Raw genomic sequence first — 55313 nt, forward strand, 5'->3', positions numbered from 1 at the left:
AGCAGGCGCTCAAGGGCCGGCCCGCGCCTGTGTTCGAGGTCCCCGACCGCCACACCGTCCTGGGCAACCCCCTCCAGGGCCCCTACCCCGAGGGTTTGGAGGTCGCCGACTTCGGCCTGGGCTGCTTCTGGGGCGCCGAGCGCAAGTTCTGGCAGCTCCCGGCGGGGGTGTGGACGACCCTGGTCGGCTACCAGGGCGGCTACACCGAGAACCCCACCTACGAGGAGGTCTGCTCGGGCCTGACCGGCCACACGGAGGCCGTCCGCGTGGTCTACGACCCGAAGCTGATCTCCTACGACCGGCTCCTGAAGACCTTCTGGGAGTCCCACAACCCGACCCAGGGCTTCCGCCAGGGCAACGACGTGGGCACCCAGTACCGCTCCGCCGTCTACACCCACACCCCCGAGCAGGCCGCCGCCGCCGAGGCCTCCCGGGCCTCCTACCAGAAGGTCCTGACCTCCTCCGGCCACGGCACGATCACCACGGAGATCCTCCCCGCCGAGGGCCGCACCTTCTACCCGGCCGAGGCCTATCACCAGCAGTATCTTTCAGACACCAAAAATCCGGGCGGGTACTGCGGGCTGGGCGGGACCGGCGTTTCCTGCCCTATCGGCGTGGCCAAGGCGGATGCCTGAACGTCTCGACTGCACTGTCTGCCCCCAGTTCGACACATGGCCACAAGTAAGCAACAGCGGCAAGAGGCTGCTGCCGCTGACGGTCAAGAAGTCCTGGGGGCGTCCTGCCCGACGGGTATCGCGCTCGCGGCGGAGACCGCGGAACAGTAGGTCCGCGAGCTCTCGGCGTCCGCCGCGAGCGAGCGGGGCTCTTTTCCACCCCGGCGTCCCCCGTGCATCCGGGGGTTGCACACTGTGAGCGGCGATGCCGGTGTGACTTGCGTACCCATAGGGTGCATCCGTGACTGCCCCTTTGAGTTCTACACGAGCCCGCGCCGCACTCCGCACGTCGGCGCGTGTCTCCGCGGAGTTGCTGCTCATATTGCTGATGCTCGCGGTGACCTTGTGGGTACTGGGCCGGATGTGGTCGGTCGTCTGGCCGCTCGTGGTCGGCCTGCTTCTGACCACACTGACCTGGCCACCGACCCGTTTCCTGCGTCGTCGCGGGTGGAAACCCGCCCTCGCCGCGTCGGTCGTGACGGTGCTGTTCCTCCTGGTCGCCATCGGCGTCGTGGCACTGATCGCGGTACCGGTGGCATCCCAGTCCGGCGACCTGACCGACGGCGTGGTCGAAGGCATCCAGAAGGTGCGCGAGTGGGCCGCCGGGCCGCCGTTGAACATCGGTGACGCCCAGATCGACAAGGCCTTCGACACCGGCGTCTCCCGCGCGCAGAACGGCCTCGGCAGCATGGTCGGCGTTGTCGTCACGGGAGTGAGCACCGTCGTGAACGGCTTGGTCACCGCCGTCCTGGCCCTCTTCCTGATGTTCTTCTTCCTCAAGGACGGCCCGCGGTTCCTGCCGTGGCTCGCCCGTCAGCTGCCCGGCCGGCTCGCCACCGACGTCCCGGTCGTGGCCGCGCGTGGCTGGAACACCCTGGGCGCGTTCGTGCGTTCCCAGGCGGCTGTCGGCCTGCTCGACGCCGTCCTGATCGGCCTGGGCCTGTGGATCCTGGGAGTACCACTGGTGCTCCCGCTGGCGGTGCTCACCTTCGTCTCCGCGTTCGTGCCGATCGTTGGTGCCCTGTTCGCCGGTTTCGTCGCAGTTCTCATCGCGCTGGTCTCCAACGGCCTGACGGACGCGCTGATCGTGCTGGCCATCATCGTCGTGGTGCAGCAGCTCGAGGGCAACGTGTTCCAGCCCATGATCCAAAGTCGTGGGCTCGGCCTCCATGCGGCCGTGGTCCTGCTGGCGGTGACGTTGGGCGGCAGTCTGGCCGGCATCGTGGGCAGTCTGCTCGCGGTACCGGTCGCCGCGCTGATCGCGGTGGTCTGGAACCATGTGCGCGAGCAGCTCCGCGAACCGACACAGGATCCGGGGACCGACGAGTCGGACGCCAGCGCCGCCGTCCCGTCCTAGGGCTGCGTATGTGCGGCTCCCTCACCCTCGGGGCACAGGCACCTCGCAGCCCGCGGGTCCGGGAGCGAGGCCACGATCACGTGGAAAGCCTCGGCTTGCCGAGCGACGGCAGGGGCCCCACCCCTTGCCCCTCGGGGGCGGTTGAACTCGTAGAACATGGCGACCGTCGTCCCTTGCCGAACGGCCACCACCGCGTAGGGAACGCGGCTCAGAAGGAGCTCGTGCGGCATTTCGGCATCGAGGTCGAGCAGATCCGCTCGCGATCGAGCCATCGCGTCGGCTGAGGCTGTGAACGCGCGAGTAGCGGTGTCCCGGCTCTGGGTAATGCGTTCGACGGCTGCCGCCCCCTCCTCGTACATTCGCGGCTCGTCACAGAGGGCACAGAGGCGCAGAGGTACAGGGGAGGAACCAGGGTGGGCGGTCATACGTTTCTCATAGGCGGCGGTTGGGGCGCCGTCGAGGTGTACGAGCCGTTTCTGCGGGCGGCCGGGGACGCGCCCCGGATCGGGTGCGTGATCGTGGACGAGGGGGACGGGGAGGAGCAGTTCGCCCGGTACGAAGGGGCGTTGACGAAGGCCGGGGACTGTACGCCGGTGCCGCTGCTGGTGCCCGTCGGCGGACGGTTCGAGGTGGAGTCGCTCAAAGACGTCGACGGGGTGCTGGTGTGCGGTGGGCTGACGCCCGCCTATCAGGAGGCGTTCGCGGGGTGCCGTGAGAGCCTTCCCGGTCTGCTGGCCGAGCGCGGGATGCCGTACGCCGGGTTCTCCGCGGGGGCCGCGGTCGCCGCGCGGCACGCCGTGGTGGGCGGGTGGCTGGTCGACGGGGTGCCGGTCTGTCCGGAGGACAGCGCGGAGGACCTGGAGGAGGTCGACGTGCGGGCGGGGCTCGGGCTGGTGCCCTTCGGGGTGGACGTGCACGCCGCGCAGTGGGGGACGCTGGCGCGACTGGTGGCCGCCGTCGCGCGCGGTGACGTGCCGTACGGCGTCGCTCTCGACGAGAACACGCTGGTCGAGGTGGCCGCCGACGGGCACGCCCGGGTGTCGGGCCTCGGACGCGCCCACGTCGTACGACCGGCGGGCGACGGAAGCACTCTCGTACGGTCCTACGCGGCCGGCGGGGCCTTCCCCGTGGAGTGACTCAACTCCCGCTGCCGTACGGCCGCGTGAGGATCTCCAGCCGGTGGCCATCGGGGTCGTCGAAGTACGTCCCCCGGCCGCCGTCATTGGTGTTGATCTCGCCGGGACGGTGGTGGAACGGGTCCGCCCAGTAGGTGAGTCCCGCCTTCCGGATACGGGCGAAGATCGCGTCGAAGTCGTCCTCCGAGACCAGGAAGGCGTAGTGCTGAGGGGTTATGGGCCCGGTCGTGTCCATGTAGTCCAGGGTCACGCCGTTGGGTATCTCGACGGGCACGAACGGTCCGTACCGCGCGCTGACGTCGAGTCCCAGGATGTCGGCGAGGAACCTGGCCGAGGCCTGCTTGTCGTGCGCGGCGACGATGGTGTGGTTCAGCTGAATGGTCATCGTTCGGCCTCCTGACAGCCCGGGACCGCCGGGGCCGGCCCCGTCGGCGGGCTGGCCCCGGCGGCCGGAGTACCGCGCCGGGTGATGCGGCGCGGGGCCCGGCTCAGATGGTGGACGTGTCGATCACGAAGCGGTACCGGACGTCACTCGCCAGCACCCGCTCGTACGCCTCGTTGATCTGGTCGGCGCTGATCACCTCGATCTCGGCGCCCAGGCCGTGCTCGGCGCAGAAGTCGAGCATCTCCTGGGTCTCCCGGATGCCGCCGATGCCGGAGCTGCTGACGCTGCGGCGGTTGCCGAAGACCGACTGGAGCAGGATCTGGACCGGCTCCTCGGGCAGGCCCAGGTTGACCATCGCGCCGTCCGTGCGCAGCAGGGACAGGTAGGCGTCGAAGTCGACCGGCGCCGAGACCGTGTTGAGGATCAGGTCGAAGGTGCCCTTGAGCTGCTCGAACGTCGCCGGGTCGCTGGTGGCGTGGTAGTGGTCGGCGCCCAGTCGCAGGCCGTCGTCCTTCTTGCGCAGGGACTGGGAGAGGACGGTGACCTCCGCACCGAGCGCGTGCGCGATCTTGACGCCCACGTGGCCGAGACCGCCGAGACCGACGACGGCGACCTTCTTGCCGGGGCCGGCGTTCCAGTGCCTGAGCGGGGAGTACGTGGTGATACCGGCGCACAGCAGGGGCGCGGCCACGTCCAGGGAGAGGCCGTCGGGGACGCGGACGACGTAGTTCTCGTCGACGACGATCTTCTCCGAGTAACCACCGTAGGTGGGCTCGCCGTCCTTGCCGACGGCGTTGTACGTCCAGGTGGGCGACTTGACGCAGTACTGCTCCAGGCCCGCCTGGCAGTTCTCGCACTCGCGGCAGGAGTCGACCATGCAGCCGACGCCCACCCGGTCGCCGACGGCGTACTTGGTCACGCCCGCGCCGACCTCGGAGACGACGCCCGCGATCTCGTGGCCGGGCACCATCGGGAAGATGGCCTTGCCCCAGCCCTCGCGGGCCTGGTGGATGTCGGAGTGGCAGATTCCGGCGAACTTGATGTCGATCAGGACGTCGTGCTCGCCGACCTCCCGACGTTCGATGGCGGTCCGCTCCAGCGGGGCCTTCGCGGCGGGGGTGGCGTATGCGGCAACAGTGGTCATGCGTCCAGCCTGCCCCATGGCACCGGCATCACCCAGATCACGCCTCTGCGTACGACTGCCGTGCCTACCACTGGCAAGGTCAGGCTCAGGAACGTACGACCATGAATACTTGGCCCATGGACGTACAGCCCCAGCCCTCCGGAGCGTCACTCGACCGGCGCGCCGAACTGAGTGAGTTCCTGCGCAGCCGGCGGGCCCGGCTGAAGCCGGAGGACGTGGGCCTGCCGGACTTCGGGCGGCACCGGCGGGTGCCCGGGCTGCGCCGCGAGGAGCTGGCGCAGCTGGCCGGGGTGTCGGTGGCGTACTACACGCGGCTGGAGCAGGGCAACGGGCAGAACGTGTCGGCGGAGGTGCTGGACTCGATCGCGCGGGCGCTCAGGCTGACGGACGCCGAGCAGGCGCACCTCACCCACCTCGCCAAGGGCAAGCAGCACAAGAAGAAGCCCTCGGCGCGGCCGCAGCAGGTGCGCGCCTCGATCGGGCAGCTGCTGGAGACGCTGGCGGCGGTGCCCGCGTACGTCGCCGGGCGGCGTACGGAGATCCTGGCGTGGAACCGGATGGCCGCGGCGGTCTTCGGTGACTGGTCACAGCTGCCGGCGCCGGAGCGGAACTGGGCTCGGCTGGTGTTCCTGGAGCCCGGGTACCAGGACCTGTTCGTCGACTGGGAGCAGAAGGCGATCGACATCGTCTGCGCCCTGCGCATGGACGCCGGCTGCTACCCGGACGACCCCCGCCTGTCCGCTCTCGTCGGCGAGCTCTCCGTCAAGAGCGAGGACTTCCGGCGGCTGTGGGCGACCCACGACGTCAAGGAGAAGAGCCATGGCGTCAAGCGGCTGCAGCATCCGCTGGTCGGCGCGCTGTCCCTGAACTTCGAGTCGTTCCGGACGGCGGACGACGCGGACCAGACCCTGATCGTGTACCACGCCGAGCCCGGTTCGCCGTCGGCCGAGGCCCTGCGCCTGCTGGCCAGCTGGGGGGCGGACGCGACGCGGGCGGGTGCCGGCGGCTGAGCGGCGGTCAGTCCGCCACGCCGAGGTCCTCCCGCATCAGCCGCCGCATCGCCGACAGCCGCGGCTCGGCCTCCTTCAGGTCGAGCAGGGCCTGCTGGGCGCTCTCGCCCTCGCGGGCCAGATCCCGGTCGAGCCGCTTGGCCACGGCGTCGACACCGGCGAGGACCTGGTTCACGGCCCGGGACGCTTCCAGGACCCGCTCGGGTACGACCATCTGCGCCTCGGCGTACCGGTCCCGGTAGTCGCGGCGCGTCTCCTCCAGCACCTCGCGGTCCTGGTCGGTGTAGACGCCGTCGCGTATGCGGTGCAGGGCGTCCTTGAGCAGCGTGTGGAACTGCCGTGACGCCCGGTTCATCGCCGTGTACGCCACCCGCCGCTCCTCCGACCGCCGCCTGCGCGCCTCGGCTTCGGCCTCCTCGGCGCGCTGCCGTGCGGTGAGCCGCTGGCTGAGCACGGGGGCGAAGAGCGTGCCGAGGACGCCGACGACGGCTGTGATCATGGCGGTGATGGCGGCGGTCACGGAGGGACCCTACGTCAGCCCCGGTACGGCGGGGCGGCTCCCCAGGTCCACTTCGGCACCGGCTGCTCGGCCGGCGGCTTGGCGTCGGGGCCGGAGAAGTACACGGCGAGCCGGGTGCCCCACTCCACATACGCCAGGAAGGCCGAGCGGAACTCGGCGTCCGCGGGCATCCCGGCCTCGTCCGCCGCGTCCTGGATCAGGTTCACCCAGCGGCGGCGCTGGGGCTCGCCGATGTGCTTGCCGAAGTGCTTGGCCACCATGTGGCCGTGGCCGCCCTGCGTCTGCGAGTACGTCTGCGGCCCGCCGAAGACCTCGGCCAGCCAGAGGGCCACGTGCGCCGCGTGCTCGGGGGCCAGGTCGGCGAAGAGCGGGGCCAGCAGGTCGTCCTTCAGCACCTTGTCGTAGAAGACGTCCGTCAACCGCGAGAACGCCTCGGCGCCGCCCGCCCAGTCGTACAGCGTGGGGATCGCCGATCCCGCTCCCCGTACCGTGGTCGGCTTGTAGTGGCGCATCTCCTCGATGTTCTCGACGTACGGGCGGATCTCGGCGAAGAACGCGGGGAACAGGTCGGACTTGCGGAAGCCCTCCAGGTGGTCCTCGGTCGACGTCCAGGTGATGCGCAGGATGTAGTGCCCGAAATCCTCCTCGCACCGGGTCAGTTCGTACTCGACGCACTGCGGCGCCGCCGCGAGCTGCGTCGCGGCTCGGGTGTAGGCGGCCAGGAACTCCGCCGACTGCTGCTCGGGAACGCGGTACCGGATGTATTCGACGGTCTCTGCGGTCATGGCCCCAGACAACACGACGGCCCCGCCGGAAGCTCCCCTTCCGGCGGGCCCGCGGGGCGTGTCAGCGCTGGGCGTAACCGGATGGCGCCTTGACGGCGGTGAGCACCACGGGGGCCGGCCGGAAACCGGGTGCGGGCTGTCGGTGCGGTGGGGTGTGATCTGGCGCCGCGGCGGTCGGCCGGTCCGGGCAGGCCCGATCGTCTGCGCCCCGAGCGCCGATACCGGCGACACACGCACCACCCGAAACACACTGAAGGGCCTGCCGAAGGTTTCCCTCCGGCAGGCCCTCAGCTACCGGCTACTTGGAACCGCGCGGACTACTTGCCGTAGTACGCGTTGTAGATCGAGATCGTCGACTTGTTGCCCTTCTTGTCGGCGATCTTGGCGTGGAAGGAGATGGCCTTCCCCTTCGCCGGGTTCTTCACGGTGATCTTGCCGCCTCGGACCTCGACCTTCTTCCAGGTCTGGCCGTAGTCGTACGACACGTACACCGCGAGGGACTTCAGGTTGCTGCCCGCGGCGGCACCCTCGACGGTGACCGGGAAGGTGACCGTCTTGCCGGCCTCGACGCGGCTGTCCAGGCCGGTCTTGGCGTTGAAGCGGGCGGTGGAGGCGGGGAGCTTGGCCAGGGTGCCACCGGACGGCTTCTTCGAGTGGAAGGTCCAGCTCGCGTCGATCCGCGTGGAGGCGGCGGCGACCTTGACGGACCGCTTCACCGAGGTGGTCAGCTTGTACTCGGCGTTGGCCGCGGGGACCTTGAAGCTCGCCGAGCCGAACAGCGGGTCGTCGTTGGAGCCGACCTTGGTGCCGTTGCGGTAGAGGGTCGTGGTCACCGAGGTGAAGTCCGACGAACCGGCGTGCTTGCTGCCGTCGGCGAACAGCGGAATCAGACCGGAGATCTCGTTGCCGTCACGGTACAGACCGAAGTCGCTGTTGAGGTGCGGGCCGAAGACCGCGGTGTTGAAGGTCTTCGAGTAGGTCTTGCCCGCCGTGAAGCTCTGCGGTTCGACCGTGTAGTACGCGTCGCCGATCGGCCAGCCGTCGGAGTCGACTCCGCTGTACTGCGCGAACTCCAGCTGCCACTGCACGCCACCCTGCGTGGACAGGTGCAGCTTCCGGGTGCTCGGGGTCGGCTGCGCGATGCCGATGGAGGAGGCGCCGGAGCCCTCGGGCAGCCAGCCGACCGCGTTGATCGCGCCCTTCTTGCCGCTGGCGGCGGCACCCAGGTTGGCCTTCACCGTGGCCAGTTCGCTCGCCTTGTAGTGCTTGGTGTAACCGGTGGCGAGCTGCTTGACCTTGGCACCGGCGGTGGTGTCGTACTCCTCGGTGTCACCCTTGGTCCAGTGCCCGTCCCACTGCTGGTAGAGCGAACCGTCGGTGACCGGCGAGCCGAGGCCGGCGGTGCGGAAGTTGGTGTACGTGTCCAGCCAGAACCCGAAGCCGTACGTGGAGTTGCCCGCGGTGATGTCGAACTCGGGCGAGGCGAACACCGACTTGGCGGCGGCGTCCGGGACGGTGATGTCCACCGGCTTGGTCTTGCGCGCGTCCAGCGTGACGGTCGCGTTCTTGGTGACGCTCAGCTTCGGCTGCGCGATCCAGTCGGCTCCCTTGGAGGCGTCCTCGGGGTCCACCCAGATCGCGGAGTTCAGGACGTAGGTGCCCTTGGGCACGCGGACCTTGACCGTGCCGGACGGGTCGTACGGCGTCAGCCACTTCTCCTTGCCCAGACCGGAGATGCCGACCAGGTCGAGGCCGTAGTCCTTCGGGGCCTGACCGTCACGCCCGATGACCTTCAGCGTGAGGTCGTACGACTCCACCTCCCGCTGCACAGCCGCAGCCGTGCGGACGGTCTGGCCGCCGCCGGTCGCGGTCACGTACGCGGAGTAGGCGCCGTCGAGGGTGCCGCCCAGCTTGGTGTTGACGGTGAAGTCGACGGAGGCCTTGCCGCCGGCCGGGACCGTCACCTTGGTCGCGGCGAGCTTGAAGAAGCCCGCGGGAGCCGCCTGGCCCTTGGGGTTGGTGGCGGTGGCGGCCAGGTCGAGCGTGACGTCCTTGGTGCCGAGGTTGCGGTACGTCAGCTGCTTGGTGACCGGCTTGTCGTCGGTGTGCGGCCACTGCTGGGTGCCGAAGCTGACCGACACCGGGTCGGCGACCACGGTCTGCTTGATGGCCTTGTCGACCGCGATCCGGCCGGAACCCTGCTGGAACGGCGTGTACTTGCCGCCCTTCGCGGAGCCGGTCAGGGCGCCCTTGAGCTCGGAGTAGCCCCAGTCCGGGTGCTCCTGCTTCAGGATCGCGGCGGCGCCCGCGACGTGCGGGGTGGCCATCGACGTACCGGAGATGGTCATGTAGCCCTCGGGCTTCTCACCGACCTCCTGGTCGAGGACGCTGCCCTTGGCCGCGGCCGCGGTGATGTCCACGCCGGGCGCGGTGACGTCCGGCTTGATGGCGCCGTCGCCGACGCGCGGACCGGTGGAGGAGAAGTCCGCCAGCTTGTCGCTCTTGTCGACGGCGCCGACGGTGAGCGCGGCGTCCGCGCTGCCCGGCGAACCGATCGACTCGGGGCCCTCGTTGCCCGCGGCGATCGCGAACAGGATGCCCTTCTCGGCGGAGAGCTTGTTGACCTCGGCCTCGAGCGGGTCGATCTCGGGCGTGTCGTAGCCGCCCAGGCTGAGGTTGATGACGCCGGCGCCCTGCTGGGCCGCCCACTCCATGCCGGCGAGGATGCCGGAGTCGTCACCGGAGCCGGTGTCGTCCAGCACCTTGCCGTTGAGGATCTTGGCGTCGGGCGCGACACCCTTGTACTTGCCGCCCGACTTGGCGCCGGTGCCCGCCGCGATGGACGCGACGTGCGTGCCGTGGCCGAAGTGGTCGGTGGCGTCGGTGGCGGTCGAGAAGTTCTTGGCCTCGATCACCTGGTCCTTGAGGTCCGGGTGGGTCGCGTCCACACCCGTGTCCAGGACGGCGATCTTGACGCCCTTGCCGGTGTAGCCGGCCGCCCACGCCTTGGGGGCGCCGATCTGCGGCACGGACTTGTCGAGGCTGGCCTTGCGGACGCCGTCGAGCCAGACGTGCGCGATGCCGGAGGCGGTCTTGTCGCCGTTGGTGACCGCGTCCCACAGCTCGGGCGTGTCCTTGGCCGGGGTCTGCACCGCGTCCGCGTTCAGCGCCTTGAGGCTGCGGCGGAGGGTGCCCGCGTCACGGACGTCCGCCTTCGTCGCGGCGGCTGCGCCGCTGTAGCCGACGATGACCTTCAGGCCGCGCTTCTGGGACTTGCGGGTGGCGGACTTGTTCAGCTCGGTGATGTCGAACAGCCGCTGGTCCAGCTTGCCGGTGGCGACCAGGCGGGCCGCGTCGGCGGGGATGACGATGGTGTGTCCGTCGGCCTTGCGGATCTGGAACGGAATGTGCTCGCGCCCCTTGGCCCGCTCCAGGCCGACGACCCGGCCCTTGGCGTCGACGGCCACCCGGTCGCCGGTGATCAGGGTGATGCGGTGCTTGGACGTGAGCGACGAGGCAGCGGCGGACCGCTGCTCGGACTTCGCCGACGCCGGGCTGGTCATGCCCGCGGCGAGGGCGACTGCGGCGGCGGTGGCCACGGTGGCCGCAGCCGCTCTTTTCACTTGTCTGCGCAAAACTCCCCCTGGAGATGGAGTGCCGGGCGAATTCCCCGTTCACCCGGCCGGGGGCAGTCCCGTACGCATGCACGTCAACCCCCCGGAACACGCAGTATGCCGGGGGGTGATCAGACGGCTCAATAGATGAGAGGCGGGTGAGAAAGCGCTACCGGGAACTGTTACGCGCCAGGGGGAACACCGTTACAGAATCGCGAAGTCGGACTCCGGGGTTCGGTGTTATAGGAGCGCGCTCAGGTGGCGGCGTTCTCCTTCACCGTGATCTTGCCCTTGCGGATGGTCGCCACCCGCGGGGCCTTCTTCGCGATCGAGGAGTCGTGGGTGACCATGATGAAGGTCAACCCGTGCTCTTTCCAGAGGCGTTCGAGCACGTCCATGATTTCGTCGCGCATGCCCTCGTCGAGGTTGCCGGTGGGCTCGTCGGCGAGCAGCACCTTCGGCTGCTTGACCAGCGCGCGGGCGATGGCCACACGCTGCTGCTGGCCGCCGGACATTTCGGACGGCAGATGCCCGAGCCGCTCGCCGAGCCCGACCGACCTCAGCGCCTCGGCGGCCCGTTCGCGCCGCTCCCTCACCTTCACACCGAGCGGTACGAGGGCGGTCTCGACGTTCTCCTGCGCGGTGAGCGTCGGGATGAGGTTGAAGGACTGGAAGACGAAGCCGATGTTCTCGCTGCGCACCTTCGTCAGCCGGCCCTCGGAGAGCTTGGCCAGGTCCGTGCCGTCGAGGACGACTTCGCCGGAGCTCGGGCGGTCCAGGCCGCCGAGCATCTGCAGCAGGGTCGACTTGCCGCCGCCGGTGGGGCCCTGGATGACGAGGCGGTCCCCGTCGGCGATGGTCAGGTCGATGCCGTCGAGGGCGTGGACGGTGTCCTTGCCCCGGGTGTAGCGCTTGGTGACGCTTCTGAGTTCGTACATGGTGGCCGCAACTCCTGGGAGAGGTAAGGGGGGTGGGGGTTACTCGACTCGGCGCAGCGCGTCGGCCGGACGCAGCCGCGACGCGCGCCATCCGCCGAACGCCCCCGCGATCAGGCCACCGGCCACCGCGAGGCCGACGGCGAGGACGATGGTGGTGACACTGACCGGTGCGGTGAGCGCGACTTCGAGGGTCTTCGCCGTCTGCCGCCCGGGCCCGCCGAAGCCGCCCCCGCCGGGGCCGCCGCCCGTACCCCCCGCACCGCCGGTGCCGCCGAGCTGCGCCTGCAGCGAGGGGCTGATCGCGGTGACGGCGTAGGCGCCCGCCAGGCCGAGCGCGATGCCGAGGGCGCCGCCGACCAGGCCGTTGACAACCGCCTCACCGACCACCTGACGGGTCACCCGGCCGGACTTCCAGCCCAGCGCCTTGAGGGTGCCGAACTCGCGCACGCGCCGGGAGACGGCGGAGGAGGTGAGTAGTCCAGCGACCAGGAACGCGGCCACCAGCACCGCGATCGAGAGCCACTTGCCGACGTTGGTGGCGAGGCTGGAGGCGGTGGACAGCGAGCCGGAGACGGTCTTGGCGAGGTCGGCCGAGGTGGTGACGGTCGTACCGGAGACGTTCTTCTGGATGGCGCTCTTGACGGAGTCGATCCGCTGGGAGTCGGTCGCCTTGACGTAGATCGTGGTGACCTTGTTCTTCTGGTCCGCCAGGGTCTGCGCCCGCTTGAGCGGGATGTACAGGTTGGCCGCCGAGTCACCGCTGTTGGCGGTGGCGATGCCGATCACCTTGAACTTGACGCTCTTGATGGTGACGGTGGAGCCGACCTTGTACTTCTTCTCCTTGGCGTAGGCGGAGTCGGCGACGACGACCTTGGCGTTGGTCTCGGTCGTCTTGAAGGTACGGCCGCTGGTGATCTTCGACGAGGTCAGCGGGCCGAGCGCCGTCTTGGTGACGTCGGTGCCGAAGACCGAGTACTGGTTGACGTCGAAGTTGGCGCCGCCGCCCTGGACCTGGCCCTGCGGCTGGCCGTTGCCGCCGCCGTTCTGGCCGGGGCCGCCCTGCTGGTTGCCGCCGTCGCCGTTCTGCTGGAACTGGCCGCGGGTGAACTGGCCGTCGACCTTGATCACGTTGAGGCTCAGCCCGCCGACGGCGGTGGAGACGCCGTTCTGGTCCGCGACCTTGGTGACGGTCGAGGAGGCCAGGGTGGAGAAGCCCTGGACCATGACCCGGTCGCTGCTCTGGGTCGAGTCGTCGTCGTCGCCCCGTGCGTCGAACTGGAAGCGGGGCCGCTGGGAGCTGCCGGCGGTCGGCGTCGCCGCCTTGCTGACCGTCATGTCCGTGCCCAGGCCGTACAGCGACTGGAGGACCTTGTCCTGGGCCTTCCCCATGCCGTTGGACACGGAGTTGACCACGATGACGAGTGCGATGCCCAGAGCGAGTCCGGAGGCGACGACGAGGGCCGCCTTTCTGCGGCGGCGCAGTTCGCGCCTCAGGTAGGTGAAGAACATGGCCGCAAGTTAGGTACGGACCGTGATGACTCGATAAGGCCGAAATAAAAGAAGCATGAGAAGGCTGTGGCAGGCCCTGGAAACACCGGTGCCGCCCCTGGGGGCGGCACCGGAAGAATGGGGACTGAACGAGCGTCAGACGGCCGAACCGGCCTTCCACTGCGCCCAGCTCATGTTCCAGCCGTTGAGGCCGTTGTCGGGGGCGACGGTCTTGTCGCCGGTGTTCTTGACGACGACCACGTCACCGAGGATCGAGTTGTTGTACATCCACGCGGCCGGAGTGTTCGGGTCGTTGGCGCCCTTGGTGTCCGACAGGCCGACGCAGCCGTGGCTGGTGTTGACGTTGCCGAAGACGGACTTCGCGCCCCAGTAGTTGCCGTGCAGGAAGGTGCCGGAGCTGGTGAGGCGGATGGCGTGCGGCACGTCCTTGATGTCGTACTCGCCCTTGCCGTCGTCGTCGGTGAAGCCCACGGTCGCGCCGTTCATGCGCGTCTGCTTGAACTTCTCCGACATCACCATGACGCCCTGGTACGTCTTGTTCTCGGGCGAACCGGCGGAGATCGGGATGGTCTTGACGGTCTTGCCGTCCTGGGTGACCTTCATCTGCTTGGACTTCGCGTCCACGTAGGAGACCTGGTTGCGGCCGATGTGGAAGGTGACCGTCTTCTGCTGCACGCCGGTGACACCGGAGGCGCCCTCGACACCGTCGAGCGCCAGCTTCAGCGTGACGGTGGAGTTCTCCTTCCAGTAGTCCTCGGGGCGGAAGTCGAGCCGGTTGGCGCTGAACCAGTGGCCGACGACCTCCTGGCCGCTGCTGGAGCTGACCGTGATGGCCTTCTGGACGGCGGCCTTGTTGGTGATCGCCTTGTCGAAGTTGATCGACACGGGCATGCCGACGCCGACGGTCGAGCCGTCCTCCGGCGTGAAGTTGCCTATGAAGCTGTTGGCCGGGGAGACCGTGGTGAACGAGGCGTTCTCGTGGGCGACACGGCCCTCGGAGTCCTTCGCCGCCGCCGCGAGCTTGTAGCCGGTGGAGCGCTCCAGCTGGACGGTCGGCTTCCAGCTCTTCTTGTCGGCGGCCAGCTCGCCCGAGACGGCCTTTCCGTCCGCGGTCGTCATGGTCACGCTCGTGAGCGTGCCCTTGGCGACCTTGACGGCGGCGGAGTTGTTGATGGACGCGTTGTCGGAGCCGTCCTTGGGTGTGATCGTGATCTGAGCCTCGGAGGACTTCTTGGCCGCCGCCTCGTCCGCCTTGGCCTGCGAGCTCTCGCCGTCGCCTGAGGCCTTGGCGTCGCCGTCGGAACAGCCCGAGAGCACCAGCACACCGCCGAGCAGAGCGGACGCGGCCATCAGAGCCTTGCGCCGCTTACTGTCCGTCATCACACGCTTCTCCATCGTTGCCGAATCCGCAAAATCCCCGGGTCCCCCGTTGAGAACCATCAACGCTACGACCGGTCGGTCCCGTTCCACATTCTGCGGAGGTGTGGGGCACACCACGTCCGCGGGGGTGGGTGGTGCGGGAGTCGGTCCGTGCGTCCCCTGAGACGAAGAACCCCGGCCGGCGGTTGCCGTCCGGGGTCACGCGTTCCCCCCGGGGGCTCAGCCGATACGGTCGTCCAAGTCCTCGTCGTCCTCCTCGACATCATCATCGTCGAATTCCCAGTCCGGCGAGTCGGGGTCGTAGTCGATCCGCTCACTGGACCAGGACGCCTGCTGGAGCTCCACCCCGGGCACCGCGCTGACCAGGTCGAACGGGTCGACGAGATAGGCCAGGGCCTCCGCGGTGTCTTCCGTCACAGCCCCCTCGGCGTGGGCCCGCTCCTCGTCCGGCAGCTCCGGATCCGCCGCGAGCCGGCCGAGCGCGGCCCGGGTGACCGCGTCCGCGTCCTCGATCTCGAGGACCAGCTCCACCCGAAGCCGTACAAAACGTGATGTCTCTGGTGTGCTCATGCCCGGAGCGTACGGCGGAAACCTCCCGTGACTTTCCTGTGACCCGCGACTTTCACTACCATCGGCCCACACGGCCAATTCGCCAGCGTCACAAGGGGGATCGATATTCCGTGTCATCCGTTCGCCGTCCGCTGCTGACCGCCACCGCCGCGGGCACCCTGCTGGGCGCCCTGTGGTTCGTCCCGTCCGCCAACGCGTCGCAGGACGCCCCGGCGAGAGCGGAGACCTCGGCCACGCAGGTCACGCAGCAGGCCAGGGCGGTGTCCGAGGCGACCGCGGAGACCAGGGCGGCCTCGGCCGACGGTCCCCAACTCGCCGACACCGGAAGCCCCGACACCACGCCGTACGTCGTCGGCGGTACGTTCTCCCTCGCCGTGGGCGCCGGTTTCGTGGTGTATTCGGTACGGCGGGAACGCCTGGGCTTTTAAATAACTTGACGTTCCTTTGACTCAAGTCTCATAGTCCGCTCATGAAGAGATCATCGGGCGTGCGGCTGTGTGCCACCGCCGCCGTGAGCGTGCTGTCGTTCGCCCTTGTCACGGGGTGTTCCGACGGGGGTTCGAAGGACTCCGGTACTTCGAAGGACACCAAGGGTTCCGGTTCGTCCTCGGCCGCGAAGGCGCTGAGCGCCGCGGAGCTGAAGAAGCTGATCATCACCAAGGCCGATGTGACCGGCTACAAGGTCGCGGCCGTGACCAAGGCGGCCCCGGCCAAGAGCTCGATCAAGGCCGACAACGAGAAGTGCGAGCCGCTGCTCTACGCCATGAGCGGCGTCGCGCCGGGCGACGCGGCGGCGGAGACCAACCGGACGGTCACCGAGAACAAGAAGGACCCCACCGACGACGCCACGTCGCTGGACGATCTGGCCGACGGCAAGTTCGAGGACGCGCTCAACGAGTCGATGGACCTGGACGTCACCCTGGTCGGCCTGTCCTCGTACGACGGGGACGGCGCCGAGAAGGCCATGAAGTCGGTCTCCGAGGGGATCACGGCCTGCGCCGGCGGCTTCACGGGTTCCGCGGGCAGCGACGAGCAGAAGATCACCAAGGTCGCCGCCGAGAAGGCGTCGGGCACCGGTGACGAGTCGCTGGCCTTCGCCGCCACCGGCGACATGGAGGACGGGGACACCGCTCCGCTGCACACCGAGGTCGTGCGCCACGGCAACACCATCGCGACGTACTACACGATGAACATCGGCGCGATGATGACCAAGAAGGCCTACGACGTCCCGGACGCGGTGATCAAGGCCCAGGCGGCCAAGCTGAAGTGACGTGACATCAGCGGGGCCCTGGCAGAGGACGCCAGGGCCCCTTCGCTCACTGCAGGGGGCCGGTGACCGTCTCCACGGCGGCGACCAGCTCCCCGCTCCGCACGAACGCGTCGGCGGCGGCCAGGTCGGGGGCGAGGAACCGGTCCGGCCCGGGGCCCTGCACGCCCGCGGCCCGTACGGCGTCGATGACGGCCTGCGAGGCGGGCGCCGGGGTGAGGCCCTCGCGCAGCTCGATGGCGCGGGTGGCGGCGTACAGCTCGACCGCGATGATCCGCGCGAGGTTGTCGACGGCGGTGCGCAGCTTGCGCGCGGCCGACCAGCCCATCGACACATGGTCCTCCTGCATCGCGGAGGACGGGATGGAGTCGGCGGAGGCGGGCACGGCGAGCCGCTTCATCTCGCTGACCAGGGCGGCCTGCGTGTACTGGGCGATCATCAGCCCGGAGTCGACGCCGGCGTCGTCCGCGAGGAACGGCGGGAGGCCGTGGCTGCGGTTCTTGTCGAGCAGCCGGTCGGTGCGGCGCTCGGCGATGGAGCCGAGGTCGGCGGCGGCGATGGCGAGGAAGTCCAGGACGTAGGCGACCGGGGCGCCGTGGAAGTTGCCGTTGGACTCCACGCGGCCGTCGGGCAGGACCACCGGGTTGTCGACGGCGGAGGCGAGCTCGCGCTCGGCGACCAGCCGGGCGTGCGCGAGGGTGTCGCGGCCGGCGCCGGCGACCTGCGGGGCGCACCGTACGGAGTAGGCGTCCTGCACACGGGGGGCGCCGTCCTGGTGGTGCCCGGTGAGCTGGGAGCCCTTGAGCACGGCCAGCATGTTGGCGGCGGAGGCCGCCTGCCCCGGGTGCGGGCGGATGGCGTGCAGTTCGGGCGCGAGCACCTTGTCCGTGCCGAGCAGCGCCTCCAGGCTGAGGGCGGCGGTGACGTCGGCGGACCGGTAGAGGGTGTCCAGGTCGGCGAGGGCCATGACCAGCATGCCGAGCATGCCGTCGGTGCCGTTGAGGAGGGCGAGGCCCTCCTTCTCGCGCAGCTCGACCGGGGCGATGCCGTGCTCGGCGAGCAGCTCACCGGCGGGGCGGACGGTCCCGTCGGGGCCCTCGCCGTCGCCCTCGCCCATGAGCGTGAGGGCGCAGTGGGACAGCGGGGCGAGATCGCCGGAGCAGCCCAGGGAGCCGTACTCGTGCACGACCGGAGTGATCTGGGCGTTCAGGACGTCGGCCATGGTCTGGGCGACCTCGGGCCGTACGCCGGTGTGTCCCGAGCAGACGGTCTTGAGCCGCAGGAACATCAGCGCCCGTACGACCTCCCGCTCGACCCTCGGGCCCATGCCGGCGGCGTGCGAGCGGACGATGTTGCGCTGCAGCTGGGTGCGCAGGTCCTGGCTGATGTGCCGGGTCGCCAGGGCGCCGAAGCCGGTGCTGACGCCGTAGACCGGTTCCGGCTTGGCCGCCAGCGCGTCCACGATCTCCCGGGCGGCCGCGAGGGCCGACACCGCCTCCCCCGACAGCTCGATGCGAGCGCCGCCGCGCGCCACGGCGAGAACGTCGGACGCGGTGACACCCGACGTCCCCACCACCACAGTGTGCATATCCATATTCAGGAGCGTACGCATTGAATGCGGGGATGTCACTAGTGGGGGACGGGTACGACCCTTACCGCCCCGGCCGCCGTTGCCGCCCGCACCGCGCCGGACGAGCGCACTGTCACGGCTGACGGCCCCGGAAGCGGCGGCGTTCGGCCCGCTCGGGCGACGGCTCGTCGGCGAGACGGACCACCGGATCGTCGGGGCCCTCCCGTCCGGCGACCACCGGCCGGCTCGCGCGGAGCGCCTTCGCACGGTACTGCGCCGCGTCCGCCAGCCGGAACAGCCGGCGGGCGGAACGCACCGGCCCGATCGGGTCCGCCGTGGAGGCGACCCCGCACGCGACACCCTCGCCCAGTTCCAGCTCGGCGGCCCGGCGGCAGAGGTCGTCCGTCGCCTTCACCACGGCGTCGGCCGGCGGCCCCACCGCGAGCAGACAGAACTCGTCCCCGCCGAGGCGCGCCGCGAGGGCCCCCGGCAGCATCGCCCCGCACAGCGACAGCACGGACCCGAAGCGTTCGAGGAGCCGGTCCCCCACGGCGTGCCCCTGGGTGTCGTTGACCCGTTTGAGCCCGTTGAGGTCGCACACGGCCAGGCTGACCACCACGCCCTCGCGCCGGTGCCGCTCGACCGCCTCCTCCAGGCGCACGTCCACGGCGCGCCGGTTGGCCAGCCCGGTCAGCGCGTCGGTGAACGCCAGCCGCCGGGCCTCCTCCAGCCGCTCGGTCTGCGCGATCCCGGCGGCGACGACCGCGGCCAGCACGGTGGCGAAGTCGGCGTCACCCCGGTCGAAGACGGGCGCGCCGGCCGCACGGGCGACGTACAGCTCCCCCCAGGCCCTGCCGTGCAGCACGACCGGCGCGACCACGCAGCAGCCGCGCCCGCGGCGGCGCAGGGCGGTGACACGCTGGTGGAAGTAGCCGGGGCGCCCGGCGGCGGTCCCGGCGGCGGTCTCGACCCAGGCGTTGGGACCCTGGCCGCCCGCCCACCGCTCGTGCAGGAACTCGGTGATCTCCGGGAACTGGTGCACCGGATAGGCCTCGCCGTCCGGGAACTCCTCCTCGTCCGGGGCCCGCTCCCCCGCGTTCACCAGGACCCGCAGCCGCCCGAGCTCCCGCTCCCACACCGACAGCGCGGCGAAGCTCCCGTCCAGCGCCCGGCACGCGCCGAGCGCGGCGGCCCGCCAGCACTCGCGGGGCGTGTGCGCCGCGGCCATTCCCTGCGCCAGCGCCACGACGGCGGCGAGCCGCATGTCCTCACCCATCACTCCAGGTTAGGGACGTTTCACGGGAACGTGGACATTGCGGTGCCAAACGGGTCGCCGCCGAAGCGGCCCGCGGCGACCGCGTCACTCCCCCGGCCACTGCGGCTTCCGCTTCTCGTTGAACGCCGCCACCCCCTCCGCCCGGTCCCCCGAGAACGCCACCGCCCGCCAGGCCGCGTCCTCGACCTCCAGCCCGGCCCTCAGGTCCAGCCCGTGCCCGAGCCGCATCGCCCGCTTCGCCGCCCGCAGACCGACCGGCGAGTTCCCGGCGATCCGGGAGGCCAGCGCCAGGGCCTCCTCCCGGTCCCGCCCCTCCTCCACCAGCTCGTCCACCAGCCCCATTCCGTGCGCCTCCGCCGCCTCCACCCGCCGCGCGGAGAAGATCAGCTCGGCCGCCCGGGCCGCCCCGACCCGCCGCGGCAGCAGCTGCGTACCGCCGCCGCCCGGGATCACGCCCACGGACACCTCCGGCAGCCCCACCACCGCCGTGCGGTCGGCCACGATCAGATCGCAGGACAGCGCCAGCTCGAAGCCGCCGCCCAGCGCGAACCCGTGCACGGCGGCGATCGTCGGCATCGGCAGCTCCAGCACCCCCGTGTACGCGCCCCGCGTCACGGGCCGCTGCCGCACCAGGTCGGCGTCGCTGAAGGAGTTGCGCTCCTTCAGGTCGGCCCCCACGCAGAAGGCCCGCTCGTGCGAGGAGGTCACCACGACCACGCGCGCGTCCCGGTCGGCGGCCAGCGCGGCGCACGCGCCCACGATGGACCTGGCCATGTCGGTCGAGACGGCGTTCATGGCCTTGGGCCGGTCCAGCACGAGTTCGGCGACCTGGCCGTGCCGCCGCACCAGCACGAACTCCCCGAACCGCTGCTCGCTCATGACACCCTCCGGTTAACGCGGGTTAACTCACTGACCGCCTGATCATCGCAGCCGGGCCCCGGCCGGGGAAAGAGGAGGCCTCGCTGCCCCGTTCGAGTGACATCCCGTCCGACCGCGGCCCGGTCACCCGCGGGAGCCCATAGCGTGCGCTAAGCGGCGTATGGGGGGCGCGGCGGGGAGGGAACGCGATGACAGACACGGAAGCACACCGGAGTACGGGACCGGCCGCGGACACCGCACGGCTCGTCCGGCGCGGCCGCCACCGCAAGCCCCGTCCCCGCAAGGCCGTGCTCGCCGCCGGCGGCCTCGCCCTGGCCGCCGGTGCCCTGAGCCTCGTACGGCTGGCACCCGAGGCCCGGATCGGCGCCCCGGCCACCGCGGAGGCCGAGCCCCGGCTCGACTCCGGCGGCGCCACGGAGCGGTCCGAGAACACGGCCGTCGCCGTCGGCACCGTACCCGCCGGCATGCCCTCGGCGACCACTCCCATGGGCGGGGCGAACGCCACCCCGACGGGCTCGGCCACACCCCGCACGTCTCCCACGGCCCTCCCGGGCGCCACGGCCGTCCCCGCGTCCGTCCCGGCCACGACGATCCCGACGACCCTCCCGCAGGCGACGAACCCCCCGGCGCCGTCGGCGAGCACGGCACCCGCGCCGGGCCCGACCCGCACCCCCGCTCCGACACCGAGCCCCAGCACGGCAGATCCGGCGCCGAAGCCCGGTCGGCCGGGGGGCGTGTGCGTGCCGATCGTCGGGTTGTGCGTGGACCGGGTCCGGGACTAGGGGGTGTCGTCCCGGCGGGTGAGCAGCCAGGGTTCGACGACGCCGAGTCCGCGTACCGGGCGCTGCCACATCGGCTGGAGCGCGAAGCGGTACGTCGGCGGCTCCTCGCCCTCCTTCTCCGCGGCGGCGGCGGCCTCGGCCGCCTCCGCCTCCGAGGCGGGCGCCTCGCCGCTGCGAATGAGCTCCTCGGCGAAGGCGCTGTCGACGAGCACGGAGTCGCGGGGCGCTATCGAGGTCAGCCGGGAGGCGAGGTTCACCGTCGTACCGAAGACATCGCCCATGCGCGTGGTCACCGTGCCGAACGCCATGCCGACGCGCAGCTCGGGCATCGTCTCGTCGTTCGCCATGGTCTCGACCAGGAGCAGGGCGATGTCGGCGGCGATGCCCGCGTCGTCGGCGGCGTACAGGACCTCGTCGCCGAGGGTCTTGATGAGCCGGCCGCCGCGCGCGGCCACCAGGTCGGCGGCGGTCGTCTCGAAGGCCTCGACGAGCTCGCCGAGCTCCTCCTCCTCCATACGGCGGGTCAGCCGGGTGAAGCCGACCAGGTCGGCGAAGCCGACGGCCAGGCGCCGGTCCACCATCTCCTCGTCGTCGGCTGCCTGCACGACCCGGCCGGCCGAGGCGGCGAGCTGGCGGCGCCAGACGTAGACGAGGAACTCCTCCAGCTCGGGCAGGAGCAGCTCGACGATCGGGTACGTCACCTCGGTACGGGTCATGCCCGGCTCGGGCGGCTCGGTGAGGCCCTCCAGAAAGCTGTCGATCTGCCATTCGGCCAGACGGGCGGTGGTCTGCCCGGTGGAGCGGGCCACCTGCACGGCCATCGCCTCGCTCAGCAGCCCCGCCTCGACGAGACCGGCCAGACGCCGCAGGGCCAGTACGTCGGCCTCCGTCAGCGCCTTGGCCTGGCCGATGTCGGCGAAGCCCATGGCCCGCCAGAAGCGGGAAGCGAGCTCCATGGAGACGCCGGCGCTGCGGGCCGCCTGAAAGGGGGTGTAGCGCCGCTCGGCGCCCAGAATGAGCTGTTCGAGGCGCAGGGCGAGCGGGTTGTCCTCGCCGGATTCGGCGGCGTGGGGATCCACCCGGCCGTCCGCGTCCGTGCCGGAGCCCGTGTCGTCGACGGTCACGCCTGCTGCCCTTCCGATCTGTCACGGTCAGGTATCGACCGGCCTTCACTCTACGGCAGGTGTGCGCCAGCTCACTCCGTCAGGTTCGGCAGGGGAGGGGTGACCGGCGCTGGTCAGGTTGCTCGGCGTTGGTGTGGACCCTGCCGGGGGCTGCCGCCCCCAGGCCCCCGCTTCGGCCTGAACGGCCTCGTCCTCGAACGCCGGACGGGCTGGAGGGCGCGGACCGGCCCACACTGGTTGCCGAACAACTGTCAAGCAGGCCGCAGGTGCACGATGTCCCCCGCGCCCACCGGCTCCCGCATGCCTTCCTTCGTGGCCAGGACCAGTCGTCCGTCCCCGTCGACGGCCACCGCCTCGCCGACGACCGACCGGTCCCCGGGCAGTTCGGCCCGCACGACCCGGCCCAGCGTGGCGCAGCCGGCCGCGTACGTCTCCTGCAGGCCGCTCGCCGCCGGGTCACCGCCGGCCGACCGCCACCGCCGGTACCAGTCCTCCAGCGAGCGCAGCACCGCGCGCAGCAGCGGATCGCGGTCCGTGGTCACGGCACCGGCCAGCGCCAGGGAGCCGGCCTGGGGGACGGGGAGTTCCTCGGCCCGCAGGGTGACGTTGATACCGACGCCCATGACCACACCGTCGTCCCCGGCCCGTTCCGCGAGGATGCCGCCGGCCTTGCGTTCCTCGCCGTCGACGGTCACCAGGAGGTCGTTGGGCCACTTGAGTGCCGTGTCGACGCCAGCGGCCCGTGACAGGCCCGTGGCGACCGCGACCCCGGTCAGCAGGGGCAGCCAGCCCCAGCGGTCCACAGGCACCTCGGCGGGGTGGAGCAGGACGGAGAAGAAGAGGCCGGAGCGGGCGGGGGCCGTCCACTGGCGGTCCAGGCGGCCCCGCCCGGAGGTCTGCTCCTCGGCGACGAGTACGGCGCCCTCCCTGGCGCTGCCCTCGGCGGCCCGCGCCACCAGGTCGCTGTTGGTGGAGCCGGTGCGCTGGACGACGTCCACCCCGGACCACAGACCGTCCTCCCGCACCAGGGCCCGCCGCAGCGCCACTGCGTTGAGGGGCGGGCGGTCCAGGTCGGACCAACGGCTGTCGTCTGCTGCATCTCGTGGCGTCATGCAAGCCACCCTAGGTGTGGTAAACACCGCACTGCCGATCGGTGGGCCCCCCACTACGCTACGGATGAGTAACCGTCCCCCCTTTTGAGCAGGCAGGGAGCCGCATCCCGATGTCCGAGCCGGAAGAGCGTCACGAGATCGACATTCACACGACCGCGGGCAAGCTCGCGGATCTTCAGCGGCGCATCGATGAAGCGACGCACGCCGGCTCCGCACGCGCGGTCGAGAAGCAGCACGCCAAGGGCAAGCTGACGGCCCGTGAGCGGATCGAACTGCTCCTCGACGAGGGATCCTTCGTCGAGCTGGACGAGTTCGCCCGGCACCGGTCCACCAACTTCGGGCTGGAGAAGAACCGGCCGTACGGCGATGGTGTCGTGACCGGGTACGGAACCGTCGACGGCCGCCCCGTCGCCGTCTTCTCGCAGGACTTCACCGTCTTCGGCGGGGCCCTGGGCGAGGTCTACGGTCAGAAGATCGTCAAGGTGATGGACTTCGCGCTGAAGACCGGATGCCCGGTCATCGGGATCAACGACTCCGGTGGGGCGCGGATCCAGGAGGGCGTCGCCTCCCTCGGCGCGTACGGGGAGATCTTCCGGCGCAACACCCACGCCTCCGGCGTGATCCCGCAGATCTCGCTCGTGGTCGGGCCCTGCGCCGGCGGGGCCGTGTACTCCCCCGCCATCACCGACTTCACGGTCATGGTCGACCAGACCTCGCACATGTTCATCACCGGTCCGGACGTCATCAAGACGGTCACCGGCGAGGACGTGGGCTTCGAGGAGCTGGGCGGCGCCCGCACCCACAACACCGCCTCCGGCGTGGCCCATCACATGGCCGGGGACGAGAAGGACGCCATCGAGTACGTCAAGCAGCTGCTGTCGTACCTGCCGTCCAACAACCTCAGCGAGGCCCCGGTGTACCCGGAGGAGGCGGACCTCACCGTCACCGACGAGGACCGCGAGCTGGACGCGATCGTCCCGGACAGCGCGAACCAGCCGTACGACATGCACACGGTGATCGAGCACGTCCTCGACGACGCCGAGTTCTTCGAGACGCAGCCGCTGTTCGCGCCGAACATCCTCACCGGTTTCGGGCGGGTCGAGGGCCGGCCGGTGGGCATCGTCGCCAACCAGCCGATGCAGTTCGCGGGCTGCCTCGACATCGACGCGAGCGAGAAGGCCGCGCGGTTCGTGCGGACCTGCGACGCCTTCAACGTCCCGGTCATCACCTTCGTCGACGTGCCGGGCTTCCTGCCGGGCGTCGACCAGGAGCACACCGGCATCATCCGGCGCGGCGCCAAGCTGATCTACGCCTACGCCGAGGCCACCGTGCCGCTCATCACGGTGATCACCCGGAAGGCCTTCGGCGGCGCGTACGACGTCATGGGCTCCAAGCATCTGGGCGCCGACCTCAACCTGGCCTGGCCCACCGCGCAGATCGCCGTGATGGGCGCCCAGGGCGCGGTCAACATCCTGCACCGGCGCACCATCGCCGAGGCGGAGGCCGCCGGGGACCTGGAGGCCACCCGGGCGCGGCTCATCCAGGAGTACGAGGACGCCCTCCTCAACCCCTACGTCGCGGCCGAGCGCGGCTACATCGACGCGGTGATCATGCCGTCCGACACGCGCGGCCACGTGGTGCGCGGTCTGCGTCAGCTGCGCACGAAGCGGGAATCCCTGCCTCCGAAGAAGCACGGCAACATCCCCCTGTAGGCCGCCGGACCCCTTGGGAGCAGACATGACGATCAAGGTCGTACGAGGCAACCCGACCCCCGAGGAGCTCGCCGCCGCCCTCGCGGTGGTCCGGGCCCGCGCCGCGGCGGCGGCCGACACGCCGTCCGGCGCGGAGGCACCGAGGGACTCCTGGGCCGACCCGTCCCGCATCGCGGCCCACCGGCTTCCGCAGCCGGGCCCGACGGCATGGACCCGCACGTACTGGCCGGGCTAGGGCCTGGCCGGCGGATCAGGTCGCAGGAAACGGCGGCGCCTCATCGGCGCTGGTGAGCGGGGCGATGGGGTCCCCCCGCGCGAGCGCATTCGAGCGTGGGGGAGCGTCCAGCTGCAAGGCGGAGGAGGGCGTCGACGCGATGGGGCCCTAGAGGTCACCCACCCCAGGCGCGGGGGGCCGGTGATTTGAGTACCCGTACTCAGGCCCCACCGCCGGAGCCCGGCGCACGCTGAAGGCATGCTGTGGTCCGACCCTGAGAACGAGCCGCCGAAAGAACTGCGCGACATGCAGGAGATGTTGCGGCGGCTCGGCCTCCTCATGGCCCTGGCCATGGTTCTGGCGATGATCGTGATCGGGTTGAGGTGAGGACCGCGCACCGGGATGGCTAACCTGAGCGCATGACTGCCAAGCCGCGCAGGCGACTCGTGCTCGCCTCCCAGTCCCCCGCCCGGCTCGGTCTGCTCCGGCAGGCCGGGCTGGATCCCGAGGTGATCGTGAGCGGGGTCGACGAGGACGCCGTCATCGCGCCCACCCCCGCCGACCTGGCGCTTGCCCTGGCCGAGGCGAAGGCCTCGGTGGTGGCCGCGCGGCCCGAGGTGCAGGGCGCGCTGGTGATCGGCTGTGACTCGGTGCTGGAGCTGGACGGGCAGGCACTGGGCAAGCCCGCGGACGCCGAGGAGGCCACCGCGCGCTGGAAGGCGATGCGCGGGCGGGCCGGGATCCTCCAGACGGGGCACTGCGTGTGGGACACGGTCGCCAAGCGGTACGTGTCCGCCACGGCGTCCACCGTGGTGCGTTTCGGCGAGCCGAGCGACGACGAGATCGCCGCGTACGTCGCCTCCGGGGAGCCGCTCTACGTGGCCGGGGCCTTCACCCTGGACGGCCGTTCGGCGCCGTTCATCGAGGGCATCGACGGCGACCACGGCAACGTGATCGGCATCAGCCTGCCCCTGGTACGGCGGCTGCTCGGTGAACTGGGTGTCGGCATCACGGAGTTGTGGGCGCCGGCGGAGTGACCGGGGCGGGGGGCACCTCGTCCTGCGGCTCGGGGTCCGGGCCCGGGCCCGGGTCCGCCTGACGGTCGTACGTCATCAGCAGCAGGACGATCAGTCCGAGTACCACCACCATGAACGTGAACGCGGCCCAGCTCACCAGCCCCACGGCGAACGCCCCCAGCAGCCCGTGCACCACCGCCACGCTGATCAGCAGGACCCGGCCGAGGCCGGCGGGGGCGCGGTCGCGGACGGCGACCAGCACGGCGACCAGGGCGCACAGCGCGAAGTAGAGGCCGAAGAGCACGCCGCCGATCTTCGAGGACAGTGCCATCGTGTCCGGGTCCAGACCGGCCAGGGACATGTCCTGGCGGTCGACGACCACCCCGAGGAACCAGTTCAGTGCCGCGATGCCGAGCGCCTCGGCCAAGAGTATGACCGCCACGACCCACGCCACCGGTCTGCGCACCACCGGCCCCACCCACTTTCGACCCCAGCCCGAGCAGAGCTGCTGTTACCTGAAGTACGTTCAAGACATCGTGAACGCTACTAACGGGTAAACCCCGGGACAAGGGTCCGGGCGGCAGCAAAGAATCGTTGGGCCATTCGTAGGGACTCAACAAAGAAACCGAGTGGGGCGCGGCACGCTCTCACAGAGACCTTGACCACATGGCGGGACTAGGGTTTTCCGGTGGAGCCCTGCCTACCGAGGTGCGACATGGGCTTTCGCGGGTCGAGCGAGCCTCGAATCACGCTCCGTGTGGGCAAGCTCACCATTGGGGACGGGTCGAAGTGCCGTGTCGGCAGTCCCTAAACTCGGCTTGTTTCAAGGAGGGAGCCTCAATCGTGCGCAAGGTGCTCATCGCCAACCGTGGCGAAATCGCTGTCCGCGTGGCCCGGGCCTGCCGGGACGCCGGGATCGCGAGCGTGGCCGTCTACGCCGAACCGGACCGGGACGCTCTGCATGTCCGCGCCGCGGATGAGGCGTTCGCTCTGGGCGGTGACACCCCGGCAACCAGCTACCTCGACATCGAGAAGGTCCTCGGTGCCGCCCGGGAGTCCGGCGCGGACGCCATCCATCCGGGCTACGGCTTCTTGTCGGAGAACGCCGAATTCGCGCAGGCGGTGCTGGACGCGGGCCTGATCTGGATCGGTCCGCCCCCGCAGGCCATCCGCGATCTGGGTGACAAGGTGGCGGCGCGTCACATCGCCCAGCGCGCGGGCGCGCCGCTGGTGGCCGGTACACCCGATCCGGTGAGCGGTGCGGAGGAGGTCGTGGCCTTCGCGGAGCAGCACGGGCTGCCGATCGCGATCAAGGCGGCCTTCGGTGGTGGCGGCCGTGGTCTGAAGGTCGCCCGGACGCTGGAGGAGGTCCCGGAGCTGTACGAGTCGGCGGTGCGGGAGGCCGTGGCGGCCTTCGGCCGGGGTGAGTGCTTCGTCGAGCGCTACCTCGACAAGCCCCGGCACGTGGAGACGCAGTGCCTGGCCGACCGGCACGGGAACGTGGTCGTGGTGTCCACGCGTGACTGCTCCCTCCAGCGCCGGCACCAGAAGCTGGTGGAGGAGGCTCCTGCGCCGTTCCTGAATGAGGCGCAGGTCGCGGAGCTGTACTCGTCGTCGAAGGCGATCCTGAAGGAGGCCGGGTACGTCGGTGCGGGCACCGTGGAGTTCCTGGTCGGCAACGACGGCACGATCTCCTTCCTGGAGGTCAACACGCGTCTGCAGGTCGAGCACCCGGTGACCGAGGAGGTCGCGGGTATCGACCTGGTGCGGGAGATGTTCCGGATCGCCGACGGCGAGGAGCTGGGTTACGACGATCCGGCGCTGCGGGGTCACTCGTTCGAGTTCCGTATCAACGGCGAGGACCCGGGCCGCAACTTCCTCCCGGCGCCGGGCACGGTGACCCGTTTCGACGCGCCCTCGGGTCCGGGTGTCCGCCTGGACGCGGGTGTGGAGGCGGGCAGCGTGATCGGCCCGGCGTGGGACTCGCTGCTGGCGAAGCTGATCGTCACCGGCCGCACCCGCAAGGAGGCGCTGGAGCGGGCCGCCCGTGCGCTGGAGGAGTTCCAGGTCGAGGGCATGGCCACGGCGATCCCGTTCCACCGCGCGGTGGTGACCGACCCGGCGTTCGCTCCGGAACTGACCGGTTCGGCCGAACCGTTCAAGGTGCACACGCGCTGGATCGAGACCGAGTTCGTCAACGAGATCAAGGCCTTCACCGCTCCGGCCGACGCCGAGGCGGATGAGGACACGGGCCGTGAGACGGTCGTCGTCGAGGTCGGCGGCAAGCGGCTGGAGGTCTCCCTGCCCGCGTCGCTCGGCATGACGCTGGCCCGCACCGGTCTGGCCGCGGGCGCCAAGCCCAAGCGCCGGGCGGCCAAGAAGTCCGGCCCGGTCGCCTCGGGCGACACCCTCGCCTCCCCGATGCAGGGCACGATCGTGAAGGTGGCGGTCGAGGAGGGCCAGGAGGTCAAGGAGGGCGACCTGATCGTCGTACTCGAGGCCATGAAGATGGAGCAGCCGCTGAACGCGCACAAGGCGGGCACCATCAAGGGCCTCAGCGCGGAGATCGGTGCGTCCATCAGCTCCGGCGCCGCGATCTGCGAGATCAAGGACTGATGTCCCGGTAGGTACGGGATTCCGGGCGCCCGGCGGACTGAGCAGTCTCCGCCGGGCGCCTCGTCTTTTCCCGCTCGTTCCGGCTCGGTGGCATGCTGGAGGCCAGTCGGCCGCGAGAGAGGGCAGGTGGAGGCCATGGCGGGGGCGACCGCTGAGGAGACCGCCCGGGCCGGGGACACGGCGGCTCCCGCCGCTCCCCGTGCCATGCGCGCCGACGCCCGGCGCAATCACGAGCGGCTGCTCGCCGAGGCCCGCGCCGCGTTCGCGGAGCACGGTACGGACGCCTCGCTGGAGGACGTGGCCCGTCGCGCGGGCGTCGGGATCGGCACGCTCTACCGGCACTTCCCCAACCGGCACGCGCTGATGAGCGCGGTCTTCGAGGACGCGGTGAGCGAACTCCTCGCCCGCGCCCGCGAACTGCTGCACGCCCCCGAGCCCTGCTCCGCCCTGGTGACCTGGCTGCGCGAGATGGTCACGCACGCCGGTGAGTACCGCGGTCTGGCGCGGGCGCTGATGTCGGTGTCCGCCGAGTCCGGTTCGGCGCTGGCCCGCTGCAGCACCCCCATCCGCGAGGCGGGCGGCGCACTGCTAGCCCGAGCCCAGGAGTCCGGCGCCGTACGGGCCGACGTCTCGATCGGCGACCTCCTCCAGCTCACCCACGCGATAGCCCTGGCCGCGGAGGAGTCCCCCACCGACCCCGCCCTGGCCGACCGCTTGCTGCGGCTGACCCTCCGGGGCCTGAAGGACTGACGCCCACCACGGCGGTGCGGGTGCCGGACCCGGTGTGTTCAGCTGCGCGGCCGGAGGCGCGCGTCAGGCCCTGAGCGCGGGTACCGGCCGTCAGGCCGCATCATCCTGCCGCGCCCTGCCGGTAGGACACGCGTACGCGACGACACGGGCAGGCAGCCACACGGCGGCCCGGATGCCCGGTCCTCACGGCGGGGCCGCGCGGCCGTCACGGCGGCCCGGGAGCGCGACCCTCGCGGAAGGTGGCGCGCAGCCGTCAGGAGGGCCCAGATGCGCGGTCCAAGCCAGAGAGGGACGCACGGACGTCAGGCGACCGGGATCCGGCGAACCCTGGGGGCAGCTCAAGTGCGTGCCCGCCACACACCAACCGGATACGCAGCGCCCACCGCAACCCCGGAGGCGTAGTCCTCGCGGAAGACGGCACGCAGCCGTCACGGCGGCCCGGATGCGTGTCCTCGCGGAAGACGAGCACGCGGCCGTCAGGCGACCGGGATCCGGCGTGCGGCTCAAGCACGTGCACGCCACACACCAACCGGACGCGCAGCGCCCGCCGCACCACAGGCGCACGACCGTCCCACGGCGCCCCTGATCCGGCGTAGCCCCAGCGGCGGCTCAGGTGTGCTTGGGGCTGACGGCGGTGCGAGGCCGGTGCTTATCGGCGGCGGAGGTCTGCGACTCGGGGGCGGTCCGCTCCTGGGGGCTGTTCGGCGCCGAGGACGGTGGCGGGGCGCAGGCCCGGGCCGGGGACCTGGCCGCGTCGCGGGCCGGGGAGGGGCACGTCCCGGCGCTGCTGGCGCGCCGGGACCTGATCACCCCCCGGGCTGCCCGAGGCCCCGGCCACGGCGATGTGCACCCCTTGGTCGGCGAGGGCCTGGAGCTCGGTGGCGGCGCGGTCGTCGTGGGCGGGGGGCTCGTCGGTGACCAGACGGGTGATGAGGTCCGTGGGGACCGTCTGGAACATCGTGTCCGTGCCCAGCTTGGTGTGGTCGGCGAGGACCACGACCTCCGCCGCCGCCTGCACCAGGGCGCGGTCGACGGACGCCGAGAGCATGTTGGACGTGGACAGCCCGCGCTCGGCGGTCAGACCGCTTCCGGAGAGGAAGGCCTTGGAGACCCTGAGCCCCTGGAGGGACTGTTCGGCACCGGAGCCGACGAGGGCGTAGTTGGACCCGCGCAGGGTGCCGCCGGTCATCACCACCTCCACGCGGTTGGCGTGCGCCAAGGCCTGGGCGACGAGGAGGGAGTTGGTGACGACGGTCAGGCCGGGGACCCGGGCGAGCCGACGGGCCAGCTCCTGCGTGGTGGTCCCGGCCCCCACCACGATGGCCTCGCCCTCTTCGACGAGTCCCGCGGCGAGATCGGCGATGGCCGTCTTCTCGGCGGTCGCGAGATGGGATTTCTGCGGAAAGCCGGACTCCCGCGTGAACCCGCCCGGCAGTACCGCACCGCCGTGCCGGCGGTCGAGGAGTCCTTCTGCCTCCAGTGCCCGCACGTCCCGTCGTACGGTCACTTCGGAGGTCTGGACGACGCGGGCGAGCTCACGGAGCGACACGGCCCCGTTCGCTCGCACCATTTCGAGGATCAATTGGCGACGTTCTGCAGCGAACACGAAACTGACAGTAACGCGGGCGACCGTCTGCTTTCAGCAGTTTGCGCCGAATAGCAGAAGTTGTTCGCACGGCAGGGCGGTAAGTGGTATAGGGCCTAACCGCCCCGCCTATGCCGTACGCACGGTCGGCAACTCCCCGTGACCAGCGATGACTTGCTTCCGGCCGGCAGGCCGTCAGACCTCGCCGCCCGTCTTGCGGGTGTGCAACTGCCGTGCCACTTCGGCGATCGAGCCCGAAAGGGACGGATACACGGTGAAGGCGTTCGCGATCTGCTCGACCGTCAGATTGTTGTCGACAGCGATCGAGATGGGGTGGATGAGTTCCGAGGCGCGCGGCGACACGACCACACCGCCGACGACGATTCCGGTGCCCGGGCGGCAGAAGATCTTCACGAAGCCGTCGCGGATGCCCTGCATCTTGGCGCGCGGGTTGCGCAGCAGCGGCAGCTTGACGACCCGGGCGTCGATCTTGCCCGCGTCCACGTCGGCCTGGCTGTAGCCGACGGTGGCGATCTCGGGGTCGGTGAAGACGTTCGAGGAGACCGTCTTGAGGTTCAGCGGGGTCACCGCGTCGCCGAGGAAGTGGTACATGGCGATACGTCCCTGCATCGCGGCGACGGACGCGAGGGCGAAGATGCCGGTGACGTCGCCGGCCGCGTACACACCGGGCGCGCTGGTCCGGGACACCCGGTCGGTCCAGATGTGCCCGGAGTCGCGCAGCCGCACGCCCGCCTCCTCCAGGCCGAGCCCCGCGCTGTTCGGGATGGCGCCGACGGCCATCAGGCAGTGCGAGCCGGTGATGACGCGGCCGTCGGCGAGGGTGACCTCGACCCGGTCGCCGACCCGCTTGGCGGACTGGGCGCGGGAGCGGGCCATGACGTTCATGCCGCGGCGGCGGAAGACGTCCTCCAGGACGGCGGCGGCGTCCGGGTCCTCGCCGGGCAGCACGCGGTCGCGGGAGGAGACCAGCGTGACCTTGGAGCCGAGGGCCTGGTAGGCGCCGGCGAACTCGGCGCCGGTGACACCGGAGCCGACCACGATGAGCTCCTCGGGGAGCTCGGTGAGGTCGTAGACCTGGGTCCAGTTCAGGATGCGCTCGCCGTCGGGCTGGGCGTCGGGGAGCTCGCGCGGGTGACCGCCGGTGGCTATGAGGACGGCGTCGGCCACGAGGGTCTCCTCGGTGCCGTCGGCCGCCCGGACGACGACCTTGCGGGAGCCGTCGAGGGCCTGCATGCCGTCGAGGCGGCCACGACCGCGCATGACCCGGGCACCGGCGCGCGTCACGGACGCGGTGATGTCGTGGGACTGGGCGAGGGCGAGCCGCTTGACACGCCGGTTGACCTTGCCGAGGTCGACCCCGACGACCCGGGCCGCCTGCTCCAGGGGCGGGGTGTCGTCGGCGACGATGATGCCCAGCTCCTCGTACGACGAGTCGAAGGTGGTCATCACCTCGGCCGTCGCGATAAGGGTCTTCGACGGCACGCAGTCGGTCAGTACCGACGCTCCGCCCAGACCGTCGCAGTCGACGACGGTCACCTCCGCGCCGAGCTGCGCCGCGACCAGCGCCGCTTCATATCCGCCGGGTCCGCCACCGATGATCACGATCCGAGTCACGTACTCCATTGTCCCGCACGCTTCAAAGTGCTTCCGCCCGGGGGCGTGGGGCCTCGCTTCCGAGGTTACGTCCGGGGTGGCGGGGACGGGAGTTTCCACTGCCGTACTCTCGACCCATGTCGTCGCTCTACGCCGCGTACGCCGGCAATCTCGACGCACGGCTGATGTCCCGCCGCGCTCCGCACTCGCCGCTGCGCGCCACCGGCTGGCTGAACGGGTGGCGGCTGACCTTCGGCGGCGAGCAGCTGGGCTGGGAGGGCGCGCTGGCGACGCTCGTCGAGGACCCGCTCTCCCAGGTCTTCGTCGCGCTGTACGACATCGCGCCGATGGACGAGGAGTCCATGGACCGGTGGGAGGGCGTCGGCCTAGGCATCTACCGGCGGATGCGGCTGCGGGTGCACACGCTGGACGGGTCGGAGCCGGCCTGGGCGTACGTGCTGAACGGGTACGAGGGCGGGCTGCCGTCGGCCCGGTACCTGGGCGAGGTCGCGGACGCGGCGGAGTCGGCGGGGGCGCCGCACGACTATGTGATGGAGCTGCGCAAGCGGCCCTGCTGACCGCTTCCCGCGGGAACCGGCCGCGTCCTGTTGGAAACGACAAGACAACGATCGCCCTCCCGTGAGCTCCGTCATCTACGCGCGTAGGCCCGGACCGGCTACCCTCGTCCGCGTGAACGCATCTCTTCTTCCGGACGACATCCAGGGCGACCCCTACGCCGCCGCCGACACGGCCGCCGCGCGCCTGCGCGAGCTCACGGGCGCCGAGACCCACGACGTCGCCCTCGTGATGGGCTCCGGCTGGGCTCCCGCCGTCGACGCCCTGGGCGCTCCCGACGCGGAGTTCCTGGTCACCGAGCTGCCCGGGTTCCCGGCGCCGGCCGTCGAGGGGCACGGGGGCAAGGTCCGCTCGTACGTCATCGGGGACAAGCGCGCGCTGGTCTTCCTGGGGCGCACGCACTACTACGAGGGCCGGGGCGTCGCCGCCGTGGCGCACGGCGTACGTACCGCGGTGGCCGCGGGCTGCAAGACCGTGGTGCTCACCAACGGGTGCGGTGGGCTGCGTGAGGGCATGCGGCCCGGGCAGCCGGTGCTGATCAGCGACCACATCAACCTGACGGCGACCTCGCCGATCGTCGGCGCGAACTTCGTGGACCTGACCGATCTGTACTCGCCGCGGCTGCGGGCGCTGTGCAAGGAGATCGACCCCTCCCTGGAAGAGGGCGTCTACGCGCAGTTCCCCGGGCCGCACTACGAGACCCCGGCCGAGATCCGGATGGCCCGGGTGATCGGGGCGGACCTCGTGGGCATGTCCACGGTGCTGGAGGCCATCGCGGCGCGGGAGGCCGGGGCTGAGGTCCTGGGCATCTCACTGGTGACGAACCTCGCCGCGGGGATGACCGGGGAGCCGCTGAACCACGAGGAGGTTCTGCAGGCCGGACGGGACTCCGCGGCGCGCATGGGGGAGCTGCTGGGGCGGGTGCTCGGGCGGCTGTAGCCGAGGCGCGGCCGGGCAAGAGGCCGCCCCTGGCCCGGGCCGGCACCATCCAGCCCGTCCGGCGCTTGCGGCAGCCCACGGCAGCGGCTCGCAGCGACACTGAGCACCCAGGAACACGAACGAGAGGTTGACCCGACGTGCACGACGATCTCATCGCACGGGCCAAGGCGTGGCTGGCCGAGGATCCCGACGCGGAGACCCGGGACGAACTCGCCGAGCTGATCGGCGCCGGGGACGTCAAGGAGCTCGCCGAGCGGTTCGGCGGGACGCTTCAGTTCGGTACCGCGGGGCTGCGGGGCGAGCTCGGGGCGGGGCCGATGCGGATGAACCGGTCGGTGGTCATCCGGGCGGCGGCCGGGCTCGCGGCCTATCTGAGGAAGCAGGGCCGGACGGACGGACTCGTGGTCATCGGCTACGACGCCCGGTACAAGTCCGAGGACTTCGCGCGGGACACCGCGGCCGTGATGACGGGCGCGGGGCTGCGCGCCGCCGTCCTGCCCCGGCCGCTGCCGACGCCGGTCCTGGCCTTCGCCATAAGGCACCTCGGCGCGGTCGCCGGCGTGGAGGTCACGGCCAGCCACAACCCGCCCCGGGACAACGGCTACAAGGTGTACCTGGGCGACGGTTCGCAGATCGTGCCGCCCGCCGACGCGGAGATCGCGGCGGAGATCGACGCGATCGCCTCGCTGAGTGACGTTCCCCGGCCCGACTCCGGCTGGGAGACGCTCGACGACGGCGTCCTCGAGGCATACCTCGCCCGTACCGACGCCGTCCTGGCCGAGGGCTCGCCGCGCACCGCCCGGGCCGTCTACACGGCGATGCACGGCGTCGGCAAGGACGTGCTGCTGGCCGCCTTCGCCCGCGCCGGGTTCCCGGAGCCCGCGCTGGTCGCCGAGCAGGCCGAGCCGGACCCGGACTTCCCCACCGTCGCCTTCCCCAACCCGGAGGAGCCGGGGGCGATGGACCTGGCGTTCGCGAAGGCGCGGGAGACGGAGCCGGACCTGGTCATCGCCAACGACCCGGACGCCGACCGGTGCGCGGTCGCGGTCAGGGACGGTGCCGAGTGGCGCATGCTCCGGGGCGACGAGGTGGGGGCCCTGCTCGCCGCCCATCTGGTCCGGCGGGGCGCGACCGGCACCTTCGCCGAGTCCATCGTGTCGTCCTCACTGCTCGGGCGGATCGCCGAGAAGGCGGGACTGCCGTACGAGGAGACCCTCACCGGCTTCAAGTGGATCGCCCGGGTGGAGGGGCTGCGGTACGGGTACGAGGAGGCGCTCGGGTACTGCGTCGACCCGGACGGGGTGCGGGACAAGGACGGGATCACGGCCGCCCTGCTCGTCACCGAACTGGCCTCCGAGCTCAAGGAGCAGGGGCGGACCCTGCTCGACCTGCTCGACGACCTCGCCGTGGAGCACGGGCTGCACGCCACCGACCAGCTCTCGGTCCGGGTGCAGGACCTGTCGGTCATCTCCGACGCCATGCGGCGCCTGCGCGAGCAGCCGCCGACCGAGCTGGCCGGGCTGGCCATCACCAAGGCCGAGGACCTCACCCGGGGGACGGACAAGCTGCCACCCACGGACGGTCTGCGCTACACGCTCGACGGCGCCCGGGTGATCGTCCGGCCCAGCGGCACGGAGCCGAAGCTGAAGTGCTACCTGGAGGTCGTCGTGCCGGTCGCCGCGCACGCCGGGCTGCCGGCCGCCCGCGCCCGGGCCACCGAGCTGCTCGCGGCCGTCAAGCGCGACCTCTCGGCGGCCGCCGGCATCTGAGCCGTAGGGCCCGGCACAGCCGTACACAGCGCACACCGATGGGGTGCCCCGACACCAGGGGCACCCCATCGGGTGATTTGGCGGCGACAGCTGACGCACGCGCGGCGGCCCGGCCGGTCCTCCCGGGAAACGCTGGAAGCGGTACGCCCGCCGAGCAGCCGACGAGCCCTGGAGCCGCCGCCGTGTCCTCCGCCGCCAGCGAAGCAGTCACCGAAGCAGGCACCGAAGCAGGCAGAGAGGCGGCCTGCGGCGGCCGCCTCCCGGGCATCCGGCGACCGCCCTCCCCCGCCGGTGCCCCGCCCCGCGCCCTGAGCCCGCTGCGCCGCGCGGTCCCCGCCCTGGCCGCCTTCCTCGCCGTACGCCTCGCCGGTCTGCTGTTCCTGGCCTGCTGGGCGCACCGCCGCCACCACGGCGTCTGGCCGATGCTGGCGACGCAGTGGGACGCCAACTGGTATCTCGGCGTCGCGGACCACGGGTACGCGCGCACCCTGGGCGCCGCCTACGACGCGAACAACCTCGCCTTCTTCCCGCTGTATCCGCTGCTGGTGAAGGCGGTCGCGGCGCTCACGCCGGGCAGCCGGGCCTCGACGGGCCTGGGGATCGCCGTGGCCGCCTCGTTCCTCGCGGCCTGGGGGGTGTTCGCGGTGGGCGAGCGGCTGTACGGGCGGCGGGTCGGGGTGCTCCTCACCGTGCTGTGGGCGGCGTTCCCGGTCGGGGCGGTGCAGTGGATGGGGTACACCGAGTCGCTGTTCACGGCCTTCGCCGCCTGGACGCTGTACGCGCTGCTGGACGGGCGGTGGGTGTGGGCGGGCGCGGGCGCCTGTCTGGCCGGGCTGACCCGGCCGACCGGGATCGCGCTGGCCGCCGCGGTCGGCGTCACCGCGCTGCTCTCCCTCCGCCGCCGCCTCTCGGCCCGCGCGCTGGTGGCCGCCGTGCTCGCTCCGCTCGGCTGGTGCGCGTACGTCGGCTGGGTGGGCGTGCGCCTGGGCCGCTGGGACGGCTACTTCGCCGTACAGCGGCTGTGGCACAACGAGCTGGACGGCGGCCGGGAGACCCTGCGCCGGCTGCGGGAGCTGCTGGGGCAGGACTCGACGCCCGAGCTGTTCCTGGTGCTGGTGACCATCACGCTGCTGGCGTGCACGGTGCTGTTCGGGCTGTCGGCGGCCGACCGCCAGCCGCTGCCGCTACTGGTGTTCACCGGCGTCCTGCTGGCCATCGACCTGGCCAGCGGCGGCGTCTACTTCCCCCGCGCCCGCTTCCTGCTGCCCGCCTTTCCGCTCCTGCTCCCCGTCGCGCTGCACCTCGCCCGCGCCTCCCGCCGCCTGCGCGTCCTCGCCCTGACGGGCGCGGTGCTGGGGTCGGCGTACTGCGGGGCGTACATGCTGCTGGTGTGGCCGAGCGCGCCCTGAGGGGACCGGCGGGCGCTACGGCAGCAGTACGAGCGCCGCCGTCCAGCCCGCCGCCAGCAGCAGCGCGAGCGGCCACAGGGGACGGCCCCGGTGCCGGTCGTCTGCCGGGGCGGACGGACGCAGGGCGGGGTTCCGCCACAGGGCGGTGATCTCGGCGGCCGTCCGCTCGTAGGGGTGCAGCAGGCCGAACCTGCGCTCCAGCCACGGCCAGCGGGGGGCGTGGACGGACCACTCGTCGAACGTGGCCCGGCGGCTGTCGAGCGTCAGCTCGGGGCCCTCGCACTCGACCACCCTGATGTGGTCCCAGGCGATGTGCCGGGTCCGGCGCAGTCCGTTGAACCACAGGCCCTCGCTGTCGGCGGTGATCCGCCAGGCGAGCCGGCGCGGCAGCAGCAGGGCTCCGGCGAGGCCCAGTCCGGCGCCGAGGACGTAGCGCCAGGGGCCGGTCTCGCCCCAGAACAGGTAGTAGCCCCACAGGACCGCGAACAGCACGGTGACGCGGTCCAGCCAGCCGGCGCGCCAGCGCAACGCCTTGGCGCCTCGTCGCGCCACGGCCTCATGGGCGGTCCGGCGCAGTTCGTCGTACGCCGCCCTACGCTCGGCCGTGCGCCTCCGCGCGGTCAGCCCCCGCCGTACGGCGGCGTCGGACAGGGGGCGCACCGGGCCCGTCGACCGTTCCGGCGCGGGTGGCTCGTCCGCCTTCTCGGCGGCGGCCAGCAGCAGGATCTCGGCGCCGTCGCAGGGCGCTCCGTAGAGGACGGCCTGCCGGAGGGGGCCGGGTTCGTCGCTGTCGAGGCGGGCGAGGAATTCCTCCAGCTCCTCGTCGTCGTCTTCCCCGTTCTCGTTCTCGTCTGCCGCGTCTTCGTCCTCGCCGTCCTCGTCCTCGTCCTCGTAAAGCTCCGAGGTGGACACGACGAAGAGCGGGCGCAGGGCCGCCAGGTCGTCGGCGGCGTAGACCTCTGTGTCCACGTCCGCGTTCTCCCGCACCAGCACGCGCAGGACGGGGGCGGGGGCGCGGCGCAGCGTGGCGGCCCGGTGCCGGGCCAGCGCGGCGGAGAGGAGCACCGTGGCGCCGAGTCCGGCCAGCAGCCAGCCGGCCGTGGGGGCCGCGAGCCGCTCGTCGCCCGCGTCCCAGGAGCCGGCGGTGGCGATCAGTACGGCGCCGAGCGCGATCGGCACGAGCCCGGCCCCGGCGAGGAACTTCCCGCGCGGCAGTGCCTTGTCCGCGTCCGGGAGCGGGGCGGTCACTCCGCCGGCCGCCTCCAGGGCCGCCGCGCGCTGCCGGGCCCGCGCGGTCAGCCGGCGCGTCGCCGCGGTCCAGGCGAGCGCCAGGGCGAGGACGGCGGCGAGGGTCTCCGGCCAGGACGGTGCGGGGCGGAGGGCGAGGAGGGCGGTGGCCAGGGCGGGTGCGGAGACCCGCACCACCTCGGGGCGCACCTGCAGCCACACGGCGTGCAGCGCCAGGGGTACGGCGGCCCAGGGGCGCCAGTCGGCGTACACGGTCAGTGCGGGGGCCGCGAGCACGGCGGCCAGGGTCGCCGTCCCGATGTACCGGGCACGGGCGCGCGGCGGTACCCAGCGCGGCGGGAGCGTCTCGGTCCAGCGGCGCGCCCGTGCCGTGTCCCAGGAGGGGCAGCCCTCGGGTATCGCGGAGGAGGGCAGCGGCACCGGCAGTGGCTGCTGTTGCGGCTGCGCGGAGTTCGTACTCATCGGTTTTCAGACACCCGGAACGCGCCGGTGGTTGCGGTCGCGGGCGGGTGAGGTCAGCCGATGGCCAGCAGGATCGCCAGCAGGACCGCGCCCGCCACCACCGGTGCCGCGATCTCGTACGCCCAGCGGACCGTGACCTCGCCCTGTGCGGTCTCCGCCTGCTCGCGGTTCTCCAGCAGTTCGCGCAGGTCGTCCATGATCTGGTCGGTCTCGGCGCGGGTCGGGCCCGATGGGGCGGGGCCGCCCCGCAGGCCGCCGATGCCGAGTCCGCCGCCGAGCCCGCCGCCGAGCCCGCCCGGCCGGGTGCCCGCGCGTGCGTCCGCCGCGGCGCGGGCCTGCCGCCGGGTGGCCTTCTTGCGGGCGCGGAGCGAGACGGGGATGGCCCACAGCTGGTACTTGGTGCCGGACTTGGTGACGATCTCGTTCGAGTAGCTGGAACGCAGGGCGGCGACCTCGCCCCAGGGCAGGGTGATCACGCGGAGGGGGTTGCGCACGCGCAGCCGGTCGTCGTTGGCGAAGACCGCCGGGCGCAGGGTGAAGGCGACCACCAGCGGCACGACCAGGATGAGCCCGGCCAGCGACAGCCAGGGCGTCCGGCCGTGCCCCTTGATCAGAGCGTCGATGCCGAGCCACCCGACGATGCCGAGCAGCAGGACACCGCCCACGAGGCCGGCCGGCGAGCGGTAGATCCGGTCCTTGACGGCGGGCACCGGGGGTTGCGGCGCGGGTGACTGGTGGTCGGGGGTCGTCATGGTCCCGATTCTGCCCGACGCCGCCGGCGGTGCTCGGAGGGTCCCGGGGGTGTACAGCCGCTACGCGCGTAGATATGCTCGGCTGGTGACCATGCCCAGTTCTGCATCCGCTGTTCTCGCTGACGTCACCGCGTCCGACAGCACGCTGCGCCGCTTCCTCCACGGGCTGCCCGGCGTCGACGCGGTCGGCCTGGAGGCGCGCGCCGCCTCGCTCGGCACCCGTTCCATCAAGACCACCGCGAAGGCGTACGCCATCGACCTCGCCATCTCGATGGTCGACCTGACGACGCTGGAAGGCGCGGACACCCCGGGCAAGGTCCGGGCGCTCGGCGCCAAGGCGGTCCATCCCGACCCGACCGACCGTACGACCCCCGCGACCGCGGCCGTCTGCGTCTATCCCGACATGGTGGCCGCCGCGAAGGAGGCCGTCGCCGGTTCCGGGGTGAAGGTCGCCTCGGTCGCCACCGCCTTCCCGGCGGGCCGCGCCGCTCTCGACGTGAAGCTGGCCGACGTCCGCGCCGCCGTCGTCGCGGGCGCCGACGAGATCGACATGGTCATCGACCGCGGGGCGTTCCTCTCCGGCAAGTACCTGAAGGTGTACGACGAGATCGTCGCCGTGAAGGAGGCCTGCGGCACGAGCGCCCGCCTGAAGGTGATCTTCGAGACCGGCGAGCTGTCGACGTACGACAACATCCGCCGCGCGAGCTGGCTCGGCATGCTGGCGGGGGCCGACTTCATCAAGACCTCGACCGGCAAGGTCGCGGTGAACGCGACGCCGGCCAACACCCTGCTCATGCTGGAGGCCGTGCGCGACTTCCGGGCGCAGACCGGGGTACAGGTCGGCGTGAAGCCGGCCGGCGGCATCCGCACCACCAAGGACGCCGTCAAGTTCCTCGTCCTCGTCAACGAGACCGTCGGCGAGGACTGGCTGGACAACCACTGGTTCCGCTTCGGCGCCTCCTCGCTTCTGAACGACCTGCTGATGCAGCGTCAGAAGCTGGCCACCGGCCGTTACTCCGGCCCCGACTACGTGACGGTGGACTGATCACCATGGCATCGGCATTCGAATACGCACCCGCGCCCGAGTCCCGCGCGATCGTGGACATCGCGCCCTCGTACGGCCTGTTCATCGACGGCGAGTTCACCGAGGCGGCCGACGGCAAGGTCTTCAAGACCGTCTCGCCGTCGACGGAGGAGGTCCTCTCCGAGGTCGCCCAGGCCGGTTCCGAGGACGTCGACCGCGCCGTCCGGGCCGCCCGCAAGGCCTTCGAGAAGTGGTCGGCGCTGCCCGGCTCGGAGCGCGCCAAGTACCTCTTCCGTATCGCCCGCATCATCCAGGAGCGCAGCCGTGAGCTGGCCGTCCTGGAGACGCTGGACAACGGCAAGCCCATCAAGGAGACGAGGGACGCCGACCTGCCCCTCGTGGCCGCGCACTTCTTCTACTACGCGGGCTGGGCGGACAAGCTCGGGCACGCCGGTTTCGGTGCGGACCCCCGGCCGCTGGGCGTCGCGGGTCAGGTCATCCCCTGGAACTTCCCGCTGCTGATGCTGGCGTGGAAGATCGCCCCGGCGCTGGCGACCGGCAACACGGTCGTCCTGAAGCCCGCCGAGACCACTCCCCTCTCCGCGCTGTTCTTCGCGGACATCTGCCGCCAGGCGGGCCTGCCCAGGGGTGTCGTCAACATCCTTCCGGGCTACGGCGACACGGGCGCCGCGCTGGTCGCGCACCCGGACGTGAACAAGGTGGCGTTCACCGGCTCCACCGCGGTGGGCAAGGAGATCGCCCGCACGGTCGCCGGCACGCGCAAGAAGCTCACCCTGGAACTGGGCGGCAAGGGCGCCAACATCGTCTTCGACGACGCCCCGATCGACCAGGCCGTCGAGGGCATCGTGGGCGGCATCTTCTTCAACCAGGGCCAGGTCTGCTGCGCGGGCTCCCGCCTGCTGGTCCAGGAGTCGATCCAGGACGAGCTGCTGGACTCCCTCAAGCGCCGGCTGTCCACGCTGCGCCTCGGCGACCCGCTGGACAAGAACACCGACATCGGCGCGATCAACTCCGCCGAGCAGCTGTCCCGGATCACCGCGCTGGCCGAGCAGGGCGAGGCGGAGGGCGCCGAGCGCTGGTCCCCGGCCTGCGAACTGCCCTCCTCCGGCTACTGGTTCGCGCCGACGCTGTTCACGAACGTCACCCAGGCGCACACCATCGCCCGGGACGAGATCTTCGGCCCGGTGCTGTCGGTCCTCACCTTCCGCACGCCCGACGAGGCGGTCGCCAAGGCGAACAACACGCAGTACGGCCTGTCGGCGGGCATCTGGACCGAGAAGGGCTCGCGCATCCTGGCCGTCGCGAACAAGCTGCGCGCCGGTGTCGTCTGGTCCAACACGTTCAACAAGTTCGATCCCACCTCGCCGTTCGGCGGCTACAAGGAGTCGGGCTTCGGCCGCGAGGGCGGTCGCCACGGCCTGGAGGCGTACCTCGATGTCTGAGAAGACCGAAAAGACTGAGCGACTCTCCGTCTTCAAGACCTACAAGCTGTACGTCGGCGGGAAGTTCCCGCGTTCCGAGAGCGGCCGGGTGTACGAGGTGAGCGACTCGAAGGGCAAGTGGCTGGCGAACGCGCCCCTCTCCTCCCGCAAGGACGCCCGTGACGCGGTCGTGGCCGCGCGCAAGGCGTTCGGCGGATGGTCCGGCGCGACGGCGTACAACCGCGGCCAGATCCTCTACCGCGTCGCCGAGATGCTGGAGGGCCGCCGCGAGCAGTTCGTGCGCGAGGTCGCCGACGCCGAGGGCCTGTCGAAGGCGAAGGCCGCCGCGCAGGTGGACGCGGCGATCGACCGCTGGGTCTGGTACGCGGGCTGGACCGACAAGATCGCCCAGGTGATCGGCGGCGCCAACCCGGTCGCGGGCCCGTACTTCAACCTCTCCTCCCCCGAGCCGACCGGCGTGGTCGCCGTCCTGGCCCCGCAGGAGTCGTCCTTCCTCGGCCTGGTGTCGGTCGTGGCCCCGGTGATCGCCACCGGCAACACGGCGGTCGTGATCGCCTCCGAGCAGGCCCCGCTGCCCGCCCTCTCCCTGGGCGAGGTGCTGGCCACCTCCGACGTCCCGGGCGGTGTCGTCAACGTCCTGTCAGGCCGCACGGCGGAGATCGCCGCCCCGCTGGCCGCGCACCAGGACGTCAACGCCATCGACCTCGCGGGCGCCGACGAGGCGCTGGCGAAGGAACTGGAGATCGCGGCGGCGGACAACCTCAAGCGCGTCCTTCGTCCACAGCCTGTGGATTACGCGGCGACTCCGGGGATCGACCGTATGACGGCGTTCCTGGAGACGAAGACCGTCTGGCATCCGACGGGGTCGCTGGGCGCGTCCGGATCGTCGTACTGAGCCCGCGCAGGCCGAGAGCCGCGCTTCCCCTCCGTCCGGGGGAGGCACGGCTCTCCGGGTTCAGGTGCGCAGCGTACCGAAACCGACACGAAGGGTAGTCGAGGTGTGATGCGCACTCCAAAGCCGACCCGCGGGGTCGGCAGCGGGTGCGCCATGCGTCAAACTGGTGTTCCGTGAGCATTCATCCCCCGTCTCCCGCCCGTGTCGTGCTGCTGTGCGGCCCCTCGGGCTCCGGCAAGTCACTCGTCGCCGCCCGTTCCGGGCTTCCCGTGCTGCGCCTCGACGACTTCTACAAGGAGGGCGACGACCCGACGCTGCCGCTGGTGGAGGGGAGTTCGGACATCGACTGGGACCATCCGCTGTCGTGGGACGCGGACGTCGCGGTCGAGGCCATCACCCGGCTGTGCGCCACGAGGTCGACGCCGGTACCGGTGTACGACATCTCGCTGAGCGCCCGCACCGGCGAGGAGACGCTGCACATCGGGCGTACCCCGCTGTTCATCGCGGAGGGCATCTTCGCGGCCGAGATCGTCGAACGCTGCCGGGAACTCGGGGTGCTGGCGGACGCGCTCTGCCTGACCCGCGGGCCGGTCACCACCTTCCGGCGGCGCTTCCTGCGGGACCTGAAGGAGGGCCGCAAGTCGGTGCCGTTCCTGCTGCGCCGCGGCTGGCGGCTGATGCGCGCGGAGCGGTCGATCGTCACCCGCCAGGTCTCGCTGGGCGCACACCCCTGCGACCGTGACGAGGCGCTGGACCGGCTGGCGACAGCGGCGGCGGGACGGCAGCCCCGGGCCCGTACGGCGGCCTGACCGGCGCCCGTACCGGAACTCGCGGCAAGACGAACGGGACTGGACGGACCCCCCGGCCCTCCAGTCCCGCTGTCACGCGCTCCGTCCGTGTCCCCCGTGACGGAGCTCCCCCGTGCACCCCCCAGATGGTGCTCCCCCGTGTTTCCCCCCGGACCTTCAGGCGACGAGCTCCCCGAAGGCGTACTCCTCGTCACGGCCGAAGCTGAGGACCTCGTCCTCGCGCAGCCGGCGGAGCGACCGCCAGATGCTGGACTTCACCGTGCCGACACTGATGTCGAGGATCTCCGCGATCTCCGGGTCCGTGCGGCCCTCGTAGTAGCGCAGGACCAGCATGGTGCGCTGGAGTTCGGGCAGCCGGGCCAGCGCCTGCCACAGGACCGCGCGCAGTTCGGTGCCGCGCATGGCGTCCGTGTCGCCGGGCGTCTCCGGCAGTTCCTCGGTCGGGTACTCGTTGAGCTTGCGGCGCCGCCAGGCGCTGATGTGCAGGTTCGTCATGGTGCGGCGGAGGTATCCGCCGACCGCCGCCTTGTCGCTGATCCGGTCCCACGCCCGGTACGTCGAGAACAGCGCGCTCTGCAGCAGGTCCTCGGCCTCGAAGCGGTCGCCGGTCAGGTGGTAGGCGGTGGCGTACAGGGAGGCGCGGCGCTCCTGGACGTAGGCGGTGAACTCCACCTCCGACAGGGAACGACGCTCCCCCGTGGCCTCCCCGTACGCTGCTCCCCCGTGCGTTTCCCCCGTGTGAGCGTCAACCACCGTCATGAAGGCGGTGTGCTGACGCCCGGTGCCGCGAGCGCACCCCCGCCCGCTCACGGCACCGGACTTCTCGGAACCCCGGTGCACGTCGTGCAGACGCGTGACCACTGCGCTGGTGCTGGTGCCGTGCAGCGTGTTCATCTCGCGCCCCCCGTCGTGGACTTCCGGTGTTCGTCTCGCTCAGGCTCGCTTCCTTGCCTGTGCCGAAAAGCTTGCCGAGGGGACTTCATGGCCGTGTCCGCCGACTGTCACAGACCTGTCACAGGGGTCGGCCACACGGGTGTCACACGGTGCGCACAGCCAGTGGCGGTACGGGCTACCCGTAGGACGCTGGGAGGTCACCCGGGCCCACAGGTCGTCCGACGGCCCCTCCATGGGCCAGAATGAGCCCCGTGCCTTCCCTGTTGCTGATCGAGGACGACGACGCCATCCGTACGGCCCTGGAGCTGTCTCTTACGCGCCAGGGACATCGGGTTGCCACCGCTGCCACCGGCGAGGACGGCCTGAAGCTGCTGCGCGAGCAGCGGCCGGACCTGATCGTGCTGGATGTGATGCTGCCCGGCATCGACGGGTTCGAGGTGTGCCGGCGCATCCGGCGCACGGACCAGCTGCCGATCATCCTGCTGACCGCGCGCAGCGACGACATCGACGTGGTGGTCGGGCTGGAGTCGGGGGCGGACGACTATGTCGTCAAGCCCGTGCAGGGGCGGGTGCTGGACGCCAGGATCCGGGCCGTGCTGCGGCGCGGGGAGCGGGAGTCCAGTGATTCGGCGACCTTCGGCAGCCTCGTCATCGACCGCTCGGCGATGACCGTGACGAAGAACGGCGAGGACCTCCAGCTGACGCCGACCGAGCTGCGGCTGCTGCTGGAGCTGAGCCGGCGGCCGGGGCAGGCGCTGTCCCGGCAGCAGTTGCTGCGGCTGGTGTGGGAGCACGACTACCTGGGCGACTCGCGGCTGGTGGACGCGTGTGTGCAGCGGCTGCGCGCCAAGGTCGAGGACGTGCCCTCGTCCCCGACGCTGATCCGTACCGTCCGTGGTGTCGGCTACCGGCTGGACTCGCCTCAGTGACCAAGGTGCAAGGGGGGTTCCGCGGCTGGTCCGCGGGTCGCAAGGGAGCTGTGTCGCGGCTGCGCTTCACCAGTCTGCGGCTGCGGCTGGTCGTGGTCTTCGGGCTGGTCGCCCTCACCGCCGCCGTCTCGGCGTCCGGCATCGCGTACTGGCTGAACCGGGAGGCGGTGCTGACCCGCGCCCAGGACTCGGTGCTGCGCGACTTCCAGCAGGAGATGCAGAACCGGGCCGGCGCGCTGCCCGTGCACCCCACCCAGGACGAAGTCCAGCGGACCGCCGGTCAGATGGCGGGCAGCAGCCAGCGCTTCAGCGTGCTGCTGGTCGCGACGGACGCGGACGGCAAGACCGTGTACGGCAACTCCGGGGGCCTGAACGGGTTCGCGCTGGAGGACGTGCCCAGGTCGCTGCGGGCCGCGGTGGACAAGAAGCAGAAGGTGACCGACGGCAACGAGTCGCCGTACCACCTGTACTGGCAGCGGGTCGTCGACGACGGCACCCCGTATCTGGTGGCCGGTACGAAGGTGATCGGCGGCGGCCCGACCGGATACATGGTCAAGTCGCTGGAGCCGGAGGCCAAGGACCTCAACTCGCTGGCCTGGTCGCTCGGCATCGCCACCGGCCTCGCGCTGATCGGCTCGGCGCTGCTCGCGCAGGCCGCCGCGACGACGGTGCTGAAGCCGGTGCACCGCCTCGGCGTGGCCGCCCGGCGGCTCGGCGAGGGCAAGCTGGACACCCGGCTCAGGGTCTCCGGCACCGATGAACTCGCCGACCTGTCGCGGACGTTCAACAACGCGGCCGAGGCGCTGGAGAAGCGGGTCGCGGACATGGCCGCGCGGGACGACTCGTCCCGGCGGTTCGTGGCCGACATGTCCCACGAGCTGCGTACGCCGCTGACCGCCATCACCGCCGTCACGGAGGTGCTGGAGGAGGAGCTGGAGTCGGAGGCCGGGGGCATCGACCCGATGATCGAGCCCGCCGTACGGCTGGTGGTGAGCGAGACCCGGCGGCTGAACGACCTGGTCGAGAACCTGATGGAGGTCACCCGCTTCGACGCGGGCACCGCCCGGCTGGTCCTGGACGACGTCGACATCGCCGACCAGATCACCGCCTGCATCGACGCCCGCGCCTGGCTGGACGCCGTCGAGCTGGACGCGGAGCGGGGCATCCACTCCCGGCTGGACCCGCGCCGCCTGGACGTCATCCTCGCCAACCTGATCGGCAACGCGCTCAAGCACGGCGGGTCGCCGGTGCGGGTGTCGGTGCGTATAGACGGCGACGACCTGGTCATCGCGGTGCGCGACCACGGGCCCGGCATCCCCGAGGACGTCCTGCCGCACGTCTTCGACCGCTTCTACAAGGCCAGCGCCTCCCGGCCGCGTTCCGAGGGCAGCGGCCTCGGCCTGTCCATCGCGATGGAGAACGCGCACATCCACGGCGGCGGGATCACCGCCGCCAACTCACCCGAAGGCGGCGCGGTCTTCACGCTGCGGCTGCCGCGGGACGCCTCGGCGCTGACGGAGGAGAACGACGGCGAGGGCGACGGTTCCGAGGGAGGGGCGTCATGAACGTCCGACGCCTGCTGGCGCTGCCGGTGCTCGCCGCGCTGCTCACCGGCTGCGGGATCCGGGCCACCGAGGTACCGACGGACTTCGGCGCGGCACCTTCGCGGGTGCCGTGCTCGCTGACCGAGCCGGACATCACCACGCAGTCCTCGCACGGGATGCCGGTGCAGGTCTTCCTGCTGTGCGGCTCCTCGCTGGGCGCGGTCGACCGTTCGGTGCGGGTCCCGGACGGCACGCCGGACGCCAGGCGGCGGGTGATAGTGGCTCAGGGGCTGCTGGACCAGCTCGCGCAGACGCCGTCGGCCGGCGAGAAGGGGGCCGGGTACACGACGTACGTGCGCGGCGCCATGGCCGTGAGCGGCCCGCGCCCGAAGGACCCCGAGGACACACTGCGGCTGAGCACCGCGCCGGACCGGCTCAGCTCGTACGCCCTCGCCCAGATCGTGTGCACCTTCTCCGACTCGGCGGCGGCCGAGGGCGACGGTTCGGTCATCCTGGGCGGGCCGGGGAACGCGCCGCTGCGCCGGTACGAGTGCACCGACGACGTGCGCTCCCGGCCGGGCAGCGTCGAGCCGCCGTCCAGTGAGGTGACGGCCGACTGACGTGCCGGGCGATCCCGGGTGTGGCGCAAGCCTCACGCACGCGCGTACGGCGGATCCGGAACCGATCGTGCACACGGGCGCGTCTAGGGGGGCGTGCAGCGTCAAGGCTCCATCGGCGGCAGCGCCGCGATCAGCGTCCGTGTGACAGGGGGTGCCCTCCTGGTCGCACACCTCGCGTTCGTCGCCTGGCTCATGCTTCGACCGCTGGACGTCCCCTGGGTGATGCCCGCCAATCTGCGGCCACTGGCCGGGATCCGGGCCGACCTGGCGCTCGGCTGGCCCCAGGCGGCCCGGCGGATCGGTGAGGGCCTCGCGCTGCTGGCGCCGCTGGGCGTGCTGCTGCCGATGGCGCACGGCAGGCTCGCCGTCTCCCCGCTCGCCTCACTGATCCGTACGGCGACCACGGGCGCCCTGCTCTCGCTCGGCATCGCGCTGCTGCAGACGGGCGTGCCCGGCCGGGTCGTGGACGTGGACTCCGTACTGCTGAACACGGCCGGGGTGATCCTGGCGCACCTCGCCGTCGTCCCGGCGGGCCGGGCCTGGCTCCGCCGCAGGGGCGAGCGGGTGAGCGGTACGGCCGCCCGGCAGGAGGAGGCCTCTCAGGGGCGGACCCCGACGATTCCCAGGGTCGGGATCGCACCGTAGAGCGACGCTTCGTCCCCTTCGTCTCCGTACCGTGGATGTCAGACGAGGCAGCCGGCCCGGCGGCCTCGGACGACGCTCACGAAGGAGCCGGACATGACCGCCCTCGCCCGCCCCACCCATGGCCGCATGATCGGCGGAGTGTGCGCCGCGCTGGCACGGCGCTTCGGTACCTCCGCCACGACGATGCGGGTGATCTTCCTGGTCTCCTGCCTGCTGCCCGGTCCGCAGTTCCTGCTCTACATAGCGCTGTGGATCCTGCTGCCCTCGGAGGACAAGACGCGCACGGCCTGGTGAGTTCCATGGCCGCGCGTACGCCGTTGGGGCGCTCCCGGATCCTCCGGAGAGCGCCCCAACGGCGTGTGCGTGCCGGGCTCAGCCGAGCGGGGCGCCCTTCAGCGGCAGGCCGCCGAGACGGCCGACCACCGGTGCGGCCGGGGTGTTGCCGAGCAGCTTCCGGGCGACCGGCTTGGTGGCGGCCACGCCCCCGCCGACCGCGTTCTCGCCCTGCGCCAGCGTCTCCTTGGCATTCGGCAGTTCCTTGGCGACCTTCCCGGTCGGCAGCGTCTGGGTGACGGAGCCCAGGGGCTGGGGGACCTTCTGGGCGGCCGGGGCCGCGTTGGCCGCGCCCGCGCCGACGGCGGCGAAGGCAACACCGAGGGCGGCGACACCGAGGGTCTTGGCAGCAGACTGCTTCATGGTGAATGCGTCCTTGAATGGATGACGGGGATCAAGCGGTCCCCGACCGTAAACACGCGGACCCGCCCACCGCAAACATCGAAATGCGGACGGATGGTGAAAGCCGCCTGCAATCCGTGCCGCCCGTCGACCCCCGATCAACCCTCCCGATGCACAGAACCGCTGGTGGAGGCGGTCTGCCGGAACAGCCATTCGGATTTCAGCTCGGCGTATCCGGGCTTGATGACGTCATTGATCATGGCCAGTCGTTCATCGAAAGGAATGAACGCGGATTTCATCGCATTGACGGAGAACCACTGCATGTCGTCGAGCGTGTAACCGAATGCCTCGACGAGGTGCTCGAACTCCCGGCTCATGCTGGTGTGGGACATAAGACGGTTGTCCGTGTTGACCGTGGCCCGGAAGTGCAGGCGCCGCAGCAGCCCGATCGGGTGCTCGGTGTAGGAGGTGGCGGCCCCGGTCTGGAGGTTGGAGCTGGGGCACAGTTCCAGCGGGATGCGCTTGTCCCGGACGTAGGACGCCAGCCGCCCGAGTTTCACCGAGCCGTCCTCGTGCACCTGGATGTCGTCGATGATCCGCACGCCGTGCCCGAGCCGGTCGGCGCCGCACCACTGCAGGGCCTGCCAGATGGACGGCAGCCCGAACGCCTCACCGGCGTGGATGGTGAAGTGGTTGTTCTCCCGCTTCAGGTACTCGAAGGCGTCCAGGTGCCGGGTGGGCGGGTAGCCGGCCTCGGCGCCCGCGATGTCGAAGCCGACGACACCCAGGTCGCGGTAGCGGTTGGCGAGTTCGGCGATCTCCAGGGCGCGGGCGGCGTGCCGCATGGCGGTCAGCAGGGCGCCGACCCGGATGCGGTGGCCGTTCACCCGCGCGTTCGCCTCGCCCTGCCGGAAGCCCTCGTTGACGGCCTCGACGACCTGCTCCAGGCTGAGCCCGGCCTCCAGGTGCTGCTCGGGCGCGTAGCGCACCTCGGCGTAGACGACTCCGTCCTCGGCCAGGTCCTCGGCGCACTCACGGGCCACCCGGACCAGCGCGTCGCGGGTCTGCATCACGCCGACGGTGTGCGAGAAGGTCTCCAGGTACCGCTCCAGGGATCCGGAGTCGGCGGCCTCGGCGAACCAAGTGCCGAGCTTGTCGGGGTCGGTCTCGGGGAGCTGGGAGTAGCCGGTTTCCCGGGCGAGTTCGACGACGGTCCCGGGGCGGAGACCGCCGTCGAGGTGGTCGTGCAGCAGAACCTTGGGGGCCCGGCGGATGTGGTCCGGCGTCGGGACGCCCCCAGTCGACGCCGTCTGGCTCGGTGCAGTCTGGCTCGTCATTTCCGCACTCTAACTCCTACGCGCGTAGATCACCGCTGTACGAATCCGTCGATACGTAACGGTGACCGCACGGACGGGTGGCGTACACCGCCACTTCTGACACTGTTCTGTCATGGCACAGCAAGCGACGCCGGCCCGAACGGCCCGGCTGGGCAGGGCAGTCGGCCCGGAACCGTCGGCGGTGAGCGGTGCGGTACTGCTCCTGCCCGGCGGCGAGGAGGTATCCGCCCGCAGGCCGTCCCCCGTCTGGGCGACGGCCTTCGTCCGCGCCCTCGGACGCAGGCTCGCACGCGCGGGCCGCGACGAGGGGCTCGCCACACATGTCGTCCAGTACCGCTATCGCGGCTGGAACGGCAGCGAGGCCCATCTGGCGGGCGACGCCTCCTGGGCGGCGGACGAGATCGTACGGCGGTACGGCGACGTCCCCGTCTGCCTGGTGGGGCTCGGGATGGGCGGCCGGGCGGCACTGCGGGCGGGCGGGCACGAGACCGTCAACTCCGTCGCCGCTGTCGCCCCTTGGCTCCCGGAGGAGGACGTGGCCGTCCCCGCCGAGCCGGTGCGGCAGCTGGTGGGGCGGCGGGTGCTGATCGTGCACGGCACCAACGACGAGCGCAGCGACCCGGAGTTGTCGTTCCGGCTGGCGGCCCGGGCGAAGAAGGTGAACCGGGAGGTGTGCCGGTTCGAAGTGCACTCGGACGGACACGGGTTGCATCAGTACCGCAGCGAAGTGACCTCGCTGGTGGCCGACTTCGCGATGGGGGCGCTGTTCGGGCACGCGTTCGCGCGTCCGCTGGAGGACGCGTTGGCCGCGCCGCCGCCCATAGGGCTGCGGATGCCGTTGGCGGTGGGGTTCGGGCGGTCGATCCGCCAAGGCTAGCTAGGGGGTGTCCGGACGGGGTCCTAGGGCAGCAGGCTGCCCCTTCTGGACAGCAGGAACTTCTTGAAGGCCGCCACCGGGGGTGTGTCCGGGTGGCCGTCCAGCCAGGCCACGCCGATCTCCCGGGCCGCTCTCGGGGCGGTGACCGTCAGTTCGGTGACTCCCGGGCGGGGGAAGACCGGCGGGGGCAGGAGGGCCACGCCCAGACCCGCCGCGACCAGCCCCCGGAGGGTTTCCGCCTCCTCGCCCTCGAAGGCGATACGGGGCTTGAAGCCCGCCTCCTTGCAGAGGTCGTCGGTGATGCGGCGCAGGCCGTAGCCGGGTTCGAGGGTGACGAAGGTTTCGTCGGCGGCCTCGGCCAGGCGGACGCGCCTGCGGCCGGCCAGGGGGTGGTCGGCGGGGACGACCAGGCGGAGCTTCTGCTCGTCGAGCCGTCGGGCGACCAGGTCGGGGGCGTCGGGGACCGGGGAGGTCAGACAGAGGTCCAGTTCGCCCGCCCTCAGGCCTTCGAGCATCGCCTCGCCGTAGTTCTGGACGAGGCTGAAGCGGACGCGCGGATGATCGGCGCGGAAGGCCTGGAGGAGGCCGGGGACCGTCTCGGCGCCCATCGTGTGCAGGAAGCCGAAGGCGACCTTGCCGGTGGCCGGGTCGGCGTCGGCGCGCACCTCGTCGGCGGCCCGCCCGACCTCGGCGAGGGCGCGTTCGACGGAGGCGAGGAAGGTGCGCCCGGCGGGGGTGAGGGAGACGGTGCGGCCACGGCGGGCGAACAGGTCGACGCCCAGGTCCTGCTCCAGGCGGACCATGGCCCGGGACAGGGTGGACTGCGGGACCTGCATCTCCCGCGCGGCCCGGGTGACGTGCTCGGTGCGGGCGACGCCGGCGAAGTACGCCAGGCGTGGGGCGAGCACTGTGACGATGTCTTCTGTGTCACCGTGCTGTGACAGACGCTCCTGTGACCTCTGCTGATGCACCATGGGAACGATTATGGCGATTCCATGCATTGGACGGATGAGCGGGCTCGTCCGTAGCTTCGAAGCATGTCTCCCGCCGATACCGGGGCGTCCACCGTCGTGGGCGCCGTCACGTCCCCTCCCGCTCCCTCCGACTCCCGGATGACCCCGGGCGGCCCCGGCTACCGCCGGATGAGCCTCGCCCTCTTCCTCGCCGGGGTCGCGACCTTCGCGCTGCTGTACTCCACCCAGGCCCTGCTGCCGCTGATCTCCGGCGAGTTCGGGGTGGCGGCGAGCGAGGCGAGCTGGACGGTGGCGGCGGCGACCGGCGGGCTCGCGCTGTTCGTCCTGCCGATGAGCGCCCTGTCCGAGCGCTTCGGCCGCCGTACGGTGATGACGGCCTCGCTGGTGACCGCGGTGACCGTCGGGGTGCTGGTCCCCTTCGCGCCGTCGCTGGGCGCGCTGGTGGTGCTGCGGGCGCTCCAGGGCGCGGCGCTGGCCGGGCTGCCGGCCTCCGCGACGGCGTATCTGGCGGAGGAGGTCCGGCCGAAGGCGCTGGTCACGGCGATCGGCCTGTTCGTCGCGGGCAACAGCGTCGGCGGTATGAGCGGCCGGGTGATCACCGGCTGGGTGGCCCAGGAATGGGGCTGGCGGGTCGCGGTCGGCGTGGTCGGCGCGATCGCGGTGGCCTGCGCGGTCGCGTTCCGGCTGCTGCTGCCCGCGCCCAAGCACTTCACGCCGGGGTCGCTGCGCCCGGGCGTGCTGGCCCGCACGGTCCGCGACCACCTCGGCAACCCGCTGCTGTGCCGCCTGTACGCGATCGGCGCGCTGTTCATGACGGTGTTCGGCGGCGTGTACACGGTGATCGGCTACCGCCTGACGGAGGAGCCCTTCGGCCTGCCGCAGGGCATCGTCGGCTCGATCTTCCTGGTCTACCTCGTCGGTACGGTGTCGGCGTCGACGGCGGGCCGCCTGGTCGGCCGCCTGGGCCGGCGCGGCGCGCTGTACCTGGCCGGCGCCACCACGGCGACGGGCCTGCTCCTGTCCCTCGCGGCCTCCCTCCCGCTGGTCCTGCTGGGCCTGGTCCTGATCACCGCGGGCTTCTTCGCGGGCCACGCGGTCGCGTCCTCGGCGGTCAGCAAGACGGCGACGACCGGCCGGGCGCAGGCCTCGGCGCTGTACCAGTCCGCGTACTACATCGGCTCCAGCGTCGGCAGCACGCTCGGCGCGCTCGCCTTCCACGCGGGCGGCTGGGCCGGCACGGTCGGCGTCGGCGTCCTCGCGATCCTCGGCGTCGTGACGATCACGGTGTTCGGCTCGCACGCGGCCCGGGTGGCGGCGCGGCGGGAGCCGCTGGGCGCGCACTGAGCGTGGCCTTCGCCCCTGGTCTGACGTGCCCCTGAAGGGCTCCTGACCTGCCCCTTCGATCACTGCGGGGGCCATTGTCAGTGGGCTGCGGTAGCTTCCGAAGTGCTGGGGCGTGCAGGCGCGCGACAGGAACGGCCACAGGGGCGGGTGGACGATGGGCAACAGCGGCACGGCGACGACGACGGACCTGGACGTCGCGCTGGAGAAGCACCGGACCGAGCTGACCGGGTACTGCTACCGGATGCTGGGTTCCTCCTTCGAGGCGGAGGACGCGGTGCAGGACACCCTGGTCCGCGCCTGGCGGAGCTACGACAAGTTCGAGGGCCGCTCCAGCCTCCGCTCCTGGCTGTACCGGATCGCGACGAACGTCTGCCTGGACATGCTGTCCGCGGGCAACAAGCGCGCCCGGCCGATGGACCTCACGGAGTCGACGCCGCTCGCCCGGGCGGCGCTCTCCCCCCGCCCGGACCACACCTGGCTGGAGCCGATGCCGGACGCCCGCGTGCTGCCCGCGGTCGAGGATCCGGCGGATGCGGCCGTCGCCAAGGAGTCGGTGCGGCTCGCCTTCATGGCCGCGCTGCAGCAGTTGCCGCCCAAGCAGCGGGCCGTGCTGATCCTTCGGGAGGTGCTGGCCTGGAAGGCGAGCGAGGTCGCCGAGCTGCTCGGCACCACGGTCGCCTCGGTGAACAGCGCGCTGCAGCGGGCGCGGGCGACGCTCGCGGAGCGGCAGGACACGGGGGTCGGGGCGGCGGTGTCGGACCCCTTGGACGAGGAGCAGCAAAAGCTCCTGGAACGTTATGTGAAGGCGTTCGAGGGGTACGACATGACGGCGCTGACGGCCCTGCTGCACGAGGACGCCGTCATGACGATGCCGCCGTTCGACCTGTGGCTGACCGGCCACGACGACATCACGGGCTTCATGACGACCCTCGGCTCCGCCTGCGCGGGATCCCGCCTGCTGCCGGTGCGGGTCAACGGCCTGCCGGGCTTCGCCCAGTACAAGCCGGACCCCGAGGCGGGCGGGTTCACCGCCTGGGCGGTCCAGGTGCTGGAGATATCAGACGACCGGATCACCGGGTTCCACTGCTTCCTCGACACCAAGCGCTGGTTCCCGCTCTTCGACCTGCCCCTCCACCTGGAAGCGGAGACCGACGAGGTCGAGCAGGGCGGGTAGCGCCGGATCGGGGTCGCGCAGGCGTATCCGTCCTCCGGCCCGGCGGGCGGCCAGCGCGAGGCGGGCCAGCAGGTCGACGGCGCCGAGTCCGGGGGGCCCGAGCCCGCCGACATCGCATATGACGATCCCGGCCCCGCTGACCGCCAGCATCGCCCGTACGTCGTCGCAGAGCCCGGTCACCTGGTCCTTGGTGACGGGACCGGGCAGCACGAGTACGGGGGGTGTCTTGGGGTCCACGTGCTGTAGACCGGGTGGCCCCCCGTAATTCATCGGAGCGGGGCGAGCCCTACTCGGCGGGGAACTCGCTGGTGTCGATGACGAGATCGAAGGGGGCGGGAATCTTGAGGGCCTCGCCGAACTTGGCGGTGCTCAGCGGGCGGTAGACATCGCCCTTGGGTTCTCCGTAGAGCGTCGC

General features: G+C 71.5%; 53 protein-coding genes and 1 pseudogene (2 of these 54 running past the window's edge). 29 read left to right on the plus strand and 25 right to left on the minus strand.

What is annotated here, in order from left to right:
* The 3 genes from msrA to ACZ7L0_RS06580 all read left to right on the plus strand — a co-directional run.
* Positions 1-635 carry the 3' portion of a peptide-methionine (S)-S-oxide reductase MsrA gene (msrA, locus tag ACZ7L0_RS06570; RefSeq protein WP_471241307.1) on the plus strand. Its footprint begins 37 nt before the window's first position, so 635 of the gene's 672 nt are visible here — the last part of the coding sequence; its start codon lies beyond the left edge, outside the window; it ends in the stop codon at positions 633-635.
* Positions 636-915: 280 nt separating this feature from the next.
* Positions 916-2031 carry an AI-2E family transporter gene (locus ACZ7L0_RS06575; protein WP_471241308.1) on the plus strand — a complete coding sequence of 372 codons (1116 nt, stop codon included), beginning with the start codon at positions 916-918 and terminating at the stop codon, positions 2029-2031.
* Between the two features lie 413 nt (positions 2032-2444).
* Complete coding sequence (locus ACZ7L0_RS06580) at positions 2445-3167, plus strand: type 1 glutamine amidotransferase family protein (RefSeq protein ID WP_471241309.1); 723 nt, start codon at positions 2445-2447, stop codon at positions 3165-3167.
* 1 nt (position 3168) lies between these two features.
* On the opposite strand, the gene ACZ7L0_RS06585 is transcribed toward ACZ7L0_RS06580, so the two are convergent.
* Together ACZ7L0_RS06585 and ACZ7L0_RS06590 are read right to left on the minus strand one after the other, a co-directional pair.
* The gene (locus tag ACZ7L0_RS06585; RefSeq protein ID WP_471241310.1) at positions 3169-3552 is read right to left on the minus strand and encodes a VOC family protein; all 384 of its coding nucleotides are present in this window, start codon (positions 3550-3552) and stop codon (positions 3169-3171) included.
* Between the two features lie 103 nt (positions 3553-3655).
* Positions 3656-4696 carry an NAD(P)-dependent alcohol dehydrogenase gene (locus ACZ7L0_RS06590; RefSeq protein WP_471241311.1) on the minus strand — a complete coding sequence of 347 codons (1041 nt, stop codon included), beginning with the start codon at positions 4694-4696 and terminating at the stop codon, positions 3656-3658.
* Positions 4697-4812: 116 nt separating this feature from the next.
* Between ACZ7L0_RS06590 and ACZ7L0_RS06595 the strand changes: the two genes are divergently transcribed.
* Entirely contained in the window at positions 4813-5706 is an 894-nt protein-coding gene (locus ACZ7L0_RS06595) for a helix-turn-helix domain-containing protein (protein ID WP_471241312.1), read from the plus strand.
* Positions 5707-5713: 7 nt separating this feature from the next.
* Here the strand turns inward: ACZ7L0_RS06595 and ACZ7L0_RS06600 are convergent, their stop codons facing one another.
* From ACZ7L0_RS06600 to ACZ7L0_RS06630, 7 genes are all read right to left on the minus strand, one after another.
* Positions 5714-6226 (minus strand): hypothetical protein, encoded by a 513-nt coding sequence (locus tag ACZ7L0_RS06600; RefSeq protein WP_471241313.1) that lies wholly within the window; start codon positions 6224-6226, stop codon positions 5714-5716.
* A gap of 14 nt (positions 6227-6240) precedes the next feature.
* Positions 6241-7011, minus strand: coding sequence for a globin domain-containing protein (locus ACZ7L0_RS06605; RefSeq protein ID WP_471241314.1), 771 nt, complete (start codon positions 7009-7011; stop codon positions 6241-6243).
* A gap of 317 nt (positions 7012-7328) precedes the next feature.
* A complete protein-coding gene (locus ACZ7L0_RS06610; RefSeq protein ID WP_471241315.1) occupies positions 7329-10634 on the minus strand; it encodes a S8 family peptidase in 3306 nt (1101 codons plus the stop codon).
* Positions 10635-10879: 245 nt separating this feature from the next.
* Positions 10880-11563, minus strand: coding sequence for an ABC transporter ATP-binding protein (locus tag ACZ7L0_RS06615; protein ID WP_471241316.1), 684 nt, complete (start codon positions 11561-11563; stop codon positions 10880-10882).
* 39 nt (positions 11564-11602) lie between these two features.
* Positions 11603-13072, minus strand: a complete 1470-nt coding sequence (locus tag ACZ7L0_RS06620) for an ABC transporter permease (RefSeq protein WP_471241317.1) — start codon at positions 13070-13072, stop codon at positions 11603-11605.
* 135 nt (positions 13073-13207) lie between these two features.
* Positions 13208-14452: a L,D-transpeptidase gene (locus ACZ7L0_RS06625; protein ID WP_471241318.1), complete on the minus strand. Its 1245-nt coding sequence runs from the start codon at positions 14450-14452 to the stop codon at positions 13208-13210.
* 219 nt (positions 14453-14671) lie between these two features.
* On the minus strand, positions 14672-15022 hold the full coding sequence (locus tag ACZ7L0_RS06630; protein ID WP_471241319.1) for a hypothetical protein: 351 nt from the start codon (positions 15020-15022) through the stop codon (positions 14672-14674).
* 110 nt (positions 15023-15132) lie between these two features.
* Between ACZ7L0_RS06630 and ACZ7L0_RS06635 the strand changes: the two genes are divergently transcribed.
* Both ACZ7L0_RS06635 and ACZ7L0_RS06640 read left to right on the plus strand, forming a co-directional pair.
* Positions 15133-15450, plus strand: coding sequence for a hypothetical protein (locus ACZ7L0_RS06635; protein WP_471241320.1), 318 nt, complete (start codon positions 15133-15135; stop codon positions 15448-15450).
* 41 nt (positions 15451-15491) lie between these two features.
* Positions 15492-16292 carry a hypothetical protein gene (locus ACZ7L0_RS06640; RefSeq protein WP_471241321.1) on the plus strand — a complete coding sequence of 267 codons (801 nt, stop codon included), beginning with the start codon at positions 15492-15494 and terminating at the stop codon, positions 16290-16292.
* Between the two features lie 46 nt (positions 16293-16338).
* Here ACZ7L0_RS06640 and hutH read toward each other — a convergent pair whose 3' ends face one another.
* From hutH to ACZ7L0_RS06655, 3 genes are all read right to left on the minus strand, one after another.
* The gene (gene hutH, locus ACZ7L0_RS06645) at positions 16339-17877 is read right to left on the minus strand and encodes a histidine ammonia-lyase (RefSeq protein ID WP_471241601.1); all 1539 of its coding nucleotides are present in this window, start codon (positions 17875-17877) and stop codon (positions 16339-16341) included.
* A 115-nt stretch (positions 17878-17992) separates the two neighbouring features.
* A complete protein-coding gene (locus ACZ7L0_RS06650) occupies positions 17993-19135 on the minus strand; it encodes a GGDEF domain-containing protein (RefSeq protein ID WP_471241322.1) in 1143 nt (380 codons plus the stop codon).
* Between the two features lie 84 nt (positions 19136-19219).
* Entirely contained in the window at positions 19220-20014 is a 795-nt protein-coding gene (locus tag ACZ7L0_RS06655; protein ID WP_471241323.1) for an enoyl-CoA hydratase/isomerase family protein, read from the minus strand.
* A gap of 188 nt (positions 20015-20202) precedes the next feature.
* Here ACZ7L0_RS06655 and ACZ7L0_RS06660 point away from each other — a divergent pair, with 188 nt between their 5' ends.
* On the plus strand, positions 20203-20796 hold the full coding sequence (locus ACZ7L0_RS06660) for a hypothetical protein (RefSeq protein WP_471241324.1): 594 nt from the start codon (positions 20203-20205) through the stop codon (positions 20794-20796).
* On the opposite strand, the gene ACZ7L0_RS06665 is transcribed toward ACZ7L0_RS06660, so the two are convergent.
* The gene (locus ACZ7L0_RS06665; RefSeq protein WP_471241325.1) at positions 20793-21920 is read right to left on the minus strand and encodes an adenylate/guanylate cyclase domain-containing protein; all 1128 of its coding nucleotides are present in this window, start codon (positions 21918-21920) and stop codon (positions 20793-20795) included. The genes ACZ7L0_RS06660 and ACZ7L0_RS06665 overlap by 4 nt on opposite strands.
* A gap of 251 nt (positions 21921-22171) precedes the next feature.
* The gene (locus ACZ7L0_RS06670) at positions 22172-23032 is read right to left on the minus strand and encodes a biotin--[acetyl-CoA-carboxylase] ligase (RefSeq protein WP_471241326.1); all 861 of its coding nucleotides are present in this window, start codon (positions 23030-23032) and stop codon (positions 22172-22174) included.
* Between the two features lie 110 nt (positions 23033-23142).
* Here ACZ7L0_RS06670 and ACZ7L0_RS06675 point away from each other — a divergent pair, with 110 nt between their 5' ends.
* The 4 genes from ACZ7L0_RS06675 (at position 23143) to ACZ7L0_RS06690 (ending at position 25995) form a co-directional block, all read left to right on the plus strand.
* Positions 23143-24744 (plus strand): acyl-CoA carboxylase subunit beta, encoded by a 1602-nt coding sequence (locus ACZ7L0_RS06675; RefSeq protein WP_471241327.1) that lies wholly within the window; start codon positions 23143-23145, stop codon positions 24742-24744.
* Positions 24745-24769: 25 nt separating this feature from the next.
* Positions 24770-24979: an acyl-CoA carboxylase epsilon subunit gene (locus ACZ7L0_RS06680; protein ID WP_471241328.1), complete on the plus strand. Its 210-nt coding sequence runs from the start codon at positions 24770-24772 to the stop codon at positions 24977-24979.
* Positions 24980-25216: 237 nt separating this feature from the next.
* Positions 25217-25345 carry a morphogenic membrane protein MmpB gene (gene mmpB, locus ACZ7L0_RS06685; protein ID WP_361217770.1) on the plus strand — a complete coding sequence of 43 codons (129 nt, stop codon included), beginning with the start codon at positions 25217-25219 and terminating at the stop codon, positions 25343-25345.
* A gap of 32 nt (positions 25346-25377) precedes the next feature.
* Entirely contained in the window at positions 25378-25995 is a 618-nt protein-coding gene (locus ACZ7L0_RS06690) for a Maf family protein (RefSeq protein WP_471241329.1), read from the plus strand.
* Here ACZ7L0_RS06690 and ACZ7L0_RS06695 read toward each other — a convergent pair.
* Positions 25967-26443 carry a hypothetical protein gene (locus tag ACZ7L0_RS06695; RefSeq protein ID WP_471241330.1) on the minus strand — a complete coding sequence of 159 codons (477 nt, stop codon included), beginning with the start codon at positions 26441-26443 and terminating at the stop codon, positions 25967-25969. The genes ACZ7L0_RS06690 and ACZ7L0_RS06695 overlap by 29 nt on opposite strands.
* 374 nt (positions 26444-26817) lie before the next feature.
* Here ACZ7L0_RS06695 and ACZ7L0_RS06700 point away from each other — a divergent pair, with 374 nt between their 5' ends.
* Both ACZ7L0_RS06700 and ACZ7L0_RS06705 read left to right on the plus strand, forming a co-directional pair.
* Positions 26818-28590, plus strand: coding sequence for an acetyl/propionyl/methylcrotonyl-CoA carboxylase subunit alpha (locus ACZ7L0_RS06700; RefSeq protein ID WP_471241331.1), 1773 nt, complete (start codon positions 26818-26820; stop codon positions 28588-28590).
* Positions 28591-28794: 204 nt separating this feature from the next.
* Positions 28795-29340 carry a TetR/AcrR family transcriptional regulator gene (locus ACZ7L0_RS06705; RefSeq protein ID WP_471241602.1) on the plus strand — a complete coding sequence of 182 codons (546 nt, stop codon included), beginning with the start codon at positions 28795-28797 and terminating at the stop codon, positions 29338-29340.
* A 649-nt stretch (positions 29341-29989) separates the two neighbouring features.
* Here the strand turns inward: ACZ7L0_RS06705 and ACZ7L0_RS06710 are convergent.
* Both ACZ7L0_RS06710 and ACZ7L0_RS06715 read right to left on the minus strand, forming a co-directional pair.
* Complete coding sequence (locus ACZ7L0_RS06710; RefSeq protein ID WP_471241332.1) at positions 29990-30946, minus strand: DeoR/GlpR family DNA-binding transcription regulator; 957 nt, start codon at positions 30944-30946, stop codon at positions 29990-29992.
* Between the two features lie 174 nt (positions 30947-31120).
* The gene (locus tag ACZ7L0_RS06715) at positions 31121-32569 is read right to left on the minus strand and encodes an NAD(P)H-quinone dehydrogenase (RefSeq protein ID WP_471241333.1); all 1449 of its coding nucleotides are present in this window, start codon (positions 32567-32569) and stop codon (positions 31121-31123) included.
* A 107-nt stretch (positions 32570-32676) separates the two neighbouring features.
* Here ACZ7L0_RS06715 and ACZ7L0_RS06720 point away from each other — a divergent pair, with 107 nt between their 5' ends.
* The 4 genes from ACZ7L0_RS06720 (at position 32677) to ACZ7L0_RS06735 (ending at position 37232) form a co-directional block, all read left to right on the plus strand.
* Complete coding sequence (locus ACZ7L0_RS06720; protein ID WP_471241334.1) at positions 32677-33117, plus strand: gamma-glutamylcyclotransferase family protein; 441 nt, start codon at positions 32677-32679, stop codon at positions 33115-33117.
* 112 nt (positions 33118-33229) lie between these two features.
* Positions 33230-34054 carry a purine-nucleoside phosphorylase gene (locus ACZ7L0_RS06725; protein WP_471241335.1) on the plus strand — a complete coding sequence of 275 codons (825 nt, stop codon included), beginning with the start codon at positions 33230-33232 and terminating at the stop codon, positions 34052-34054.
* A gap of 137 nt (positions 34055-34191) precedes the next feature.
* Positions 34192-35823 (plus strand): phospho-sugar mutase, encoded by a 1632-nt coding sequence (locus ACZ7L0_RS06730; protein WP_471241336.1) that lies wholly within the window; start codon positions 34192-34194, stop codon positions 35821-35823.
* A 266-nt stretch (positions 35824-36089) separates the two neighbouring features.
* Positions 36090-37232 (plus strand): hypothetical protein, encoded by a 1143-nt coding sequence (locus tag ACZ7L0_RS06735; RefSeq protein WP_471241603.1) that lies wholly within the window; start codon positions 36090-36092, stop codon positions 37230-37232.
* A 15-nt stretch (positions 37233-37247) separates the two neighbouring features.
* On the opposite strand, the gene ACZ7L0_RS06740 is transcribed toward ACZ7L0_RS06735, so the two are convergent.
* Together ACZ7L0_RS06740 and ACZ7L0_RS06745 are read right to left on the minus strand one after the other, a co-directional pair.
* On the minus strand, positions 37248-38942 hold the full coding sequence (locus ACZ7L0_RS06740) for a hypothetical protein (RefSeq protein WP_471241337.1): 1695 nt from the start codon (positions 38940-38942) through the stop codon (positions 37248-37250).
* A gap of 53 nt (positions 38943-38995) precedes the next feature.
* Complete coding sequence (locus ACZ7L0_RS06745; RefSeq protein ID WP_471241338.1) at positions 38996-39694, minus strand: PH domain-containing protein; 699 nt, start codon at positions 39692-39694, stop codon at positions 38996-38998.
* Positions 39695-39785: 91 nt separating this feature from the next.
* On the opposite strand from ACZ7L0_RS06745, the gene deoC reads away from it, so the two are divergent.
* The 4 genes from deoC (at position 39786) to ACZ7L0_RS06765 (ending at position 43885) form a co-directional block, all read left to right on the plus strand.
* A complete protein-coding gene (deoC, locus tag ACZ7L0_RS06750) occupies positions 39786-40739 on the plus strand; it encodes a deoxyribose-phosphate aldolase (RefSeq protein ID WP_471241339.1) in 954 nt (317 codons plus the stop codon).
* 5 nt (positions 40740-40744) lie between these two features.
* Positions 40745-42181 (plus strand): aldehyde dehydrogenase family protein, encoded by a 1437-nt coding sequence (locus tag ACZ7L0_RS06755; RefSeq protein WP_471241340.1) that lies wholly within the window; start codon positions 40745-40747, stop codon positions 42179-42181.
* Entirely contained in the window at positions 42174-43076 is a 903-nt protein-coding gene (locus ACZ7L0_RS06760) for an aldehyde dehydrogenase family protein (RefSeq protein ID WP_471241341.1), read from the plus strand. Before ACZ7L0_RS06755 ends, ACZ7L0_RS06760 begins: the two co-directional genes overlap by 8 nt.
* Before the next feature lie 206 nt (positions 43077-43282).
* Positions 43283-43885 (plus strand): uridine kinase family protein, encoded by a 603-nt coding sequence (locus ACZ7L0_RS06765; protein ID WP_471241604.1) that lies wholly within the window; start codon positions 43283-43285, stop codon positions 43883-43885.
* Positions 43886-44041: 156 nt separating this feature from the next.
* Here ACZ7L0_RS06765 and ACZ7L0_RS06770 read toward each other — a convergent pair whose 3' ends face one another.
* Entirely contained in the window at positions 44042-44779 is a 738-nt protein-coding gene (locus ACZ7L0_RS06770) for a SigE family RNA polymerase sigma factor (protein WP_471241342.1), read from the minus strand.
* A 251-nt stretch (positions 44780-45030) separates the two neighbouring features.
* Here ACZ7L0_RS06770 and afsQ1 point away from each other — a divergent pair, with 251 nt between their 5' ends.
* The 5 genes from afsQ1 (at position 45031) to ACZ7L0_RS06795 (ending at position 48811) form a co-directional block, all read left to right on the plus strand.
* The gene (gene afsQ1, locus ACZ7L0_RS06775; protein ID WP_189150343.1) at positions 45031-45708 is read left to right on the plus strand and encodes a two-component system response regulator AfsQ1; all 678 of its coding nucleotides are present in this window, start codon (positions 45031-45033) and stop codon (positions 45706-45708) included.
* Positions 45705-47273, plus strand: coding sequence for an ATP-binding protein (locus ACZ7L0_RS06780; protein ID WP_471241343.1), 1569 nt, complete (start codon positions 45705-45707; stop codon positions 47271-47273). Before afsQ1 ends, ACZ7L0_RS06780 begins: the two co-directional genes overlap by 4 nt.
* Positions 47270-47872 (plus strand): hypothetical protein, encoded by a 603-nt coding sequence (locus ACZ7L0_RS06785; RefSeq protein ID WP_471241344.1) that lies wholly within the window; start codon positions 47270-47272, stop codon positions 47870-47872. The genes ACZ7L0_RS06780 and ACZ7L0_RS06785 overlap by 4 nt, the downstream gene beginning before the upstream one ends.
* Positions 47873-47965: 93 nt before the next feature.
* Positions 47966-48517, plus strand: coding sequence for a VanZ family protein (locus ACZ7L0_RS06790; RefSeq protein WP_471241345.1), 552 nt, complete (start codon positions 47966-47968; stop codon positions 48515-48517).
* 93 nt (positions 48518-48610) lie between these two features.
* Complete coding sequence (locus ACZ7L0_RS06795; protein WP_471241346.1) at positions 48611-48811, plus strand: PspC domain-containing protein; 201 nt, start codon at positions 48611-48613, stop codon at positions 48809-48811.
* Positions 48812-48889: 78 nt separating this feature from the next.
* Here ACZ7L0_RS06795 and ACZ7L0_RS06800 read toward each other — a convergent pair whose 3' ends face one another.
* Positions 48890-49213 carry an ATP-binding protein gene (locus tag ACZ7L0_RS06800; RefSeq protein WP_471241347.1) on the minus strand — a complete coding sequence of 108 codons (324 nt, stop codon included), beginning with the start codon at positions 49211-49213 and terminating at the stop codon, positions 48890-48892.
* A 137-nt stretch (positions 49214-49350) separates the two neighbouring features.
* Positions 49351-50529, minus strand: a complete 1179-nt coding sequence (locus ACZ7L0_RS06805) for an adenosine deaminase (RefSeq protein ID WP_471241348.1) — start codon at positions 50527-50529, stop codon at positions 49351-49353.
* Positions 50530-50641: 112 nt separating this feature from the next.
* Between ACZ7L0_RS06805 and ACZ7L0_RS06810 the strand changes: the two genes are divergently transcribed.
* Positions 50642-51406 carry an alpha/beta hydrolase family protein gene (locus ACZ7L0_RS06810; RefSeq protein WP_471241349.1) on the plus strand — a complete coding sequence of 255 codons (765 nt, stop codon included), beginning with the start codon at positions 50642-50644 and terminating at the stop codon, positions 51404-51406.
* 23 nt (positions 51407-51429) lie between these two features.
* Here ACZ7L0_RS06810 and ACZ7L0_RS06815 read toward each other — a convergent pair whose 3' ends face one another.
* Positions 51430-52380: a LysR family transcriptional regulator gene (locus ACZ7L0_RS06815; protein ID WP_471241350.1), complete on the minus strand. Its 951-nt coding sequence runs from the start codon at positions 52378-52380 to the stop codon at positions 51430-51432.
* A gap of 63 nt (positions 52381-52443) precedes the next feature.
* Between ACZ7L0_RS06815 and ACZ7L0_RS06820 the strand changes: the two genes are divergently transcribed.
* Both ACZ7L0_RS06820 and ACZ7L0_RS06825 read left to right on the plus strand, forming a co-directional pair.
* On the plus strand, positions 52444-53724 hold the full coding sequence (locus ACZ7L0_RS06820; RefSeq protein ID WP_471241351.1) for an MFS transporter: 1281 nt from the start codon (positions 52444-52446) through the stop codon (positions 53722-53724).
* Positions 53725-53878: 154 nt separating this feature from the next.
* The gene (locus ACZ7L0_RS06825) at positions 53879-54898 is read left to right on the plus strand and encodes a sigma-70 family RNA polymerase sigma factor (protein ID WP_471241352.1); all 1020 of its coding nucleotides are present in this window, start codon (positions 53879-53881) and stop codon (positions 54896-54898) included.
* On the opposite strand, the gene ACZ7L0_RS06830 is transcribed toward ACZ7L0_RS06825, so the two are convergent.
* Complete coding sequence (locus ACZ7L0_RS06830) at positions 54782-55168, minus strand: STAS domain-containing protein (RefSeq protein ID WP_471241353.1); 387 nt, start codon at positions 55166-55168, stop codon at positions 54782-54784. The genes ACZ7L0_RS06825 and ACZ7L0_RS06830 overlap by 117 nt on opposite strands.
* Before the next feature lie 16 nt (positions 55169-55184).
* Positions 55185-55313, minus strand: a pseudogene (locus tag ACZ7L0_RS06835) (Uma2 family endonuclease) (it continues 455 nt past the right edge of the window).

The organism is Streptomyces sp. NPDC039424, from assembly GCF_055639495.1.

What these genes read in the sequence shown, in the direction of transcription:
- ACZ7L0_RS06690 (WP_471241329.1), top strand. Translation starts at nt 25,378, where the DNA reads ATGACTGCCAAGCCGCGCAGGCGACTCGTGCTCGCCTCCCAGTCCCCC.
- ACZ7L0_RS06740 (WP_471241337.1), bottom strand. Translation starts at nt 38,942, where the DNA reads ATGAGTACGAACTCCGCGCAGCCGCAACAGCAGCCACTGCCGGTGCCG.
- ACZ7L0_RS06760 (WP_471241341.1), top strand. Translation starts at nt 42,174, where the DNA reads ATGTCTGAGAAGACCGAAAAGACTGAGCGACTCTCCGTCTTCAAGACC.
- ACZ7L0_RS06605 (WP_471241314.1), bottom strand. Translation starts at nt 7,011, where the DNA reads ATGACCGCAGAGACCGTCGAATACATCCGGTACCGCGTTCCCGAGCAG.
- ACZ7L0_RS06755 (WP_471241340.1), top strand. Translation starts at nt 40,745, where the DNA reads ATGGCATCGGCATTCGAATACGCACCCGCGCCCGAGTCCCGCGCGATC.
- ACZ7L0_RS06670 (WP_471241326.1), bottom strand. Translation starts at nt 23,032, where the DNA reads ATGACGCCACGAGATGCAGCAGACGACAGCCGTTGGTCCGACCTGGAC.
- ACZ7L0_RS06705 (WP_471241602.1), top strand. Translation starts at nt 28,795, where the DNA reads ATGCGCGCCGACGCCCGGCGCAATCACGAGCGGCTGCTCGCCGAGGCC.
- ACZ7L0_RS06680 (WP_471241328.1), top strand. Translation starts at nt 24,770, where the DNA reads ATGACGATCAAGGTCGTACGAGGCAACCCGACCCCCGAGGAGCTCGCC.
- ACZ7L0_RS06650 (WP_471241322.1), bottom strand. Translation starts at nt 19,135, where the DNA reads ATGGGTGAGGACATGCGGCTCGCCGCCGTCGTGGCGCTGGCGCAGGGA.
- ACZ7L0_RS06675 (WP_471241327.1), top strand. Translation starts at nt 23,143, where the DNA reads ATGTCCGAGCCGGAAGAGCGTCACGAGATCGACATTCACACGACCGCG.
- ACZ7L0_RS06830 (WP_471241353.1), bottom strand. Translation starts at nt 55,168, where the DNA reads ATGAATTACGGGGGGCCACCCGGTCTACAGCACGTGGACCCCAAGACA.
- deoC (WP_471241339.1), top strand. Translation starts at nt 39,786, where the DNA reads ATGCCCAGTTCTGCATCCGCTGTTCTCGCTGACGTCACCGCGTCCGAC.
- ACZ7L0_RS06745 (WP_471241338.1), bottom strand. Translation starts at nt 39,694, where the DNA reads ATGACGACCCCCGACCACCAGTCACCCGCGCCGCAACCCCCGGTGCCC.
- ACZ7L0_RS06820 (WP_471241351.1), top strand. Translation starts at nt 52,444, where the DNA reads ATGTCTCCCGCCGATACCGGGGCGTCCACCGTCGTGGGCGCCGTCACG.
- ACZ7L0_RS06770 (WP_471241342.1), bottom strand. Translation starts at nt 44,779, where the DNA reads ATGAACACGCTGCACGGCACCAGCACCAGCGCAGTGGTCACGCGTCTG.
- mmpB (WP_361217770.1), top strand. Translation starts at nt 25,217, where the DNA reads ATGCTGTGGTCCGACCCTGAGAACGAGCCGCCGAAAGAACTGCGCGAC.
- ACZ7L0_RS06825 (WP_471241352.1), top strand. Translation starts at nt 53,879, where the DNA reads ATGGGCAACAGCGGCACGGCGACGACGACGGACCTGGACGTCGCGCTG.
- ACZ7L0_RS06815 (WP_471241350.1), bottom strand. Translation starts at nt 52,380, where the DNA reads ATGGTGCATCAGCAGAGGTCACAGGAGCGTCTGTCACAGCACGGTGAC.
- ACZ7L0_RS06795 (WP_471241346.1), top strand. Translation starts at nt 48,611, where the DNA reads ATGACCGCCCTCGCCCGCCCCACCCATGGCCGCATGATCGGCGGAGTG.
- ACZ7L0_RS06595 (WP_471241312.1), top strand. Translation starts at nt 4,813, where the DNA reads ATGGACGTACAGCCCCAGCCCTCCGGAGCGTCACTCGACCGGCGCGCC.
- ACZ7L0_RS06630 (WP_471241319.1), bottom strand. Translation starts at nt 15,022, where the DNA reads ATGAGCACACCAGAGACATCACGTTTTGTACGGCTTCGGGTGGAGCTG.
- ACZ7L0_RS06625 (WP_471241318.1), bottom strand. Translation starts at nt 14,452, where the DNA reads ATGACGGACAGTAAGCGGCGCAAGGCTCTGATGGCCGCGTCCGCTCTG.
- ACZ7L0_RS06720 (WP_471241334.1), top strand. Translation starts at nt 32,677, where the DNA reads ATGTCGTCGCTCTACGCCGCGTACGCCGGCAATCTCGACGCACGGCTG.
- ACZ7L0_RS06585 (WP_471241310.1), bottom strand. Translation starts at nt 3,552, where the DNA reads ATGACCATTCAGCTGAACCACACCATCGTCGCCGCGCACGACAAGCAG.
- ACZ7L0_RS06810 (WP_471241349.1), top strand. Translation starts at nt 50,642, where the DNA reads ATGGCACAGCAAGCGACGCCGGCCCGAACGGCCCGGCTGGGCAGGGCA.
- ACZ7L0_RS06640 (WP_471241321.1), top strand. Translation starts at nt 15,492, where the DNA reads ATGAAGAGATCATCGGGCGTGCGGCTGTGTGCCACCGCCGCCGTGAGC.
- ACZ7L0_RS06655 (WP_471241323.1), bottom strand. Translation starts at nt 20,014, where the DNA reads ATGAGCGAGCAGCGGTTCGGGGAGTTCGTGCTGGTGCGGCGGCACGGC.
- ACZ7L0_RS06660 (WP_471241324.1), top strand. Translation starts at nt 20,203, where the DNA reads ATGACAGACACGGAAGCACACCGGAGTACGGGACCGGCCGCGGACACC.
- ACZ7L0_RS06590 (WP_471241311.1), bottom strand. Translation starts at nt 4,696, where the DNA reads ATGACCACTGTTGCCGCATACGCCACCCCCGCCGCGAAGGCCCCGCTG.
- hutH (WP_471241601.1), bottom strand. Translation starts at nt 17,877, where the DNA reads ATGCACACTGTGGTGGTGGGGACGTCGGGTGTCACCGCGTCCGACGTT.
- ACZ7L0_RS06715 (WP_471241333.1), bottom strand. Translation starts at nt 32,569, where the DNA reads ATGGAGTACGTGACTCGGATCGTGATCATCGGTGGCGGACCCGGCGGA.
- ACZ7L0_RS06785 (WP_471241344.1), top strand. Translation starts at nt 47,270, where the DNA reads ATGAACGTCCGACGCCTGCTGGCGCTGCCGGTGCTCGCCGCGCTGCTC.
- ACZ7L0_RS06615 (WP_471241316.1), bottom strand. Translation starts at nt 11,563, where the DNA reads ATGTACGAACTCAGAAGCGTCACCAAGCGCTACACCCGGGGCAAGGAC.
- ACZ7L0_RS06620 (WP_471241317.1), bottom strand. Translation starts at nt 13,072, where the DNA reads ATGTTCTTCACCTACCTGAGGCGCGAACTGCGCCGCCGCAGAAAGGCG.
- ACZ7L0_RS06805 (WP_471241348.1), bottom strand. Translation starts at nt 50,529, where the DNA reads ATGACGAGCCAGACTGCACCGAGCCAGACGGCGTCGACTGGGGGCGTC.
- ACZ7L0_RS06800 (WP_471241347.1), bottom strand. Translation starts at nt 49,213, where the DNA reads ATGAAGCAGTCTGCTGCCAAGACCCTCGGTGTCGCCGCCCTCGGTGTT.